This is a genomic window from Chloroflexota bacterium (assembly GCA_015478725.1).
Classification (GTDB): Bacteria; Chloroflexota; Limnocylindria; order Limnocylindrales; family CSP1-4; genus C-114.
The window spans coordinates 1-57671 of sequence record JADMIG010000016.1 but is presented as its reverse complement, the minus strand read 5'-3'; the positions used below and the strand labels follow the sequence as shown (position 1 = coordinate 57671).

Sequence of the window (57671 nt, the reverse complement as noted above, 5' to 3'; positions counted from 1 at the left end):
CCAACGGCAAGCAAGGCGGTGCTGCGTACGAACAGCGAGCCGGAGAAGATGTAGCAACCGCGAGCGAACACTCGATCCCATGAGTACGGGCTCGATCGGTATGTCCGCACCAGCGTGCCAGCGCCATCGATGATGTCGAAGTCGCCGTATGCGAATGTGAGATTGCGGTCCGCGGCGAAAGCAGCTGATGCCGCGGAGAAGGCGCCCGGCAGGACCACGTCGTCGGCGTTAAGCCAGAGGACGATGTCCCCAGTGACCCGTGCGAGCGCCATGTTCAGGGCATCCGCCTGTCCGCGATCGGGAGCTGAGACCCACGCAATCCGGTCACCAAACGACCGGAGAATGTCACGTGTGTTGTCGGTGGAGACCCCATCCTGCACCACGACTTCATGGGGGCGGGGCTCCTGTCCCAGCGCCGACGTGAGAGCCTGCCGCAGATAGGCACCAGAGTTGTAGCTCGGAACGATCACCGAGATCCGAGACGGTGGGCCCGGGAGCGGCGTGGCCGCAGACGTGTCGGGAGTCATGTGGAGTCAGCGCCGCGACCGGGCGCCGAGCGGCGGTCCCTCGCTGCAGTCCAGCCATCTGCGGAGCCTCCGGATCGGGACGCTATGAGCGGCGAGCCGTCGCGGGTGGGACGAGGGGGCGCGGGCGCGGGATGGGTCTCCTCCCCGCGCACCTGGCTGAGTCCGAGAAGACAGAGTGCTATGCCGTACGCGGCGAGAGGCCGGGAGCTGCTTCCATAAGGCGAGAACACGATGTTCCAGATGAGCAGTGCGGCGGAGAAGACGAGGAGCGGCTCGAGCCTCAGGCGGACCGCATAGAGGTTCACCAGCAGCCCGCCTGCGAGCAAGAGAATGGCGAGCCAGAACACGCCACCGAGGAGTCCGGCCCACACCCATGAACCCAGCAGGTAGGAGTGCGCCGGGATCAGGCCCACGTCGCTCGGTCCGGCCCCGATCTCGTAGCCCAGAGAGCTGAGGCGCGCCGTGAGGAGGTCCACGTATTTGAAGTCCTTCGCCCACGATCCGTGGCCGAGGATCGGCGAGTCGATGATCGCCTGGGTGGACGCGAGTATCTCGGGCCGGCCGCCAACCAGGACCCCGAGCGAGCCGGACTGCGCGAGGTATTTCGCCTGGGCGCCAGGTCCGAGCAGACCCCCGGAGGCAGCAGCATCGTAGCCCTGCGAGACGCTGAAGGCCGCGACCATACTGAAGACCAGGCCCACAATCACCGTTCGGATCGAAGGGCGCGCACGTGCTTGCCGCCGGCCGACGAGGGTATTGAGGAGAAGGTATCCAGCGGCGATAACAGCCACCCCGCCGAGGCTCCGGAATCCAAGGAGCAGGGTCAGAGCACCGAATGCCGCGAACGCACCGATCGGCACGAGCGGCATTCGAGTACTGATCGATCCCGACAGAGCGGCAGCCAGGGTAAAGCCGACCGGCATTGCGAAAGCCCACTTCCACGGATCGCCCGCAGCATAGATGTTGGGAGCGATGAAGTAGCTCAGGACACCGCTGGCGGCCAGCCCGAGGGCGAACAGGCGGGCTCGGCGTGGCGTCGACACGAGGACCAGGATCGCGGCGAAGTCGGTCAGCGTGAACAGGATGGCCGCCCATCCTCGAGCGTAGTCCACGATTGGGCTGCGCATCACGAGGTCGGTGGCGATCTGCGACACCAGCCAAGCGCCCCACAGCAGCAGGAACCAGCGGGGCACGTGGAGGCGGTCCTTGGCTCCCCACAGCCAAGGGAGCAATGCGACCGCGAGAACCTCGCTGACGATCAGTTGCCCGACGACGGTAATCTGCACGAACGAGACTGCCGGCAGCACGAACGCCCAGACGTCCAGAGCAGTTGTGTCCGATTGCGAGGACCTGGTTGCTGGCCTGGAGGTCTGAAGGCGATCGTCGCTCACGGTGCCCGCGGAAGTCCGGTTCACCGCGGCTCTCCATCACGAAGCGTTCGCGCGATTTCGGGGACCCGTCGGCGCAGGACGTTGACCGGGTAGTCAGCCTCGAAGCGGGGATATTCCGGCAGAAGCCCGCGAACCTTGGTCGTGGAGAACTGCTGACTATCGCCCCGTTCGGCCGACACGACCGACGGAGAAGTGCCGAGAGTCTCTGCGATCACGTCGACCAATCGAGGTACGGGGGTCGAAACTCCCGAAGCGACGTTCAGGACGCTGTTGCAGACGCCACGGCGAAGAAGCGCGGCGACGATGGTCACGAGATCGTCGACGTCGAGCAGATCGCGGGTGGCGTCGGTCCTGATGACGACGGATCCGCTGAGGGTCTGGGCAACCAGCGACGGAATGAGCTGGTTTGGGTGCCCGCTCGGGCCCACGACATTCGGAAGACGAAGCACAAGAAACCGAGCGCCACTGTCGGCCACCAGGCTCTCGCACTCCAGCTTGTGGCGGCCGTACGGCGTCTCCGGGGTCGCCTGGGAGGTCTCGACACGGAGACCGGTGGCGTCTCCATAGACTGGCGCGCCCGAGAAGTACACGAGGACGGAGTCTCCTGCGCGTGCGCGATGGGCCAGGTCCCTCAGTATTGACTGTTCTCGCCGGAACGCGACCACATCGGAGGACTGCGAATCCGCCACTCCGGCCGCGCAGATGGTGGCATCGGGACTCGTCACTGACGCGGAGGCGAATGCCCGAGCGAGCAGGCCATTTCCGATCACGTCAAACGGCACGCTTCAGCCTCTCATGGCCGGGTTCCGTGGATCGGGCCGAGGATCTCATGGTAGAAGGAGATGACGCGGTCCACGTAGTGTTCTACCAGGTATTCGCGTCTGATCAGGTTGGCGTTCGCGCGCCCTACCAGAGGAAGCATCCGCCGCTGGGCGGCGACCTCCATCAGCGTCGCCGCCAGGGCCTCATAGTCGCCCGGAGGCACCACCCGCCCGTGGATGCCGTCCTGTACGACCGATCCGCTGTTGGGCGTCGTCACCACGTAGCAACCGGCCGCCATCGCCATGGCAACCACGCGCGCCGATCCTTCCGCCAGGGACGGGAACACGAACACTTCGGCCCGGCTCATCAGCGCCGCGAGCTCTCGGATGCGCACCGTGTCGTGCCAGGTCACGCGGGAGTCACTCAGGAACTTCGACCAGCCAGCGGCAATGGCTGGCGTTATCGCCCCGATGAGATCCAACTTCCAGTCGACGCCATGCAGCGTCGACAGTGCGCGGAAGAGAACGTCGGCTCCCTTCCGCTGGCCGATCTCGCCCGCAAACATCAAGCGCAGAGGTCCCCCGTCCGTCTCGGCGTCCCGCTGCGGGATCGAAGCCGCGAACTCGGCTTCGACTCCTGCGTAAATGACCTTCACTCGGGTCGTGTCGAAGCCGGACCACTCGAAAGTCTCCCGGACGAAGTCGGAGTTGACCACGATCCAGTCCGCCTTTTCGATGTCGCGCACCGCCAGGCGCCAGATCCCATGCGGCTCTGCCGGGCTCCAACCCGCCGGGAGTTGCCCGCCGTTCTGCACAAGCGACTCCAGCACCGCCGGATGCACGATCGAGTGGTCGCAGATCGTTGGAACGCCGCGACGGCGCGCCGCATCCAGGGACTCGAGACCAAAGCCAGATCTGAAGTGGTAGGCGGTAAGGTGGCGCGCCTTCCGGACCGTTCGCGCCGCTCGGAGGCCTGCGAGACGAAACCCCACGACATCGAGTGCGGTCCCCAGTCTCACGGCCCCTCTCGACCCTAGGATCTGACCGGTCCTCTGAACGAGCTCCGAGGCGAAGTCGGCGTGGACCCTGTCCGGCTCGATCCCAACTCGCCGGTCCTCCAGGCGGCCCAGCCGATACGACCGTCGGAGTGGAAGGTTTCGCAGGATGGTGGCTGCAGCGCCAACGGGGTAGGCACCCGTGAGGAGCTCGACGTCCCATTCGCGCTTCCGGAGTCCCGCGGCAAGTTGTGCCAAGGGGAATCGGCTGAAGCCGTTCGAGACGAAGATCCGGGGTGGGAGAACCGGCGCCGGTGGCGTCGCGCAGGATCGCTCCGGCGTTGACTTCGGCTGTTCGAGTGCGGCAGCGCTGCCCTCATCGGCCTTCGTCATCAGCGGATCGCACCCGGAGATACGCGCGGCGATGGCTAGGCCGCTCAACTTGGGCCCACTCGGATCAACCGATCGCGGATCGTGCGCACCTGCGCGTCGATGACCGATACACCGCTGGCAAGCTTACGGAAGCGGACCGGGGTTGCGACCAGCTGCCCGGCTGTGAAGTCATCGAGCAATCGCTCCTGGCCAAGGGCGGTGGCCAGCGGCCGAAGTTCAGTTACCACGCGAGCCCGCACATCGGCGTCGGTCGCGATGTCAGCCTCGAGGAGCATTGCTTTGAGCCGGGACTGCGCGGCCCTACTCATCGCGGGCTCTGCAGACAGCCCTAGGACCTTGGCTACTGCTGGAGCAATCTCCAACGCCATCACCCGTTCATCATGGGCTTTGTCGACGAGGCGGCTGACTAGTTTGCTGTGGGCGTAGCCAGTCCGAAACTTGGCGACCATTCGATGCGTCGTGATAAACGACCCCATCGCGCTGAGGCGGAGGTACAAACCCCAGTCGAACGCATGTCGGAGAGAAGCAGGAAACCCGCCGACTTCCACCCAAGCGGAGCGGCGGCACAAGGTCGCCGAGAGCGATGGCTTCGGGCCCGAGAGCTGCTCAATAAAGGTGCGTGGAGGTCTCGTCACGGATGCCGTCGACCACAGCCGGTGAGATCCCAACGGGCGACCGGAAAGGGAGATCGCTTGCCACCCGCCACGAACCAAGACCGCTTCGCGGCTACCGCTGGCCGCTCGCCCGAGGATGTCGACGAACCGCGGCTCGGCGACATCGTCCGAGCCGAGTAGCGCAAACCAATCGCCGCTCAGGTTCTCCACCAGAAAATTGAAGTGATCGACCATTGCGAGGCGCTTCGGCGGGCGCAAGATCCTCACTCGCCCTTCGTATCGTCCCAGGACCTCCGGCGTGTTGTCTGTGCTGTTGTCGTCCGAGACCACGATTTCGTCCGGCGGGACAGTCTGAGCCAGGAGGGAATCGAGAGTCGCGGCCAGATACTGCCCATGGTTGTGCGTCGGCACACCAATTGAGATGGTCATCAAGAGGGCCTCAGCGTTCCCGTGGCACCATTGTGGGCGGCGGACGCTCTCGGCCATAATAGCTATGGAGCACACGGTCGCTCGGATCACGCCACTTGCGCGCGTCCCACGAGAACTCCCGAGCATCGGAATGGGCTGTCTCAGATCCGCCATGTAACCCGGCCGCCCAAGCTCGGCGCCCGCGCTTAAGGCCGCGCTGCCTGGGCGCGAAGCCAGTCTGCACGGCCTGGTCAATGGTGGGCGTCGACCCGTCGGCGCGGAGGGATATCGGGTGAGTCTGGTAGGTGCGACAGTCATGATTACCGGCGGCACCGGGTCCTTCGGAAACCGTGTCGCGCGCTTCCTCCTCGGGCAGGGAGTCGCCGAGATCAGGATCTACTCCCGCGACGAGAAGAAACAGTGGGAAATGCAGCGGGCGCTGCCGGAGCTTCGCTACATCATTGGGGATGTGCGTGACCTCCGTCGGCTCAATGTGTCCATGCAAGGTGTCGACTTCGTGTTCCACGCGGCGGCTCTAAAGCAAGTCCCGGCCTGCGAGCAGTACCCGGGAGAGGCCATGATGACAAACTCGGTGGGATCACTGAATGTCTGCGAAGCGGCAAGTGCCGCCCGTGTACGCCGCGTTGTTGCACTGAGCACGGACAAGGCTGTCAAGCCCATCAACGCCATGGGGATCAGCAAGGCGATGATGGAGAAGATCGTCGCAGCGCAGAACTTCCTTCCGACCGACACCGTCTTCTGCTGCGTGCGGTATGGCAATGTGATGAACAGCCGCGGCAGCGTGATCCCGCTGTTCCGCCAGTTGATCCGACGCGGAGAGCCCCTCGGAGTGACTGTGCCAGAGATGACGCGATTCCTACTAACGCTCGACCAGTCCGTCGAGCTCGTGGTTCATGCGCTTGCTTCCGCCCTGGGCGGTGAGGTCTTCGTTCGGAAGGCGCCCGCTTGCACTGTGCTGGACCTGGCCAGGGCGATGGTCAGGAAGTACAGCCCGATGCGCGACGAACACCCCATCCAGATCGTGGGTATCCGGCCAGGAGAAAAAATCCACGAGATCCTCGTCAACGAGTACGAAATCGAAAACGCGACTGAGGACGACGCGTACTTCACGATCCATCCCCAGTACCGCCGACCCGCGAACGTGGTCTCTCGGCAGCAGGGTTACGAGTACACGTCTGAGAACACCGAGAGGGTCACGGACTATGGTGCCTTGGCCGCATTGCTGGATGCCGCCGGGGATGACGATGTCTACATCTGATCACCCGCGCGCCGATGCCGAGGATCGGCTATCCCACGTCGGTCAATACGGACTCGTCTCCCGGTGCCGGGGATGCGGTCGGCCTCAAGACGAGTGGTTCACGTTGCTTCGGATGGATCCGATGCCCCTTGCGGGCCAATTCTGTGACATGGAGATCGAAGCAGCCACCGCACCACGGTTTCCATTGACCTGGGTGCAATGCCAGTGGTGCGAGCTAGTTCAGGTCCTGGAAGACGTTCCCGATGATGTCCTCTACGCTCAGTATCGGTACGGCAGCTCGACCGTCCCGGGGCTGGTCCGCCACTTCGAGGAATACGCGACGTTTCTCATCAAGCGCTTCGGACCCCTCGGCGTACACATCATCGAAATCGGCGCGAACGATGGGATCCTTCTCTCCCGTCTGCCCAAGGCGTGGCATCGGGTCGGTATCGACCCAAGTGACGTGGCCCGTGAACATAGGTCCGGAGACTATGAGCTCCTCAACGTGCCCTTCACACTGGAGCTGGCGACGAGGCACCCCGACCGCGGGAAGGTCGATCTAGTCACGTCTTCGAATGCGATGGCCCACTTCACCGATCTATGTGGGGCCATTGAGGCCGCCCATGTGCTCCTTCGACCGGGCGGGGAGTTGATCTTGGAAGTCCACGATCTGTCCGCGACACTGGAGGGCGGACAGTGGGACACGATCTACCATGAGCACAAGGTGGAATGGTCCGAGCGATCACTCCGAGCGTGCGTGACTGAGGTGGGCTTCGAGGCCACGTTCAGCCAGCGGTTGCCCCTGCATGGAGGCCTGCTTCGCTGCGGGTTCAGGAGTGTCAACCGATCGAGTCCCATCACCCGATCGAGCGCTCTGGATCCGCAGCCCTTCCGACCGCTGGTCAACAGCTACCTGCGTCGCCGGGAGTCGCAGCTGTACTCAGCCGTGGCTGCCGCCGGATGCGACGGTCGACGCGTGGTGGCGTACGGAGCGTCGGGACGGGCAAACGTCTGGATGAACCAGATGCCGGAACTCCACTTCGACTATGTGCTTGACGACTCACCGCTTCGCGTCGGACGCTGGTTGCCGTGCGTAGCCGTGCCGATCTACCCGTCGGGGACGCTGGAGAGCGACTCGCCGGACGTGTGTCTCGTCACCGCATGGAACTACAGCCGTGACATAAAGGCCAAGCACCCCGGCTTTCGTGGAACCTGGCTCCAGACGTTCGATCTGGAGCCATGAACCCAATGGGCGTCGCGGTCTTCGTTGTCGGCCACCGAGGGATGCTCGGCACAGCGGTCCGCCGGTACCTCGACGAACTAGGTCATAGGGTCCTGACGACCGACCTTCGGTTCACCGGGGGTGCTACAGACCCGCTCATCGAGCAGGTCGAGCGAAGTGATGCCGAAGTCATCGTGAACTGTGCAGGGGTACTCTCGTCGAATGCGGCGACCGAGGCCGAGATGCTCGTGTCCAATGCCTTGCTGCCGCTGCAGTTGGGAGCTCGTCTCGGCGAAGGACGGCTGTTCATCCATGCAAGCACGGACGGGGTCTTCAGCGGGGAGCGTGGCCGGTACAGTGTCGATGACAGGCCGGACGCGACGGACACATACGGACTGTCCAAGCACCTCGGTGAGCTTGTGATTCACCTTGCGCACACCGTGGTCATCAGGACTTCGATTGTTGGTGCTGGGGGAGGCCTGCTCCGCTGGCTCCTAGAGCAGCGCAGCGACGTACCCGGATACACAGACCACTTCTGGAACGGCGTTACGACTGTCGAGTGGGCACGAGTCTGCGCGGAAATGATCGAGCGACGTAGGTCACAGGCGCCGGGGATCGTCCATCTCACATCGCGGCAACCGATCAGCAAGTTCGAGCTTCTCGATGCGGCAGCGCGTATCTTCGGATCTCCAGTTCGCGTCCTGCCCGTGACTAGTGGGCGACCCGTCAATCGTGTGCTGGTGCCTACAATCGAACGTGGCCGGATTACGCAGCAGCTCGCGGCACTCCGTCGATGGGAACGAGGCGGTCCATGATTGTGGCGGAGATCGCCAGAATGTAGCTTCGTTGTCGAGCCTGGCTGGGCCGTCGCGACCAAGTCTTGGCCCGCAGGGCCCTTTTCGGCGGTAGCGAGCGTTGCTCGCGGGACCTTACCGCAGGAAATGTTGGGCACTGAGCGCTGTACGCAAGGGGGCGGACCGCGCAGCTCCCGTCATGTGTCGCGGTTCGAACGAGGCCGAGTCGTGACGGGTTCATTGGACGAAGAGCGGCGCTGCGATCGCGCTGATGTCGGGCCCTCTATCCGCTCCTCGGTGCGCCATGGCCGCCGCGGGGTGTCTCTCACCGAACCGCTCGATCGGACCACCAACGCTTACACGCGCGCACGGTCTCGGGAACGTCCAAGACGAAGCGCAGGAAGCTGACGGGAGGCTCTCCAATGAGACGCAGCGACGCGGGCACGGTATAGGCCAGCATGGCGATCTCAATCATCAGCAACGCCAGAGCTGCACCAGCCAACCCAAAGGCCGAGGTCAGTGGAATCGACGCGGCCAGAGCGGCAAGGGCACCGCAGACGTAGACGATCGCAAGCCGGATGTGTTGGTTCGAGGATGCCAGTACCACCGAAAGCGTGGACCAGAGGGAGTTCACAACCATCACGAGCAGGAGGAGGTACAAGAGCACGACCGGCGGATCGACCATCCCGTGGGTCCATGATCGAATCAGTGTTGGCCCCAGCATTCCTAGGACGGCAACGAGCAGCATGGAGACCGCGAGTGAGGCCTGTGCGGCGCGCCGCACAATCGTCCGCGCCTCGCCGATATCTCCGCCGCCCACGGATCGGGACAGTTCTGGCCAGATCGAGAAGCCAAATGAGCCCATCACCTGTAAGGCGGCGCGTGTGGCTGTCCGGGTGGTTGAGAACACCACGAGGGCCGCTGCGCCAAGGACGCCTCCGATGACGATCGTGAACCCCTGCAGCGACAACGCGTTGCCGATCGGGAATGCCATGTACGCGAGTCCGGGCACGAACAGTTCGCGGAACGTCTGACGGTGTGGGCGCTCCGGCCGGAAGGTGGACCACGGTACGGCCCGGTGAAGGACGATCCAGGACACTCCAAAACCAACGAGGCTACCGATCAGGAACGCGATGGCTGCAGTCCCTGGTCCGCCTCCTGCGAACACCGCCCCTATCAGCGCGCCGAACTCGAGGAGGCGCCCGAGTTGGCGCATGGTCGCTCCCAGGGGATAACGCCCACCGGCCCGGTACCACGCGTCCAGCACGCCGTATTGGTTGCCGACAGCGACCTGCAGGAACAGCGCCGCAAGGACGACGCGTGCCTCTGGTGCTGGGATCGCGGCTCCCGTGCCAAAGACCCCGCCAAACACGTAGGCGATCGCGATCGCGGCCAGCACCGCGGTTCCAGTCATCAACGTCACGATCGACCAGAGGCGACGACCGAGGGCAGTCGCCTCGTCGCGTCTGCTCTGTGCCTCGAGCATGACCATCGAGTTTCCTGCGACGGACGAAAAGCTCAGATCGCTCAGCGCCACATACGTCGGGACTGCACCTAGGACAAGCCATTCGCCGTAGGTCGTTACACCCCACGCGGCAAGGAATATCGGCACGCTGACGAGCTGGATGAGCAGCGTGACCGCATTGCCGGCGAGGTTCGCTGCGAGGCCGCGCGCGATGCGTCCGGCCGCACCGCTGGTGCGCGGGCCATGAGCCGCCGGATCTACGTGTGGAACCGGAGCCACATCTGTCACGAGTCAGCTCCGCGTCTTGACTCGTTCCAGGCGATCGTCGCTCGGTGTCTGTCCTGCCACGGCATCCGGGCCATGAACCCGCACCGGTCGTGGGCGCGGGTGGTATCCAGTGCTCGTCGCGGCTGGCCGTCGGGTTCGCTCGCGTCCCAGTGGACTTCGCCCGCGAATCCAGTGACCTCCACAATCAGCTCGACGAGTTGGCGGATCGTGATCTCCCATCCCACGTCGAGGTTGACCGGATCGTCGTCGTGGCGTTCGGCGGCGAGGACGATGCCCTCCGCCGCGTCATCCACGTACAGGAACTCCCGCGAGGCGCTGCCCGTGCCCCAGACCTCGATGTGGTCCGCGCCGGCTTGGCGCGCGTCGACACACTTCCTGATGAGCGCCGGGATCACGTGGGAACTCCTCGGGTCGAAGTTGTCCCCCGGGGCCGTAGAGGTTGACCGGCACGAGGTAGATGGCATAGAGCCCGTATTGCTCCCGACACGCCTGCGATTGGGACGAGGAGCGTCTTCTTCGCGAGCCCAAATGGTGCGTTCGTCTCCTCCGGCAGAGCCTCTTCTCTGTCTCATGGGGATCACGTTAGAGGTGGTCGATCTGGCCGGGTCATTGAACGAGCTGGAGGGGCGAATGAGCCAGCGGACCTCGGCGCCCCTCTCTAGCAGGAGCTCGGGGAGGTACGAGGCTGTCCTGGCCGGTGGTGTCGGTCATGAGGGCGCGCTTCGGCGGTTCCGTCACGCCGCGATCTCGTCGACGAGGGCGACGGCTCGGGCCAGACCGGCCGCCGCAGAGAGGTGGACGGCCGCATAGGCGGGGCCCGCAGCCGCGAGTTCGGCCGCGAGGACGGGTTCCGAGCGGAGGCGAGCGAGGGCCGCGAGCAGCGACTCTGGCTCGCCGGCCGGGATGAGGAGTCCGGCCAGGGAGCGCTCCATCTCGCAGGCAGAGGCACCACCCGGCGGGACGGCAGCCACAATCGGCCGGCCCGCCGCGAGGTAGCTCGTGAGCTTCGAAGGGAATGACATGTCCAGTTGGGTCGGCCGTTCGGAGAGCAGGAGCACATCGGCAGCCGCCAGCAGGCTGGCGTGGAGCCCCTCCGGCTGGACCCCGAGGAACTCCAGCGTCGACAGGTGCGCGCCCATCGCGCGGAGCGCCTCCTCCTGGTTGCCACCGCCGGCGAGGACGAACCGCACAGGCTCACCACGTTCGGCTGCCAACCGGGCAGCGGCGACCACCTGCTCCAGGCCCTGTTTGTTGCCCATGTTTCCGGCGTGAAGCACCACCTGCCGACCGTCAGTCCAACCGAAGCGCCGACGGGTCTCATCCGTCGAGAGGGTCGGCTCGGCGAGGCGCGCCCAGTTCGGCACGCTGCGGACGCGGCTCGGGTCCACGCCCATGTCCGCGAGGGTCGGCCGGAATGCCTCGGAAACCACGCCGATCGCGGTGGCGCGGCCGGCGGCCCACGTCTCGAGCGTGCTGGTGATCCGGGTGACGGACCCGCCGCCGGGGATCCCCGACTGCGCGGCGGCCCGGCCCATAAGATCCTGGAAGAGGAGGCCGTACCGAACATGCAGGACCTCGCCGACCGCTCGGGCAAGGACTCCGCCGGAGAGGCTCGGGACGACGCCGAGGATCGCATCCGGGCGCGGCAGGCGGAGGCTCGCGAGGAGCCCGGTGAGCCCGAACGTCCCCTCGTAGAGCGCCCGCCTGATCGCCGACTGGGTCGCCGGGACGTAGTGCGCCGCGCGGATGACCGTGACACCACGGATCGTCTCGCGCCGAAGGAGTGCGCGCGGCGTGCCTGCTGCGATCCGCCAGGCCGGATAGTTCGGCAGTCCGGTCAGCACGGTGACCTCGTCGCCCCGCGCGGCAAGCTGCTCGGCGAGCCCCGCGGTGTACGGGCCAACCGACGTGAGCTCCGGTCGGTAGTTGATCCCGATGATGAGCACCCGTGTCGGCCTCCGCTGACCCCCCTCGCCGCTCACTCCCGTTTGACGCCCGCCGGGACCGAGGGCGGCACCGGCGGAACGTTCCCGCGTCCCTTGCCACGGTCCCGGCCCTTGCCCTTGCCGTTCCGACCGTCCTTCGCGGCTCTGTCGGCGCCGTAGCCACCGTAGTAGTCGTAGTAGTAATAGTCGCCGGACGCCTTCTCGGAGAGGCGATTGAGGGTGACCCCGAGGACCCGGGCGCCCACCTTGGCCAGTGCCTCCCGACCGCTCGCCGCGGCGCCACGGCGGGTTCGCCCGGCGTCGATGACGAAGATGGTCCCGTCCGTGATGGAGGCGAGGATCGCCGCGTCCGTGACGGCCCGGAGCGGCGGACTGTCGATGATGACGAGCTCCGCCACCGCGCTGAGACGATCGAGGATCACCCGCATCCGCTGGGATCCGAGGAGCTCTGCCGGGTTCGGCGGCAGGGGTCCGGTGGTGATGACGGTGAGGTTCTCCTGCTCGGTCGTCTGGGCGACTGCGGCCACGTCCACCTCATCGGAGCGGAGGAGGCTCGTGAGCCCCTGGGCGTTCGGCAGATCGAAGATCTGGTGGGCTCCGGGCTTGCGAAGGTCCGCATCGAGGAGGAGGGTCCGCCGCCCCGCCTGGGCGAAGACGACGGCAAGATTGGCGGCGGTCGTGGTCTTGCCCTCGCCCGGGATGGACGAGGTGACGAGGAGGGTCCGGACCGGCGCGTCCACGGAGGCGAACTCCACGTTCGTCCGGAGCGTCCGATACGCCTCCGCGGCCGGTGAGCGCGGGTAGAGGAGGGCGGCGAGATGGTAGATCTCGCTCCGATCCCCGTCGCCCTTCATCCGGATGATCGCGCCGAGGGTGGGCACGCCGAGCAGGCCCTCCACGTCATCGCCGGACTTCACCGTGTCGTCGAGGTAGTCGAGGAGGAAGGCGATCCCGATCGCGAGGATGAGCCCGACGAGCGCCGTGAGGATCGCGTTGAGGAGGACCCGCGGGCTGGAGGGCTGGGTCGCCGGAATCGCCGGATCCACGACGGTGAGGAGATTCGCCCCGCTGTTGGAGCTCGATCCAAGGAGGGTGGCGTACGTCTGGCGGAGGCTGACGAGGCGCCCCTGGAGGGTCTGGATCTGGTTCTGCTGGTCCGTCGTCGGGCTGGGCAGACCAAGGAGGCGCTGGAGTGTGGTCTGGGTATCCGTAATCTGCTGCGCGGTAGCCTTGAGGTCCGAGTCGATGAAGCTCTGGACGCTCGCGTCGCGTCCGGCGATCGCCGGCGATGCGGCGATGAGCTCGCCGGCCAGGGCGTTCGCGATCGTCGCGGCCCGCTGCGGGTCACCGTCCGTCACCGTGATCGTGATGAGGGTGCTGTCCGTGGCGGCGGTCACGCTGACGTTCTTGCGGAGGACGACCGTAGGCTCGTTGAGGCCCGCCTTGTCCACCACCCGGGCGAGGAGCGAAGTCGTGGTGGCGAGGCTGGCATACGTCTGGGACAGACGCTGGCTCGCGAGGAGCTGGTTGATGTCCGGGTTCGTGGACTGGAGCGACTGGCCCACGATGAGAGTGGCCGTGCTCTGGTATGCCTTCGGCAGCGCGCTGCTCACGAGGTAGGCGGCGCCGCCGCTGAGGAGGACGCTCGCGATGAGGACCCACGCCCAGTTGCGGAGGACTCGGAGGTAGCCTCGGGCGTCCACGATGCCTGCATTCCCCTCTCTGATCCGGATCGCGTCCGGTGGAGTATATGGCCACTGTACCGTCCTGCCGCGCCGTCCTACGGAGTCACGGCGGGCATCCGGTAGCGGATGGCGAGGACGAGATCGCGGTCGAAGGTCACATCGAGGGTGACGGTGCCACCGCGGACGGTGAGCCCGGCGCTGGCGTCCACGAGTACGGCACCCGGCGGCACGGCGATCGACAGATGAAGTGGGCCCGCCCGGAGACCCGGCTGCTTCTGGATCGTGAGGCGGTACGTGACGGTCCCATCCGCCGCGCTGTCCGCGGCGTACGGGCTCACCCACGCGTAGCGGAGGTGGGTGGTGCCCGGCGGAACGCGAAGGTAATTGCCGATGACCTCCCGGCCCGCCTCCGCCCCGATATCCGCCGGTGCCGTGAGGCGCTCGTAGCTGCCGCCGGAGACCGAGTCGATTCGGCTCCGATCGGGAACGAGGAGCCGAAAATACAGCCCGAGGACGTCGAGGTTCTGGAGGGTGGGCAGGGCCCGGTACGGTGCTCCGAGATCCGTCTGGATTAGGTTCGTCCAGGCGATGTCCAGGTTGTCGTGGGCGTTGCCGTAGTGGTCCAGCTGGACGCTCAGATCGAGCGCCCGGTCCGTCACTGCGTTGAGCTTGGAGGCCGGGGCCACGTTGGAGTCGACCGGGTAGAGGTAGTCCCCGGCGGACTGGAGGACGGCACCGTCGAATCCGGCATCCACCGAGAGCGCCTCGGCGGCTGGATCGGCGAACCAGGTGCTGAAGAGCCGCTGTGTCCGGAAGAGATCCGCCTGGCCGGCGAGGTCCGCCCACTTGTGGGGCGAGAGGGCGAGGAGGGTCCCGAACAGGCGGTCCGCGAAGGTGGAGAGGAAGGCCTTGCGGTTCTGATCCGGCGCCCGGGGCGCGCGGGTGAGCTGGAGGGTCTTGAGGGTCGTCTCACCGGACGCGATCGTTACCCGGTACTCCGGGACCGTGATGGGTCCGGTGAGGGTGAGCAGCTGATCGATCGTGTAGGTGGTGAGGCCGAACACGCCATCCACCTGGCCGCTCCCCCCTTCGTTCCGATAGAGGCGGATGGCGTCCGCCGCACTGGTGGGGAAGTCCGGCGACCAGTTCGAGTCGGCGAGCTGCCAGGGCTGCTTCGGGCCCAGGAGGTAGCGCGAGAGGGGACCCGGGGCCGTGATGAACGGATACTTCCAGGGCAGGTCCAGGAGGAAGACATCCTGGAAGTGGCGCTCTGTGATCTTGCCCTTGTCAAAGGCGATGATCCCGAAGCTCCCGATGAACCCGCCGGTGGGCCGGAGCTCGGCAGGATCCTGGGTCAGGACGAGGTAGCGACGCGGGCCGCTCCAGCCGAGCATGTCCGGGAGGATCCCGGCCGCGTGCGCGTAGGCTTTCAGGGGCGGACCGTATTCGGCGATCTTCGCGCGCATCGCGTCGCGCGCGTCGGCGATCGGGCCGGGCAGGCTCGCCGGGGCCGCCGCCAGGGTCTGGTCGGCCTGGTTCAGGGCGGCGATCGCGGCGTTGACGGTGGACTGCGAGGTGGCCATGAGCTCGACGAGGCCGGCGAGCGTGGAGCCGCCGGTGGTGGGGGTGGCCGCCTGGGCCTCGCGGATCGTGACGTACTGGTCGGCGATCGTGAGCCCGTCCGCGGCGGCGGCGGTGAGATCGCCCCCGGCCGCCACCACGGCGTCGGCACCGCGGACCGCATCCCGGGTGGGCGGGAACGATCGGGCGAGCCCCACGAGAGGGTCGCTCGCGAGCAGGTCCCGCAGATCCGCCAGGTGCCCATCCGCCGTCTTCAGTTCCGCCTGGAGCTGGAGGAGGGTCGGGCGGTCCAGCTCCACGCCCGCGGCGCGAGCGCGGTCCGCCATCGCGACGAGGTCCGTCCGGAGTGCCCGAGCTTCATCGAGGGCCGGCAGATAGCGCGTAGCGGCGAGCCACAGCCCGACGATGACGAGGACCGCGCCGCCTCCCAGGGCCGCCACGACGATCCTCCGGCGCCGATGGCCGGATCGGTGTCGACGTCTCCGGTGCGAGGTCTCGGGGGCGTCGATCACGACTGGGGAACGGCGATGACGACGAACCGCGGCGCCGTCGCGTAGTACGACGTTGAGGTCTGGAGCGTCAGCTGCTCCGTGGGGGTGGGGTTGAGGTAGGAGACGTCATCCCATGGCACATCCGGGAGGACTTTGCGGACGACATACGTCCGCTTCGTGCCGTCCGCGAGGGTGAGAACCACCTTGTCGCCCACCTGGGCCTGCCAGAGCGAGAGGAACATGCCCACCCGGGCATGGCCGTAGATGTAGATGTTCGATCCGCCGCCCGGCCAGGCCGAACCCGGATAGTGGGCCGCCTTCCCGAGCGGAGCGTCGAGCCCATCGCCTTCGACGATCGGCAGGTCGATCCCGAGGCGGGCGATGAGGATATGGGTGGCGACGATGCCGGCCGGCGTCGGGCTCGGGAGCGGGGTCGGAGGGCTGGTGGCGATCGGCGGGAGGGTGTCCGTGGCGCCGGGCGCCCCCGATGCTCCCCCACCGCCCGACAGGCCGAGTGACGGCCCGCCGGATCCGCTCCCTCCGGCCGACACGCCGCCGAACCCCCCGGAGAGGACGATCGCGGTGCCGATTGCCGAGACGGCGATGAGGCCGACCACACCGAGCGCGACGATCCGGCGACCAGCCGGGCTGCCGGCCCTGAGCGCCGACCCGAGCGAAACGCGGCCATTCCGGCCGGAGCGACGACGCCGATGCGACTCGGGACGGCCGTCGCTCACCATCGCTGCAGGCTACCCGGATTCCCGGCTGGGCGCCGCGACGGCGCCTTCCGGGAACGGCCATCACGGGCGAAGGTCAGCTCCGCGCGGCAGAGATGCGGCTTCAGCTCCGCGCGGCAGAGATGCGGCTTCAGCTCCGCGCGGCAGAGATGCGGCTTCAGCTCCGCGCGGCGGAGATGCGACGAAGGATGATCCAGCTGCCGAAGAGCACGGCGAACGCGGCCGCGAGGAGCGCCACCGTGGAGGTGCCGCCGGCTGGAGCGGTCGAGGTGCTCGGCAGGCCACCGGCCGCGACCGTCACGCTGATCGTGCCCGAGGCCGAACCGGCGGTGGCCTGGATGGTCACGATCCGATCGCTCGCGGCGAGGAGCGGACCAAGGACGATGGCCGCCGTCAGTGCCGGCAGGCCGGCCTTGCCCGGGCAGGCGAAGGTGACCAGGGTCGTGGTGTTGCCCTGCGAGTCCGTGGTGGTGGAGGTCGGGGAGATCTTGTCCCCGACGATGTTGCCGCTCACGAAGGACCAGATGACGTTCTGATCCGTGTCCGGATTGCCCGCCGTGTCCTGGACGAACGCCTGGACGTTGGACGTGGTGCCGCACGAGACATTGCCCGCGGGACCGGTCACCGTGATGGTGGTGGGCACTTGGCCTGCGTAGCCCAGGACCGAGATCGCGGCGGCCAGCGAGAGGACCACCCCAGCCACCATGCCGACGCGCAAACGGTTCCACTGTCGCATGAGGCGCTCCCACCCTTTGATACAGAATCAGGCGCCACCGATGCCGGGCGCACGGCTGCCGTAGCGATGGTACAGCCGCCGTCAAGTCATGATTGACCCACTGTCATCCGTGATCCGCGCGCCGGCTCCTGATCCGCGCGCCGCGCCGGCCCGGGATCTGCGCGCCCGCCCCTGATCCACGCGCCCGCCCCGATCCACGCGCCGGCTCTGATCGTGGACAGGACCGCGCGGATTTTTTTCGTTCATCGGTGAACAGTTCACGAGTGAACGATTTTTTCGCGCGGGCGGCCGCAGATCGGTGGAGACGGACCGCGGACGCCGGGCGGCGCGGGCGGAGACGGGGCGGTCCTCAAACCGGGGCCCAACATGGCCCTATTCTGGCGCCTTAACTCGCCACAACTTGGCGGCTGAACTCGATCGCGCGACGGCAAACCTGCTGCGGTTGGCATCGTCCCGATCGGCGCCCTCGCGCCCTGACCGAATCTTCAGGGCGCCGGGATGATGAGGCGTTGGCCGACGGTGATGAGATTCGGGTCCTTGATCCCGTTCGCCTTTTCGATGGCGGCCGCGGTGACCCCGTACAGCCGGGCGATCGAGATGAGGGTCTCGCCGCGGGCGACGACGTGGGTCGTCGGCAGCGGAGGATGAGTCCTGGTCGGGATCGTCGTCGGTCCGACCGTGGGCGTGAGCGAGGCACTCGGGGTCGGTGGCGGGCTCGCGGTGGGACTGGCCTGGCCGACGGCCGGACTGGCCTGGCCGACGGCCGGACTCGCACCGGAAACGCCGGATGGACCGGCGGACAACGGTCCCTGATGACGGAGGAGCCCTGCCGCGAGGATCGCGACGGCGATGAGACCCACGAGGAGGAAGGCCGCACCGAACGCGAGCCTGCGTAGCCTGGCCCCTCCAGCCCGCCATCGGACACGGCCGCGGACGACCTCGACCGGCACTTCCGCGGCACGACCGGGGAGGACCGACGATCCCGGAGCGGGGCCGGCAGGAACGACGTAGCGTCCGCAGGCGGGGTAGTCCGGGCTTAGGCAGAACGAGCCCTGATGGGTGACCTCGATCCGTTCAGGCCGCGATGCGCTGTGGCAGCGATGGGCGGCCGTCGCGAACGCGAAGTGCGATCGGGGATCGTCCGCGAGGCCGAGATATGGGCAGACGATCGGGTCGGCTACCGCAACGATGCCTCCTGGCGACGGTCCCTCGTTCACTGTTCGCGATCCGTGCGGTTCGCGGTGGATCCGATCGCGGTGGGATCCGGTGATGGCGCTCTGTGTTCGCCTCGAGCCCGCCCCATGAGCCGACCGATCGGAGAGGTGCTGCGGGCCACGTCCGGCGCGCGGCCAAAGCCGTGGGATACGGACGGCAGGGCGTCGCGAAGGCCGGCCGATGTCGAGGGATCACCGATGAGCGTCGAATGCGCCACGCCCACCTCGAGGATCGAATGGGCGTCGGAGACCGCGATGCCGGGCAGGCCGTGCTCGCGGGCGAACGTCGCCGCCCGCTCGTTGCCTCCGCGATCAACGAGTCGAGCGTTCCACGTTTCGATCCAGTCGACCAACCCGGCGAGCTCTTCCAGATCCGGGTTCATGAGCAACGACGCGCGATGTCGGTCGAACGGGTGCGGGATGCCGACGAGCCCGCCCTGATCCCGCGCGGCGGCGATCGCCTCGAGGACGGGCGATCCGGATGGGATCGGGCGCTCGAGGAAGACGCAGATGAGATCGCCCTCCAGGGTTCGAACCTCCTCACCCACGATCACCGTAAGGCCTTCCGGTGCGGCGTCCCGGGCCCGGAGCGCGCCATCGATCCGATCGTGGTCCGTGATCGCGAGATGGGTGAGACCGCGGGATGAGGCCGCACGGACCACGGACTCGGGCGAGGCGAGCGAATCGAAGCTTGCGGCGGTGTGGCAATGGAGGTCGATGACTGCGCGCGCGCCCGTCATGTGATCCGCGTTCCCTCCGGCGGCGACTCGATTCTGGCGCCGATATCGCGACACTTGCGCCGGATGTTCTCACACCTGGGTGCGCGATCCGCCCCGCGCCCCCCAGATCGGCCTCGCCGTCAGCGCCAACCCCACCTCGCTGACCGGGAGCGGCAGCGTCACGTGGGTGCCGCGGGTGGGATCCAGCGAACGTCGCACGGTTCCAGGGACGGTTGGTGGCCGATCAGCGGCTCGGGCGATCAGCGGCTCGGGCGACCGAGCGTCAGGCCGCGATAGCCGGGCACGAACCCGGCGTCGATGAGCCGGCCGCGCCAGGCCGAGCCGCTCACCGGCTCCCCGGCGACCTTCGTCACGACGAGGTCGCGGACCCGACCGTCGGCGACGAGCGCGCCGAGTGCCCGCAGGGCGATGGACGCGGTCGCCGGCGCGTCCGCCGCCGGCAGCGGCTGGAGCGATGTGCCGCCACGCTCGAGATAGAGGACGGCTGCGCCGTCGACGAGGACGACGTACGCTCCGGCGGCCCGTGGATATGGGCGGCGGTCGGCGTCGTCGCGTCGCGGCCACGGAAGCGTGACGCCGTACGGATTCGCGGGATCCGTCGCGGCGAGGAGATCGACGCGCGGCCGGTCCGAGGACGGCTCGCGGACGGCGCGGAGACGATCGAGGGCGCCGGCGAGGGCGAATTGCGCCCCACCAAGTCCCTCGATGAAGTAGCCGCGCCGGATCCGGCCGGCCTCCTCCATCGCCCGGAACACCGGATAGATCCCGGCGAAGCCGCCATCGATCGCCTCACTGGCGACGGTCTCGCGGGTGACGATCCCGTGACGCTCGAGGAGGGCGACCGCCGTCGCGTGGAGGGCGGCCGTCCGAATGCCGGCACCGGCGGCCGATCGATCGACGAGGGACCAGCGGCCAGCCGCCTCCGGTGGCCCGAGGGCGGTGAGCCGGCCGGGCCGCGGCCGGACGCCGGAGCGGCTCGGGCGACGCCACCGGAGCGCCCGCAGCGGCGCGAACGTGTCGTTCGTCACCTCCCCGGCCCAGACGAGATCCCACAGCGCGTCGAGGAGCTCCCGGTCAGGGGCGCCGCGGGCTGCTGCCGAGAGCTCGCGGTAGAACGACGCGCCGCGCGCCTCGAGGTGACGTCGGATCGCGTGATGGAGCGGTCCGCTCGGACGATCCGCCGACGGGCCGGCGTCCGAGCCCATGGCGGCGGTGCGGTCCCCCGCTTCCGGCCTCCCGCCCGCGGCGGGGCGACGGAGGGCGATCCTCCCATCGTCGCGGTTGAGGCTCCCCCGCCCCTCCCAGGCGACCTCGCCGAGGGCGCCGAGCTCGTCGAGGAGCCGCGGTTCGTAGGCCGGGATCCGGGCCGGGAGGACGTCGCGTTCGAGCACGGACGCCGGGATCGGGACGTCCGCGAGCTGGGCGACGACCTCCGCGAGGCGCTCGAGCGCGGCCGATGATCGAGCCGGTCGGACTGGACCTGGCGCGCGGGACGCCCCGCCGCCCGGATCGAGCGGCACGATGCCGTGCCAGGCGGGCAGGAACCGTCCGAGCGCCGTCTGCTCGACCGGCTCCACCTCATGCCGGAGCCGGGCGAGCGAGCGTCGGCGGAGCGATCGGAGGACCTCCGGGTCGCACCACTCACGGTCGGCGCCGCCGGGACGGAACTCGCCGCGGAGGATCGTCCCCGCCGCGAGGAGCCGCTCGAGCGCGTCCTCGATCGCTCGTGCCGGCAGACCCCATCGCCGGGCTGGCTCGTCCGTGAGGAACGGGCCGTGGCTGCGCGCCCAGCGGGCGAGGATCCCGTCGAGGGCGTTCGCGACAGGCACGAGGAACGCCTCCGGGACCCCGGCCGGGGGCTGGACCCCGAGCGCATCCCGGTACCGGGCGACGTCCTCCATCGCGATCCAGCGATCCTCACCCGCGACGCGGACGACGACCGCGCGGCGGCTCGTCCGGAGCGCCTCCAGCCAGCCGGCAGCCGTCGCTGCTCCGCCCTCGGCTCGGGCGGCGACTTCGTCCGGGCGGAGATCGCCGATCCGGCGGAGGAGATCGTGGAGCCGCTCCTCGTTCGAGACGCGGTGGTCCTCGGCGAGCCCCTGCAGCGCGAGCTCCAGGTCGGCGAGGGCCGCCGGGTCGAGCAGCTCGCGCAGCTCCTCCTGGCCGAGCAGCTCGCGAAGGAGGTCCCGATCGAGGGTCAGCGCGCCCGCCCGGCGCTCCGCGAGCGGCGCATCTCCCTCGTACATGTACGTCGCGACGTAGTCGAAGAGGAGCGACGACGCGAACGGGGAGGCCCGGACCGTCTCGACCCGGTGGACGGCGATCTCCCGGCGGGCGACAGCAGCGAGGATCTCGCGCAGGGCGGTGAGGTCGAAGACGTCCGAGAGGCACTCGCGATACGTCTCGACGAGGATCGGAAAGCTCCCGTAGCGACTCGCGACGGCGAGGAGGTCCGCGGCTCGCTGCCGTTGCTGCCACAGCGGCGTGCGGCGGCCGGGCCGGCGTCGAGGCAGGAGGAGCGCCCGCGCCGCGTTCTCCCGGAAGCGCGAGGCGAAGAGGCTCGACGCGGCGATCCCGCCGACGACGAGATCCTCCACCTCATCGGCGTCGGGGAAGACGATCGCCTCGACCGCCGCCGCGTCCGTCTCCGCGGCACCCTCCGGCAGCCGGATGGCGATCCCGTCGTCCGACCAGATCGTCCGGACCTCCGATCCGAGGCGCTCGGCGAGGCGGGCCTCGATGGCGATCGACCAGGGGGCATGGACGCGACCGCCGAACGGGCTGAGCACGACGAGCCGCCAGTCGCCGAGCTCGTCGCGGAACCGCTCGATGACGATGCGGCGATCGGTCGGCAGGGCGCCGGCGATCTCCGTCTCCTCCTCGAGATAGGCGATGAGGTTCTCGGCCGCCCGCTCGTCGAGGTCGTGGCGCTCCCGGAGCCGGGCGATCGCGGCGCCCCGACCGCGGGCCGTCCCGTCGAGCGTCGTCTCCATGGTCCGCACGAAGGCACCGAGCGCCCGGCCGAGCTCGACCGGCCGCCCGAGGGCGTCGCCGTGCCAGAACGGCAGCCGGCCCGGGATGCCGGGCGCCGGGCTGACCGTCACGCGGTCGTGGCCGATCTCCTCGATCCGCCAGCTCGTCGCGCCGAGGGTGATGACCTCACCGGCACGCGCCTCGTACACCATCTCCTCATCGAGCTCGCCGACACGACGACCCGGCGTCCCGGGCTCGCCGACGAGGAAGACCCCGAACAGGCCGCGATCCGGGATCGTCCCCCCGGAGGTGACCGCGACAACCCGCGCGTCACGGCGCGCGACGATCTCGCCGGTCGTGCGGTCCCACACGAGGCGCGGTCGGAGCTCCGCGAACTCGTCGGAGGGATAGGCTCCGGCGAGCATGGCGAGGACCCCCTCGAGGGCCTCCTCGCTCAGCGTCTCGTACGGGGCCGCGCGACGCACCACCGCGCCGATCGTCTCGGCCGTCCAGGAGTCCATGACCGCCATCGCGACGATCTGTTGGGCGAGGACGTCGAGTGGGTTGCGCGGCATCGTCGTCGTCTCGATGGCCCCGGCCCGCATCCGCTCGGTCACCACGGCCGTCTCGAGCAGGTCGCCGCGGAACTTGGGGAAGAAGATGCCGCGGCTCGGGGCGCCGACGTGATGGCCCGCCCGCCCCACGCGCTGGAGGCCGCTCGCGACGGATGACGGCGATTCGACCTGGATGACGAGGTCCACGGCGCCCATGTCGATGCCGAGCTCGAGGCTCGACGTGGCGACGATCGCCGGCGAGCGACCGGCCTTGAGGTCCTCCTCGATCGCGAGCCGCTGCTCCCGCGCGACGCTCCCGTGATGGGCCCGCACGAGCTGCTCGCCGGCGAGGTCGTTGAGGCGCTGCGCGAGCCGCTCGGCGAGCCGGCGGCTGTTCGTGAAGACGATCGTGCTCCGATGGGCCCGGATGAGCTCGAGGATCCGCGGGTGGATGGCGGGCCAGATGCTCGATCGCGCCTCGGGGGCCGAGGCCGCACCCGCGGGCCCGTCGCCGGGCGGGACCCCATCGCCGAGGCGGGTCATGTCGTCCACCGGGACGATCACGGTGAGCTCGAGCGAGGCGGCCGCGCCCGCATCGACGATCGCGACGTCGCGACCCGGCCCCACCCCGCCGAGGAAGCGGGCGACCGTCTCGAGCGGACGCTGCGTGGCGGACAGGCCGATCCGCTGGGCGGGACGTCGCCCGGCCGGGCGGAGGACCTCGAGCCGCTCGAGACTCAGCGCGAGGTGCGCTCCCCGTTTCGTGCCAGCCATCGTGTGGATCTCGTCCACGATGACGTGCTCGACGTCGCGGAGGATCTCGCCGGCGCCGCTCGTGAGCATGAGATACAGCGATTCGGGCGTCGTGATGAGGATGTCCGGGGCGTGTCGGACGAGATCGCGTCGTTCGGCCGCCGGGGTGTCGCCGGTCCGGCTGGCGATGGAGATCCGCGGCGCGGTCCCGCCGAGACGCTCGGCGGCGAGGGCGATCCCGGCGAGCGGGGCGCGGAGGTTCCGCTCGATGTCATACGTGAGCGCCTTGAGCGGCGAGACGTAGAGCGTCCGGACGGTGGCCGGCCGCGTCCGGGTCGGCGGGGGCGACGGATCGACGACGAGTCGGTCAAGGCACCAGAGGAACGCGGCGAGCGTCTTGCCGCTCCCGGTCGGAGCATGGATGAGGGTGTGACGGCCGGCGGCGATCGCCGTCCAGCCGTCCACCTGGGCACGGGTCGGCGTCGCGAACGTCCCGCTGAACCAGGCCCGCACGGGCGGGCTGAACGGGGCGAGCGGGTCGCCGACCCGTCCGGCAGGACGCGGGCCCGGGCGGTCGTCGGGCGGTGGGGTGACGGTCGTGGCCACGGGCGCCGAGTATATGGTCGGCCGCTGCCGGGGTCGGCAGCGGCCTGGGCGGCGGCCGGGATGGTCAGGTCGCGGAGGCGACACCTCGAGCCGGCTGCGTGGTCGCGACCTTCGCCCGCCATGGAACGCCGAGCCGCGGCAGGAGCCAGCGGTCCACGCCGTAGTGGCCGGCGACCCGCCAGGCGAGGATGAGCCCGATGGCGAGGGCGAACATGACGGGGTTCGTCGACGTCGTGCCGGCGAGCATGTACGACATGTTCATGACGATGCCGAAGAACGCCGCCACGCCGACGAGCGCCCCGACGAGGAGGCCGACGCCCACGGCGAGCTCGCCGACCGCGATGAGCCATGCGAACCACCCCTGCGCGTGGTTGTCGATGAGGACCTGCAGGAACGTGCGGTACCAGTCGAACGTGATCGGCGGTCGACCGGTCGCCGGGATCGCGACCGCACGATTCCAGTACCCGAGGAGCGGCGCGCCGCCGTCCACCCAGCCGCTGCCGGTGAGCTTCTCCCAGCCAGCGACGGCCCACTCGAAGCCGACGAAGATCCGGATCGGCAGCCACAGCAGGCCCGCGCGAGTGTTGCTGAAGAGATAGCGGGTGAAGGCCGGGCCCTCGACCTCCACCTCCTCCGCCTGAGGCTGCTTGCGGTCCTCGAACAGGAGGAGTGTGACGACGATGAAGAGTGCCCAGAAGATCACCGTCAGCGCCGGATCGATCTCCTTCGGCGGGCTGACCCACGGATTCTCCATGAACACGAGCACGACCGCCGCGAGCAGCGCCAGCGGCACGGCGTACGAGCGAAACTTTGCCATTTCCCTCTCCCTTCCCGTTCCTGCAGCAGGGCAGGTCCCGTGTGATCAGGATGCCCCACCGGGGCGCCGCGGCCAAGGGGGCCAACGGCCCGAGTTCATGGGCCACCCGGCCGGGCCGGATGGCCCGCTTCTCAGGTGAGCCGCTCGAGGCGCGCGACGACCTCGGCGATGACCCGGCGCGAGGCGTCGTCGGCCAGCTTCGACCGGCGATCGACCGAGGCGCCGACCGCGGGATCGTCCTCGAGCGTCGCCGGCAGCTCCGGGGTCCCGAACCGCTCCGCTTCGGCGGCCCAGCGGGCACGCCATGTCTCGGGTGTGGCGGTCCCGGGCGCGACCACCCGATGCGCGCCGGCGAGCCAGACGAGCGCCCATGCCCGCGGCACGACCCGATGGATGTCGTATCCCCCGCCGCCCGTCGCAAGCCAGCGGCCGGCGGCGTACCGGTGGGCGATCGCATCGACGATACGGGCGGCCGCACCCATCGCGGTCGTCGTCACTCGAAGGTGCGCAAGCGGGTCCCAGGCGTGGCTGTCCGCGCCGTGCTGGCTCACGACGACGTCCGGTCGGAAGCGCTCCGCGGCGAGGGGGACGATCCGCTCGACGGCCTCGAGCCAGACGTCGGCGCCGGTGAACGCCTCGAGCGGGACGTTGACGACGGATCCGGGTGCCGCGCCGGGTGGCGGCTCGACCAACCCGGTCATCGGGAACAGCGTCCGGCCCGACTCATGGATCGAGAGGGTCAGGACGCCAGGATCGGCGGCATGGATCGCCTCGACGCCGTCGCCGTGATGGACGTCCAGGTCGACGTAGAGGACCCGCTGTCCCGCCCGTCGGGCGAGGTCGATGGCGAGGGCCGGATCGTCGTAGATGCAGAACCCGGACGCGCGGTCGCGCATCGCGTGGTGGAGGCCGCCGCCCGGATGGAACGCGTGCGCCGTGCGGCCGTCGAGGATCGCTGCCATCGCCGCCAGCGAGCCGCCGGCGACCGCGGCCGCCGCGTCGTGCATCCCGAGGAACGGCGGATCGTCACCGCCCGGGCCGATCCCCGCCGCCAGCGGGCGATCCGGATCGTCGGCGAAGGCGCGGACCGTCGCGATGTACCGCCGGTCGTGACAGCGGGCGAGCTCGTCGTCGGTGGCCGGTTCGGGCGCGAGCCCGGGCTCTGCGCCCACAGCCCGCAGCAGGTCGATCCCCGGCCCGAACCGCTCCGGGGTCAGCGGGTGGCCGGGCCCGAAGTCGTACGTCGTCGAGCGCCGCCCGAAGACCAGGAGCGGATCGTCGCCTGCCACGCGTGGCACGATAGCGGCCATGGAACGTCGCTACACGACGCCGCTCATCGACAAGCTCGGCGTGCGCCCGGCCGCCCGGGTGGCGATCGCCGGCGTCGACGACGACGAGTTCCGGCGGCTCCTCGCCGAGCGGACCGCGGACGTCGTCGAGCTCGGCTCGGACGAGGCGCCACCGCCGGACACGGACGTCATCTTCCTCGCCGCCGACGACGCTCGAGCGCTCGCCCGCCTCCCAGCCCTCCGCGCCTCTCTCGTGCCGAACGGCGCGATCTGGGTCGTCTCGCGGAAGGGCAGGGCGGCGACGCTCCGCGACGTCGACGTGATCGACGCGGCGCGGGCCGCCGGCCTCATCGACAACAAGGTCGCGAGCTTCTCGACGACCCACACGGCGCTCCGTCTCGTGATCCCGCGCCACCTTCGGCCGCGTCCGGCCACGTCCGGCCGCCGAGCGACTCCGGACGGATCGGGGCCGGCCGTCAGCCCTCGACGCGGAGTGTCCGCTCCACTCCGTCGGCGGTGAGGTCGATGAGGTAGCCGCGGAGGATGCCGTGGGCCGCCTCGGAGCCGGCGTTGACGCAGACCGTGTCCCCGATGCGCCGTTCGCCGCCCGATTCGTGGATGTGGCCATGGACCCCGAGGACCGGCCGGAACGACTCGATCGCTCGCCGCACGCCGGTCGAGCCCACGGGGCCGCGGAGGACGTCGCCCGCGCTGATCGTCGGCTGGAGGTCCGGCGAGAGGAGCGGCGCCGTGTCGAGCCCGGAATCGTACGGCGGGACGTGGGTCATCATCACCGTCTTCCGCGGATCGCGGACGCCGCGGAACAGCCCCGACAATCGATCGAGGAACTCCTCCTCCGGCAGCTCGCGCGGCGTCGACCACGGCGTCGGCGACGACCAGCCCATGCTGACGAGCTGGTGCCAAGGGGTGAGATCGACGACCTGCTCGTTCACGTTCTTCGCGTACGCGGAGTCGGCGAGGACGGCGTCGATCTCGAAGTCGTCGTCGTTGCCGGGCATGAGGTAGACCGGGATCTTCGAGCCGTCGAGGCGCTCGGCCGCGAGCGTCATCCACTCGCGGACCCGACGCGAGATCTGCTCCTCGAAATGGCGCCGCACGACCGCCGGGTCGGAATCCATCGCGGCCTGCTCGGTGGGTGAGACGCGCGTGCCGTAGTAGCCGAGGTCGGCGATGGAGCGTTCGAGGTCGGCCAGCGCCGGCTCCGTGCGGGCGACGCGCCGCGATCCGAGGACGGTCGCCGTCCACGTCCCGGCCGGGTCCTCGACGATCGGCACGAGGGCCTTGCCCGTGAGGTCGCCGGCGATGAGGACGGCGTCCACCTTGTAGACGTTCGCCCGCGTCGCGTTGAGGAGCTTCCGCCACGCCCGTTCGGAGGCGTGGATATCGCTGCAGATGTAGAGCCGGAACGGTTTCGCCATCGGTGCCTTGCTCGATCGGGACGCGGGGTCAGTCCGGCGGGAGCTCCCGGTACATGAGGCGCGTGTCGATGCCGTGCGCCCGGTTGCGGAGCGACTGGACGACATAGATCGCGACGCCGACGACGACGACGATGACGACGAACGTCACGCCCTGCTTGTTCAGGTAGGCGAGGGCGTCGGAACCCTGGCCGGTGATGTTGTTCCAGATCGGCAGGATCCCGGCGTACCAGTAGAGGACGACGGCGAACACGAGCCAGACGATGCCGAGGAACGGCAGGGCGAACGCGTACGGCGCGTCCCGGACGAGGTCCGGCCGGGTGAACCGCACGAGCACGGCGTTGACGCCCGGCATGATCCACGTCAGGCCGCCGGCGAGGATGCCGAACCACGCGGTCGCGACGAGGTTGAGCTTGCCGGTCGGCGAGAGGCCGCTCGCTCCGGGGATGTAGTTGAGGAGCGGGAAGTTCTGGAACGCCGCGAAGAGGACCGCCACGACCAGGGCGGCGAGGATCGCGTTGGCCGGCGCGCGGAGCCGCTCCGACACCGTCCCGAACCACTCCGGCACCTGGCGATCGAGGCTCCAGGCGAGCTGCACCCGCGAGAGGAACACGATGTAGACCGGGCAGAGGAGGAACGGGAAGACCGTCACGGCGAGGCTGATGAGGGCCCAGATCGGCCACAGGCCGGGGTTCGCGATGACGCCCATGAGCGGCATCGAGTTCGGCTGGCCGAGCGGGAGGGCGGGCTGCGTCACGAATCCCCACCAGGCGGCGCCCCAGCCGACCTGGCCGTTGATGCCGAGGCGGGCGGCGATGAAGTCCGTGTACACCGAGTTCATGAAGACCGCGATCGCCAGCGCGCCGAGCATCGCGATGAGGATGCTCCGCCGGACATTGCCGCGGACCTCGCCGGCGATGTAGGCGCTGTACTGGAAGCCGATGTACTGGAAGAGGAGGATGCCGGCCATGAAGCTGAAGACCGCCGGGTCGAGATTGAGGCCCGCGCCGTGGTCGATGAGATTCGCCTTGTCGGCGGCCGCCGCCAGCTGGTCGACCGTCACGCCACCGGCCACGCCGGGCAGGTTCGCGGCGAATGTCGCCGGGTCGATCGCCGTCAGACCGAGGACGAACATGAGGACGCCGGCCGCGAGGCTGAGCAGGGCGAGCGTCGTGACGATGCGGTGGAAGCGCCGCGTCGGCTGGAAGACGATGACCGCCACGAGGGCGAGGACGATGAGGGCCGCGATGAACCCCGGCACGCCGGTGATCAGGCCGGTGTCGTCCGTGAACCAGCTGTTCGCCCCGCCGAAGAAGCTGCTCCCCGTCCCGAGGCCGATGATCCGGCCGGTGATCTGGAGGTTCTGGACGACGATGGGAACTTCGAAGGCGATGATCGCGAGCGAGCTGAAGGCGAGCGTCCAGCTCTCCATCCAGCCGAGGAACGGCCCGACCCTGGGGACGATCCGGCTCGTGAACACGTAGTCGCCGCCGGACCGCGGCATGACGCTCGTGAGGGACGCGAAGATGAGCGCGAGGAGGACGGAGAAAGCACCCACGATGAGCGCTGCCCAGCCGTAGGTGGTGAAGCCCGCGTACGTCCCGACGCTGATCCCGGCGAGCGAGTAGAAGACCGGATACCAGCCGAGACCCACCCCGATGAATGCCGCCGTGTTGAAGAACAGCGCGTTGACGACGCTGACCTCACGGACGAGCCCCGACGACTGTCTCGTGAAGAGCGCACGACCACTTTGTGGCGCGGCCATCAGACGTTCGCCTCCAGTCAGTCAACCGACCGCTCTGGCGCCCACCTCGCGCCGGCGGTCGCCGGGCGTCGTTCCGCGTCCTCCTCCGGCGCGGATCGAGCCTTCGAACATCGAAGGCGGCGCAAGTATACTGACCGGCACTCGCGGCGGACGGCCGATTCGTGCACGAACCGCGCACTCGAGAGGACCCCCGATGACGTCGGCCACCCGGACCCTGGACGACCCCCTCGCGGAGGCGGTCCGGATCATCGGCATCGCCGAGTCGCGCAGTCTCCTCCTGCGCCTCATGGGCGGCCTCGCCTTCCACGCCCAGGCCCCGACCTGGACGGCCCGCGTCGATCGCGACGGCCGCGACATCGACTTCGCGACCCGGAGCAGGGACCGCAAGGCGGTCGTCGAGCTCCTCGTCGGCGAGGGCTACACGCCGGACAAGCAGTACAACGCGCTGTACGGCCACAAGCAGCTGTACTTCGTCGACGAGCCGCATTCCCGGCCGGTGGACGTCCTCGTGGATCGCCTCGAGATGTGCCACATGTTCGAGTTCGGCGATCGACTCGCGACGACGAGTCCCACCCTGCCGCTCGCCGAGCTCCTCCTCTCCAAGCTCCAGGTGGTCCGCATCAACCGCAAGGACGTCCTCGACGCGCTCATCCTCCTCGGCGAGCACCCGCTCGGGACGACGGACGGCGCGACGGACGCGACGACGGGGTCGTCCGCGATCAACACGACGCGGATCGTCGCCCTCGCCGCGAACGACTGGGGCTGGTGGCGGACGCTCACCGAGAACCTCGACAAGCTGCGACTCTTCCACGAGGTGGATCTCCAGCCCGGCGAGCTCGAGACCGGCCGACCGCTCCGCTACGACCCGGTCGCCCAGATCCGCGACCTGCGGGCGGCGATCGACGCGGCGCCGAAGTCAACCCGCTGGAAGCTCCGGTCCCGGGTCGGCGACCGGATGTCGTGGTACGAGCTGCCGGAGGAGGTCGGTCACGGGCGCGAGTGAGCCCGGGGGCGACGCGGACGGAGCGCCGGCCGGCGGCGACATCGACGGGATCCGGATCGCCGTCGCCCAGGTGGGCGCGACCGTCGGCGAGCCGTCCCGCAACCTCGCGACAGTCCGCCGCTATGCGGACCGGGCGGCCCGGGCAGGGGCCGAGCTCGTCGTCTTCCCGGAGTGCTTCGCCCAGGGCTACTCGCTGCGACCGGCGGTCCTCGCTCTCGCGGAGGAGCTCGACGGGCCCATCGCGACCGCGCTCGGGGAGATCGCCCGGCACGCCGACATCGCGCTCGTCGTCGGGTTCATCGAGCGGAACCCGAGCCCCCCGGACCGGCCGTTCAACACCGCGCTCGTCGTGGGCCGCGACGGCCGCCGGCTCGGGGCCTACCGGAAGACCCACCTCTTCGACGGCGAGCACGGCGCGTTCGCCCCCGGCGACCGATATCCGGTGATCCCGGTGCCACTCCGTGCGGACCGGCCGCCCCTCCGCGTCGGCGTCGCGATCTGCGCCGACATCGAATATCCCGAGGTCGCCCGGCTGCTCACCCTCGGCGGCGCGGACCTCATCGCCGTGCCCTCCGCGGACATGGAGCCGTATCGTGTCCAGCAGGCGGCGAACCTCATGAGTCGGGCGATCGAGAACAACGTCCATGTCGCCCTGGCCAACACCGTCGAACGCCGCGCGACGGTGACGTTCTTCGGAGGCAGCGGCATCGCCGCGCCGGACGGGACGCTCGTCTCCGCCGGCTACGATCGGCCGCGGCTGGTCGTCGCGACCCTGAGCGCGGCGGCGGTCGAGCGGTCCGGCGGACCGGGCTCGTACCTCCGGTCCCGGCGGATCGAGACATACGCCGACCTCCTCGCGTCCCCGCCAGCCGGAGCATGACACCGCCAGGATCGGGTGAGACGCCGCCGGACATCGTCGACCTGGCCACGCTCCTCGAGCGGCCCCCGCCGGGCCCGCACCGCACGACCGTCCGGATCGGGGACGACGACGTGGAGACGCTCGCCGATCTGCCACCGAAGCGCGGCGGCCTCCTGTTCGTCGGGCTCAATCCGTCACCGGTGAGCTTCGTCGCCGGCCACTACCACCAGGGTCGCCTCGGCCGGACGTTCTGGCGGCGCCTCATCGTCGCCGGGATCCTCCCGCCCGGGACGCCGATCGAGACGGCGGACGACGCGCTCCTCGCGGCCGGTCACGGGATCACGGACCTCATCAAGCGGCCCACGCCACGGGATGTCGCTTCGGACCGCGAACTCACCGCCGGCGTCGGACCGCTCTGGCAGAAGGTCGCGATCTGGCGAGCCGGCGCCGTGGTCTTCGTCTACAAGCGAGTGGCGAGCGCCGTCGCCGGACGCCGGCTCGCCGAGCGCTGGGGAACGCTCGACGGTGTCGCCGTCGCCGGACGCCCATGCTTCCTCATGCCCGGCCCGTACGCGCCGGCGTCCGAGGTCGAAGCGGGCCTCAATCTCCTCCGCAATCTCGGCGCGGCCGTCGCCCGCGACTCGGCGTGATGCGGCGACGGCCGAAAGCGCGTCGTCCGATCGTCAGGCGGGGAAGGGGTGGCGCCAGCGGAGGCCCGGGAATCGACTGAAGTCGCGGTCGGTCGTGATGAATTCGCTCCCGGATTCGATCGCGAGGGCGGCGAGGTAAGCGTCCGGGACGATGTTGCCCCTGGCGCCCACCTCGATGCAGAGGCGCTCGAAGATGTCCCAGTGACGGGCACCCGGTGACACGATGACCGCGTTCGGCTCACCTCGGAGGACGGCGGCGAATCCGAGTGCCCGATCGATCGGCGACGGTGGCGAGAAGATGCGCGTGTGCGTCGCGACGCGAAGGAACCCGCTGAGGACGAGCTCGGACAGGCCGTAGGGCTCGTCTCCTTCGACGACGGACGTCAACCACGCCCGGAACCGATGGTGATCCGGGGCCCCCTCGTGATAGGCGTACACGAGGATGTTGACGTCGATGAGGATCAGGAGTCCGCTCCATCCATCAGATCGACCAGGCCCGCCGTGTCGTCGAGGTCGACACCGGGACGGAGCGTTGCGCCCGGGAATGTCGGCAGGGCGACCGGCTGCGAGCGACGATCACCGGCACGCCGCCCCATCGATTCCCGGAGCGCGTCTTCGACGACCGCGTTGAGCGTCCGGCCGGAGGCAACGGCCTGTGCCTTTGCCTCCACCAGCAACCGATCCTCGATCTTGACCGTGGTCCTCATGCATCAAAGCATAGGTACAGCACATCTTGATGTCAATGCCCTGGTTCGGGCCGTGTCCTGGTTCGTGCCGTGTTGATGGGCCGTGTGGTTCGGGCCGTCGCAACGCACCTGATCGTGAATGCGGACGCCTACTCAAGCAGAAGGGCGGCGAGCGCCGCGGGTTCGTGGACCGGCTGGCGGCAGGCGAAGTCTCGGCACACGAACGCGGTCGCTCGATCGTGGAGTGCGAAGCGGCCCTGGAGCAGCGGCACGGCGCTCGACGGGGGATCGAGGCCCACGGCGAGCACGAGGTGCGGGCGCAGACCGCGTCGAGCGACGTCCACGAGGGCCACCGTTTCCGGCGCCACCGGCGATCCGACGATCGCCACCTCGGCCACCGCCGCGAGGGAGAGGTCGATCGCGACGAGCCACTGGCCGAAGAACGACGGATGCCGCGGCGCGACCGGGACCACGCCGCGGAGGGCGGCGTCCGCCGCGTCGCGATAGCGCCCCTCGCCCGTCAGGGCAGCGAGCCGCAGGAGCACGGTCGTCGACATCGCCCCGCCGGACGGGACGGCGTTGTCCTGGAGCTCCTTCGGCCGGGCGATGAGCGCCTCGGCGTCCGCCGCGGTGTCGAAAAAGCCACCCTCCGGGTCGGCGAAGCGGTCGAGGATCGCGTCGGCCAGGTCGCGTGCGGCGACGAACCAGCGCTCGTCGAACGTGGCTTCGTAGAGCGCGAGCAGCCCCGCCGCGAGGTCGGCGTGATCCTCGAGGACGCCGTCCGCCGTCGCCCGACCGTCCTTCCACGACCGCCGGATCCGACCGTCCGAGTCGCGGACGCCGGCGAGGAGCGCCGTCGCGGCCGTGGTCGCGAGGTCGCGATAGCGCGTTGCCCGTTCAGGTGCGTCGACCGCGGCGGCCGCGCGGGCGAACGCTCCGATGGCGAGGCCGTTCCAGGCGGTGAGCGCCTTGTCGTCACGGGCCGGCTGGGGGCGCCGTGAGCGCTGCACGAACAGTTCGGCGCGGGCGGCAGCGAGCCGCTCGGCGACCTCCGCCTCAGGACGTCCGAACCGCTCCGCGAGCTCTGCGTCGTCCCGCACTCGCGAAAGGATCGTGCGGCCCTCCCAGTTGCCGCCCTCCGTCACGCCGTACGCCGCAGCGAACAGGGCGGCCTCGTCGCCGAGCGCGGCCCCGATCTCCGCCGCGGCCCAGGTGAAGGTCGCGCCCTCGACGCCGAGCGTGTCGGCATCGAGGCTCGCCGCGAACGTGCCGTCCGATCTCCGCAGGTCGCGGGCGATGAAGTCGAGCACGCCGAACGCGACACCGCGATAGGCCGGCTCCCCCGTGAGGCGCCACGCGTCGAGGTATGCGTCCGCGAGGAGCGCGTTGTCGTAGAGCATCTGCTCGAAGTGCGGGACGAGCCAGCCGGCGTCCGTGGCATAGCGATGGAATCCACCGCCGAGCTGATCGTGGATGCCGCCGGCCGCCATCGCATCGAGCGTCCGCCGGGCCATCGCCATGGCATCGGGGTCCGAGCCCGGCCGACCGTCGGGACCGGCCGATCGCCGGAGGAGGAACGCGATCGTCATGGAGGGCGGGAACCTGGGGGCGCCGCCCCAGCCACCGCGGCGGGCATCGAACGACCCCTGCAGCGTCGCGACGGCGGCCTCGAGCACCTGGCGATCCGGCCCCAATCCCGGGTCCGCGGCGACGGGCATCCGCGACTCGACGATCGCCTGGACGAGCCGCTGGCCGGACGCCTCGAGCTCCGCTCGACGATCGCGCCATGCGGCAGCCACGCCCGCGAGGACCTGGCGGAAACCCGGCAGGCCGTGGCGCGGCTCCGGCGGGAAGTACGTCCCGCCGTAGAACGGGTGACCGTCGGGAGTGAGGAAGACGCTCATCGGCCAGCCACCGCCGCCGGTCATCGCCTGGACGGCGGCCATGTACACGGCGTCGAGGTCCGGGCGCTCCTCGCGGTCCACCTTGATCGCGACGAAGTCGCGGCGAAGGTCGGCCGCCGTCGCCTCGTCCTCGAACGACTCGCGCTCCATCACGTGGCACCAGTGGCAGGCGGCGTAGCCGATCGAGAGGAAGATCGGCTGGTCCAGCGCGCGTGCCGACTCGAGCGCCTCCGGGCCCCACGGATACCAGTCGACGGGATTGTGGGAATGCTGGAGGAGGTACGGGCTCGTCTCGCCGGCGAGTCGGTTCGTCGGGCGATCGGAACCGTCGTGGGCGTCGGTCATCGATCGGATGGTACGCGCCACCGGCGAGGCTTCACGAAACTCGCCTCGGGCGGCGGTACGCTTGCGGCGATGGGATGGCGCGACCAGCTGAACAACGAGACTCGGCGAACGACCCGGGAATGGCGCGCTTTCGGCCATCCCCGGTACGCGACGTTCCTCCGCATCGGCCTGAGCTCCGCTGTCGTCGCGGCCCTCGTGAGCGACGGCCTGACGATCCCGCTTCTCCTCGCCCTCGGCGCGCACCCGGCGGTGGCGACGATCATCGGCGTCCTCCCGGTCGCCTGCTCGGCCGCCCAGCTTCGCGTGCCGTGGCTCCTCGAGCGGACGGACGGCGACCTCCGGCGGGTCACGCTCGTCATCCTCGGAGTCGGCGAGACGCGGGGCTTCCTTCTCGCGGCATTCACCCTCCTCGGCTGGGCCGGCGTGATCCCGCACATCGTCGCGATCGCCGCGATCGGCATCGTCATGAGTCTCGGCGGGGCGGCGACGACGATCGGCGGGGCGAACCTCCTCGCCTGGTACGGGGCGGTCCTTCCGGACCCGGAACGCCGATTCGTCGCGCCCCGCGTCATGGGCCTCACGCTCGGTCTCGGGGCGATCCTCCTCCTTCCGGTCGCGCTCCTCGTCCAGGTCGGAAGTGGCGCGCTTGGCGTTCGGATCTACGCGTTCGTCTTCGCTCTCGCCGGGATCGCCGCCATCGTCGAGCTGGCAATCATCCGGGGCCTGCCGCACCCGGGACGCGTTCGCGTCACCGCGGCCCGAACGATGGTGGCGACTCCAGGAGTGGCGACTCCTGGGAGCGCCCCCGCGCCATCGGCCATGCCGCGGGCTGAGGCGACGGCGGGTGCCGCAGCGGCGGCGACCGCGCCGCGATTCGCGGCATCGAGGAACGACCTCGAGCCGTTCATCCGCTCGATCGCGTTCGCCGCGTTCGGGGCGGGCTTCGGTCCGTACCTCTCGATCTATTCGATCTCCGTCCTGCACCTGTCGGCCGGGTTCGCGATCCTCCTCTCGGCGCTCTCGTCCGGGGCGGCGCTCGCCACGTCCACGATCGTCGGCGGCATGCTCGCCCGGGGCTCCGCGTCGCGGACGCTCCGCGTGTCGTTCCTCATGCGCGGCGGATCGATGCTGTTCGGGCTCCTCGCCTTCCCCGGCCAGCCGCTCGCCTGGCTCGTCATCTGCATCGTCGCGGTCGTCGCTTCAGCGGGCGCGTCGGCCGCGACCCTGGCCTCCAACGAACGGCTCATGCGCCTCGCCCCGGGCTCGCGGCTGCTCGGCGCCCAGGGCCGCTTCGTCGCGGCGAATGCCATCGGGATGACAGCCGGCCAGGTGGCGAACGGCGTCGTGCTCGCCTTCGCGCCGCTCACCTATCTGACGTTCGCCGGCCTGTTCCTCGTCTCCGGGCTCACCCGGTTCGTCGTCGCGGCCAGAGCAGAGGTGTCCGCGACGTGGGCCACGAGCACGGCGGTCTTCCGCGTGGACGACCTCATCGATCCACGCCGCCAGCGGTAGTCCAGGGGCCCGCGAGGGGGGATCGGCGGGCTCGGGCGACGTGCGGCGGCAGCCGGCGGCGGCGTGCGGCGTGCGGCGGCGGCCGCCGGCGGCGGTGTGCGGCCTGCGGCGGCGTGCGGCGGCGGCCGGCGGCGGCGTGCGGCGGCGTGCGGCGGCGGCGCTGTGCGGCGGCCGGCGGCGGCAGCCTGCGGCGGCCTGCGGCGGCGGAAAAAAGCCGAAAGCGGCCAGATGCACGCGGCATGAGCGTTGGGTCGATCGGTCGCGGGAATCGGCAGCCCTCTGGCTTGCGGCAACTCGATCATCGCCACGATCGCGCTGGACTCACGCTCGTCCGGATCGTGAACGTGGCGCTCGCGCTGTCCTGCACACGGCGGCGAGGGCTGTCGTTCGACCGAACGTTCGCCGGGCGTGCATCTGGCCGGATCGGCGACGTTCGAGACGGCCGACCGCCGCATCAGCCATAGCCGGGTGGATCGCCGCTGCCGTGTCGAGGCCTGTGGCCGGGCAACCGCTCACCGGTTCCCGGGATTCGGACTCGACGAAGGCGCGGAGAGGCGCCTTCCACGCTGCCCAGCGGACCCGGTGTCCGCGGCAGCGCTACCGCGGCAGCGCGACCGGGGCCACGGTCGGCGCCATGGCCACATGCGGCACACCCGCCATGTCCACGCCCGGCAGCGCGACCGGCACGGCGGCGCCGGGCACGACCGGCACGACCGCCGCGACCGCCACGCCCGGCGGCGCGACCGGCACACCCGCCGAGGCCACGCCCGCGATCGGGTTCGCGCTCGGGTCGGGACGGCCGAGCCGTCGGTACCAGACGACGCCGCCGCCGACGGCCACGAGCGAGACCGCCCCGCCGAGCGCGATCGCGGCCGGCGCACCGGCGTTCGCGGCGACCGCGCCGAGAAGCAGCCCGCCGATCGGGTTCGTGCCGGCGAAGACGGTCGTGTAGACACTCATGACCCTGCCGCGGAGCTCGTCCGGAACGGCGAGCTGGAGGATCGTGTTCGCGGTCGCCATCATCGTGATCGCGCCGGCGCCGGCGATGAACATGAGGAGCAGGTCGGCCGGGTAGCTCCCGATCCCGATGAACAGCTCGGCCACGCCGAGCACGAGCCCGCCGGCGAGCATCCGCGTCGGACTCGTGCCGCCGAAGGCGATCGCGAGGGCGGCGAGGAGCGAGCCCACGCCGGAAGCGGCCATGAGGAACCCGTATCCGGACGCGCCGACGCGCAGGTTCAGCGCGGCCAGCGGCGGGACGAGGATCGTGAAGTTGATGCCGAACGTGGCGACCACGCCGACGACCGTGATGGCGAGGAACACGATCCCCGTCCGGCGGACATACCGCAGCCCATCGGCGAGGTTCGAGCCCACCTGGTGGACCGTCGTGAGGCGGGCGAACCGAGGAGCCGGATGAAGATCCTCCACCCGCATGAGGAAGAGACCGAGGAGGACGGCGAGGAAGCTGATCGCATCGATGAGGAAGGCGATCGAGACGCCGAACGCGCCGATCGTCAGGCCGGCGATCGCGGGCCCGAGGATCCTCGCGCCGTTGAACATCGCCGAGTTGAGGGCGACCGCGTTGCCGACGTCCTCGCGTCCCACCATCTCGACCGCGAACGCCTGCCGAGTCGGCATGTCCACGGCGTTGCGGACGCCCATGACAGCCGCGAGGGCCCAGACTTCCCAGACGGTAACGGTGTGCGTCGCAGCGAGGACGAACAGCGCGAGACTCACTCCCATCGCGACTGTCTGGGTGGCATAGAGCGTCCGACGCTTCGGGAGTCCGTCGGCGATGAGGCCGCCGAACAGGCCGAGGACGAGGACCGGGCCGAACTGGGCCACGGTCATGAGACCAAGATCGAACGGATTTCCGGTCAGCTGGAGGATCAGCCAGCTCTGGGCCACCGCGGTCATCCAGGTCCCGATGAGCGAGATGAGCTGACCGCTGAAGAAGAGCCGGTAGTTCCGATGGTGCAGGGCGCGGAGACCCTGGAGCGAGGCGAGTGCCCCTCGCGTCGGTCGCATGGGGCGCAGGATCGTCATCCGGTGGGTTCCGCGGACGGCCCGACCGCCGATGCACCCAGGGGCTGGGGGGTGGCCTCGGGATCGGCCTCCCAGCTCGTGTGACCACCTCGCATGAGCGACACGACCGCTCCAAGGGCGCTCGCCGCGACACCCGCCCAGAACGCGACGTGGAGGGCGCCGATGAACGGCCCGAGGTCGATCCCGGACGATCCCACCTGCGAACCGCTGAAGATCGCGAGCAGCACCTTCGGGTCCATCGCGCTCGTGACCAGCCCGATGGCGAGGGCGATCGAGATGACGAAACCGCTGTTCGTCAGCATCATCCGGGCTCCGGCGCCGACCCCGCGCTGGGCCGGCGGGACGACCCCCATGACCGCGCTCGTGTTCGGTGAGTTGAAGAGGCCGGATCCGGCGCCGATGACGAGCTGCCAGAGGGCGAGCTGCCAGTACGGCGTGTCCACCTGGAGCGTCGTGAGGCCGAGCAGGCCGATCGCCGTGACGACCATCCCGAGCGTGGCGAGGAGTCGCGAACCGTAGCGGTCGGCCAGCGCTCCGCTGATCGGCGAGAGGACGAGCAGGCCCACGGCGAGCGGGGCGAGGAGGATGCCGGCGGTCACCGGGTCGTCGCCCTTCGCGCCCTGGAGGTAGAACACGAGGAGGAACAGGACTCCGTTCCGCGCCACGCCGTTGAGGAGGCTCGTGAGGTTGCCCATCGCGAAGAGGCGGATCCGGAAGAGCGACAGGTCGAGGAGCGGGTCCGCTCGATGCGACTCGACCCACAGGAACGTGGGCGCGGCGACGAGGAAGGCGATGACACCGCCGACGATCCACCAGGTGGTCCAGCCGTACAGGCCGCCGAAGGCCAGGGCGACCATGAGCCCCATGAGGCCGACGAGGTAGAGCCCCGAACCGGCCCAGTCCATCTTCAGGAGCGGCCGCTTCCCGGCCGGTTCGACGAGCAGGACCCAGGCGGCGATCGAGCCGACGAGGGCGATCGGAACGTTGAACCAGAAGACGGTCCGCCAGCCGAAGCCGGTCAGCCAGCCGCCGAGGATCGGCCCGAGGATGAGTCCGGCACCAACGACCATCGCGTTGATGCCGAGCGCCCGCCCGAGCTCGCGGCGGGGGAACGCGTCCGTGACGAGGGCGGCGGACGTGGCCATGAGGAAGGCGCCGCCGACGCCCTGGATGACGCGCGCCGCGATGAGGGCGTTCGCGCTCGGGGCGAGCGCGCAGAGGATCGAGGCGACGAGGAAGATGACGAAACCCGTTGTGTAGGCGCGGCTCCGTCCGATCGTGTCGGCGAGGCGGCCGGCATTGAGGACGAGGACCGTCGTGACGAGGGTGTAGCCGACGATGATCCACATGAGCGAGAACAGATCCGTGTGGAGCTCGCGGAGGATGTCCGGGAGAGCGATGACGAGGGTGCCGGAGGTGAGCGAGGCGAGAAGCGCGCCGATGCTCGTGACAAGGAGAACCCACCAGCGGTAGCTGTCGGCGGTCTCGCCGGCATCGTGCGCGCGGTGCCAGGAAGGGTTGAGGTTCATCGTCGGTCCCCCGTGCCGCCGGCGTCGAGGTCCTCGAGCCTGGCACGGACCCTGGCCCGCCGTTCCGTCGCCGTCGTCACCATCGCCGCCAGCCGGTCGATCTTCGCCTGCAGGAGCGCCACCTGGCGTTCGGCCCGCTCGAGCGAGTCGCCGAGCAGGGCACGGCGTTCGTCACGATCGACGGTGTGGGCGAACGCCTCGCGGCTGCGGACCCGGGCGGCCTCGTCCTCCATGAGCTGGCCGATCTCCGCGAGCGAGAAGCCGGCATCGTCGCGGAGTGCCTTGATGAACCGCAGGCGCTCCACGTCCGACGCGTCGTACAGCCGGTACGACCCGTCGCTGCGGGCGGCCGGGCTGAGGAGGCGCAGCTCTTCGTAGTAGCGGATCGAACGAGGGGTCAGGCCGAGCTCGGAGGCGACTTCCTGGATGCGGACGAGCCGCGGAGGGACGGCCGGGGCGGAGGCGGCGGGGGACGCGTCAACGGGCATGGGCGATAGCCTAGCACAACATTGCCGTTGACGTAAAGGTTATGGTCGGCGGCTGGTCGCCTGCTCCGCATCCGCGATGGCGCGTCGGCGCAAGGTTGCGAGATACGATCCCGCACCGGGCCATGTCGGCCACGTGACGTCGCCTTGATGCATCCCATGCGGCGCCGGCTCTTCCCTGAGGAGGTGGCCGCCCGGGTCGAGCTCGCCCCCGGCCCAGAGGTCGACGACGTCCCCGCCTCCGGCCGCGATCAGCTCGCGATCGAACGTCGCCAATCGCGCATTCGTGGAGCGGGCGAGCGCCAGATAGATCGCATCGTGGATCGTCAAACCGGAACGTTCGACGAGATCGAGCCCCGCGAGGAGCAGCGGTCGATCGATCTCGACGGTCGCGATCATGAGCTGATCGAGCTCGTACAGGGCCTCGATCACCGCCGACCCCGGGCGCCCGTGTCGCCTGGTCAGGGCGTTGACGACCTCTGCCCAGAACGGCCCTGGGACGAGTAGGGAGCGTCCATGGGCGACCCATCGATCCACGCTCCGGCGGACGACCGCCGACACGTCTTCCTGCCACACGAGCGGGATCGCGACGGAGGCATCGAGCACGATCGAGAGAGTCATCCCTCGCCTCGCGCGCGCTCGTTGGCCAGCCGGATCACGTCCTCGACGTGCGCCGCTCGAGCCTCACGCTCCTGACGGATGACCGTGGCTCCGTCCGGCACGTCGAGTTCTCCCGGTTGCTCTCGCGCCATGCGCTCGCGGAACCGATCCAGCCGATCGAGAGCCGCGAGCGAGCGACGGCGCCGTTCGTCCCGATCGTCGTCGAGGCGATTGGCGTCCTCCACGGAGACGAGCACGGCCATCGGTCGGCGGTCGCGCTCGATCACGATCCGCTCGCCGGCGGACGCGGCGTCGAGCAGCTCGCCGAGCTTTCCGCGGAGCTCGAGCGCGGTCACGGTTCTCATGACTCACTATCATAGTCAACCATGTCAATCTGACCGGCAGCCTGCGGGCACGCCGAGCCGCCCCGCCGAGCCCGCCATGTCGCGACGACCCGTCCCCGATCCGGCGCACAATCTCGACGTGGCCACGACCGTCCGGATCCCGGGATTCCTGCCGAGCACCGCCGGTCTCCGATTCGCGAATACGTGGCCGCATGAGCCCGACATCGCCGTGCGCTTCGCCGGACGGACGATCGTCGGCATCGGTGACGCCGCGGACGGTCTGTGCGGCGGGATGACCTTCGTGGCCGCCGACCGATGGGCCGCGCGGGCCCCCGCCTGGCCGGACGAAACGCCACCGCCCATGGATTCGCCGCACTTCCGGGCGATCGTCCGCCGTCAGATCGACAGCCTCGCCTGGGGCCGACTCCCGATTCGGTTCTATTCGCTCATGGCGTTCCGGCCGGACCACCCGACGGTGCTCAGCCGCGCCCTTCGGCGAGATCCACGGTCCACCGTGACCGTCCGCGACGAATGGCCGAAGATGCGCGCCGAGCTCGATGCCGGGCGGCCGGTGGCGATCGGGCTCGTCCGAGTGGCGTCGCCCAACCCGCTCCGCCTCAACCGGAACCACCAGGTGCTCGCCTATGGCTACGACCTCGAGCCTTCACGGCTGGCCCTCGCCGTTTACGACCCGAACCACCCGCTCGACGACAGCGTCGCGCTCCGCGTCGACCTCACCCCGGATGGGCGATCGGCATCGATCTCCCAGTCGACCGGCGAGCCGCTCCTCGCCTTCTTCCGCGCCCCCTACCGGCCGAAACCAGCGACGGAGTGATCGAGCCTTCGCAGACTCCGACGTCCACATCGGGAAATCGCTCCGCCGGCTCGTGAATGGTCATCGACCGGAGCTCGAGCGTCGACCAGCCGCTCTCGGGTGACTTGACGGCCACCAGCCGGGCCAATCGTGCGGTCTCGTTCTCGAGCGTGACCGTGGGTCCGGTCGATTGCCCCATGATCGCACGTGATCCAGGGGAGATCGAGCGGTCGCAGTGCGTCCACGACTTTCGGTACCATCCGCCCATGGACTACGGACTTGCGCTGCCGAACCTGCGACCGGGCGCTTCCACGGAGAGCATCGAGGCAGCGGTCGAGGTGGCCGAGCGGCTCGGATACACGACGGTCTGGACGACGGATCACGTGCTCGTCGATCGGGCGGCGGCCGGCGAATATGGGCGGATCTTCGACGCGATCCTCACGCTCGCCTATGTCGCCGGACGGACGTCGCGGGTGCGCCTCGGGACGAGCGTCCTCGTCGTGCCGCAGCGGCAGGCGGTCGTGCTCGCCAAGGAGCTCGCCTCGCTCGACGTGCTGTCGCGCGGTCGGCTGACGGTCGGCGTCGGTGCCGGCTGGAGCGAGAGCGAGTTCGCCAACCTCGGGGCGTCAGACCGTTACCACGTCAGGGGCGCCTATCTCGACGAGGCGATCCGACTGTGGCGCCACCTCTGGTCGGGTTCGACCGATCCGATCGCCGGCCGATTCCACGACATCCCGGACTTCGTCTTCGAGCCGTTGCCGGTCCAGCCGGGCGGCATCCCGATCCTCGTCGGCGGTGGTTCGGCGGCAGCGTATCGACGAGCCGGCACAGTCGGTGACGGGTATCACTTCTCCTCGATGCCGCCGACCGCGCTCGAGGGTCCGCTCACCGCGGTCCGTGCGGCCGCCGAGGCGGCAGGGCGGCCGATGCCACCGGTCTCGGGCCGGGTAACGGTCCTCTTCGACGCGACGGAACTGCCGGCCGGGGTGACGGCGGCGGCCATCGGCTCGTCGGAGGCGATCGCGGCGGACATGCGGGCATACGCGGCGGCCGGGGTCTCGCACGTCGCGCTCGTCCTCCGCGAGACGAACCCGGAACGCTACGTCGCGAAGGCGGAGCGGTTCGCGAGCGAGGTCATCCCGCTCGTCGGCTGATCGTGCGCAGCCGCGGTCGCCACGGTGCTCGGGCCGTCGGCGCCGGCCGGGTGCGTCGTGGGCCGCGACGGTGAGCGAGGCCCAGCAATCGGTGCAGATATCGCTCATGGCGATGTTCGGCCGCAGCGCGCGGGAGCATGCGACCGAACCGCGGCAGCGACACCGCCGATCACGTGCAGATAACGGTCACGCGGATGCGCGGCGCGCCATCGGGCCGCTGCGGGCACCGGAAACCGCCGAGAGCGAGCGACACACGCTTAGCATCGGAGAGGTCGATATGTGGCGCGTCGGCGGTGGCGCGTCTCGGTGGCGCGAGCAGGTGGCGCGTCTCGGTGGCGCGAGCAGGAGCCCGACGGACAGTCCATCGGGGACGTCACCCGAGCGACGGCAGCTCCTGGGCGGAGGTGAGCGCACCGGCGAAGAGGTCGCCAGCGGCAGCCACGCGTGCCAGGATCGTCCGGATCGTCCAGCGGTCAGGCCGCAGATCCGGGTCGTCGAGCTCGTCCCAGGCGATCGGAGCGGAGACCGGAGCCCCGGCCATCGGACGCACGGCGTACGGGGCGACGAGCGTCTTGATCGACGCGTTCTGAGTGTAGTCGAGCCGGGCACGACCTCGACGGTCGGCGACGGCCCATTCCCAGGACACGAGTTCCGGCACCATCGCGCCGACGGCGCGAGAGACGCCCTCCACCCACGCGCTCGTCTCGGCGAACGAGTAGCGGGTGACGATCGGGATCCAGACCTGGATGCCGCGCTTGCCGGTCAGCTTCGGAAAGCCGATCACGCTGAGATGCCCGAGCGCCGTCCGGAAAAGCCGCGCGAGGACGAGCGTCTCATCCCAGGTCGTGCGCTCCCCCGGGTCGATGTCGACGAGCGCGTAGGTCGGGCGCATCGGCGCGTCGAGGCAGCTCGTCCAGGCATGGATCTCGAAGGCGGCCTGGTTGCCGAGCCAGCAGAGCGTCGCCACCTCGTCGGCGACGAGGTGGGTGTTCGGCGCACGGTGCTCGGGGCCCACAGCGTGGCCGGTCTCGCCGGTCTCGCCGGTCTCGCCGGTCCCGAGGTCGCGGTCGCCGTGCCAGCGGTCCCCCCAGTCCTCGTGCCAGCGTCGGAGCCACGCCGGCGCGGTGTCGGGCAGGTCCTTCTGCCAGAAGCTCGGGCCGCCGACCCCGTTCGGGAACCGATTGAGGTTGAGCGGCCGCTCGGCGAGGTGCGGCAGCATGACCGGCGCGATGCGGGCGAAGTAGGCGATGAGCTCCCGCTTCGTGATGGGCGACACGGCGTCGGAGGCGGGCTCGGTGGATCCATCGCTCGGCACCCCCGCCGGCGGGAACAGCAGCTTGTCGAGGTTCGTCAGCTTGAGCTCGCGGCCACCGATGCGCCAGATGCCCTCCCGCCCGAGCCGAGCCAGGGCGTCGAGTTCCGCGTCCACCGGCTCGCTCGCGGCAGCAAGGTCGCGACCCGCCGAATGCTGCATCGGTGAACGGTTCACCGATGCACGACTTTTCGGCGTGCTCGGCCTGCACGGCGTGTTCGGCTCCGCACGGCTTTTCGGCGCGCTCCGCCCGCGCGGCTCGCCCGGGGCGCTCGGCTCGCTCCGCGTGCTCGGCGCAGCGCGGCGCCGAGGTGGCGGCCCATCGCCATCCGGCACCTCGACCACAGCATCCGGCGCCCCGCCCACAGCATCCGGCGCGTCGTCCACAGCATCCGGCACCTCGACCGGGCGGTCGCGCACGACGGATCGCGGATCACGCCCCTCGAGCAGGCCCTTGAATGCGCTCTGGCGGATGGTCCCATCGCGGGTCCAGGCGACGAACTCCGCCCGGATGACGATCTCGGGGGCGGCGAATCGGGCCTCCCGCAACGCACCGGTCCGCGGCGGGGCCAGATCGAACGGTGAGTCAGCCTGTGCGAGCGCCTCGAGGCGCGCCTTGAGCATCGATCGAGTCCGGGCGTCCAGCCCGCTGCCGACCCGCCCGGCGTAGCGGAACCGCTCCCCTTCGAACACGCCGACGAGGAGAGCGCCGAGGTCGGCGTGGCTCCCCTCCCCGGGCACGTAGCCACCCACCACGAGCTCCTGTTCCGGCCGGATCTTGAGCTTGAGCCAGTCGGGCGACCGACGGCCCGGAACGTATGGGCTCTGCCGCCGCTTTGCGACGATCCCCTCGAGGTGGCGGGCTTCCGCGGCGGCGAAGAACGCCCGTCCGTCACGCTCGACATGGCTCGCGTACCGGACCCGCGGGTGATCACGCAGGACGTCCCGGAGGAGGCGCTTTCGATCCTCGAGCGGGACCTTGAGGAGCGACCGTCCGTCCAGGTGGAGGAGGTCGAACGCCATGTACACGAGCGGCGCGTCCCCTGCGGCCGGATCGCCGGCGATCCGGCGCTGGAGCAGCTCGAACGACGGAGCGCCGTCCGCATCGAGCGCGACGACCTCTCCATCCACGATCGCCGTCTCCGCCGCGATCCAGCTCGGGGGCTCGAGCAGGCCGGGAAAGTACGTCGCGGCGTCCTTGCCGCCACGCGTCACGGACCGGACGGTTCCATCCCGGACGATGGCCTGGACCCGATAGCCGTCCCACTTGATCTCGAAGAGCCAGTCCGGCGAGTCGAACGCCCGCTCGGCGAGCGTCGCGAGCATCGGCTCGACGAAGGCCGGGAGCGGCGCCGGGACGGCTCTCGACAGATCGATCTCGGCGCGGGCGGAAGGGGCCGCCGAGATCCAGAGGGCGTCGCGATCCGCCTTCACCTCGTCGTTCGTCCGGCCGGCCTTCACGCTCCGTGGGTGGTCCTCCGCATCCCATCCCGGGACCGCCGCCTCGTCACGCTTGTGGATGAGGAGCCAAGGCTCGCCGGTCTCACCGTCGCGCGGCTTCGTCCTGACGATCGTGAATCGACCCCGGAGCTTCTCCCCGCGGAGGCGGAACTTCAGCTCGCCTTGCTCGAGGGAGGCTGCGGGTTCCAGCCTGGGGGCCTCGGGCTCCCAGGTCCCCCAGTCCCAGACGATGACGTCGCCGGCGCCGTACTGTCGGGCGGGGATCACGCCCTCGAAGTCGAGGTACTCGATCGGATGGTCCTCGACGCGCATCGCCATCCGCTTCTGGTCGGGATCGAGCGTCGGCCCGCGCGGCACCGCCCAGCTCACGAGCACTCCCACCACCTCGAGGCGGAGGTCGTAGTGGAGGCGGGTCGCCCGATGGCGCTGCACGACGAACCGCCCGCCGGTCCCGGCAGACGCCAGGGACGGCAGAGACGGCAGCGACGGCGCGGATGTGGCAGGAGCCGAGGGCAGGGACGGTGCCGCAGACGTCGCCGAAGGCGACCCGGCCGGCTCGGGAGTCTTCCCGAAGTCTCGTTTCCGGCGATACGCGTCGAGCGGCATGCGATCAAGTCTGCGGAGGCTGGCCGCCGCTCGCAACCGACTGGCTCACCCGGGAGCCCTCGTCAGGCCGCCGGTGCCTCGTCGCGCATGAGATAGCGCTCAAGGTCCTCCGCCGAGAGCGGCCGGCTGAACAGGTATCCCTGGGCAAGGTCGGCCCCGAGCTCGCGCACCGTCCTCCGCTCAGCCTCCGTTTCCACGCCCTCGGCGATGGTCGTGAGCCCGAGGAGCCGGCCGAGCCGGAGGATCGTCTCGACGATCGCGGCCCGGTCCGGCGCCCTGTCCACGCCGGCCACGAACGAACGATCGACCTTGATGATGTCGACCGGCAGATCCTTGATGTAGGCGAGGGCTGAGTATCCGGTCCCGAAGTCGTCGAGGGCGACGCGCATGCCCAGGGAACGGATCTCGGCGAGGGTCTCGACCGCGCGGGGGACGTTGCCCATGAGGATGCTCTCGGTCACCTCCACGGAAAGCCATCGCGCGTCGATCCCGGCCTCCGCGATGGCCCGCCGGAGGTCGGCGACGAGGTCGGGATCGGCGACCTGGCGGACCGACAGGTTGACGCTCACCGGCAGGGGTGCCCAGCCGCGCTCAGACCAGGATCGCGCCTGACGGCAGGCGTCCTGGATGACCCGTCGTCCGAGCGGCACGATGAGCCCCGTTTCCTCCGCTGCGGCCATGAAGGCGTCCGGACGGAGGAGGCCTCGAGTCGGATGCGCCCACCGGACGAGAGCTTCCACTGCGACCGTCCGGCCCGTCCCCAGATCCACGACGGGCTGGTAGAGGAGGCGGAAGTCGCCGTGCGGGATCGAGAGGCGGAGCTCCCGTTCGAGGTCGAGGCGGGCGATGGCCGCCTCGCGCATCGCCGGCTCGAAGGCGGCCGATCGATCCTTGCCATCGCGCTTCGCGCAGTACATCGCGAGGTCCGCGTCGCGGAGCAGGTCTGCCGCCGAGGTGGACCCGAGGGCAACGCCGGCGCTGGCGAGGACGCTGACCAGATGCCCGGCGACGCTGAACGGCGCGCGCAGGCTGGCGGTGATGCGGTCCGCCGCATCGAGGGCGTCACGGACCGAGCCGACATCCTCGAGGAGGATCGCGAACTCGTCGCCGCCGAGCCGGGCGATCGTGTCACTCGGCCGGAGTGCATCGGCCATGCGCCGGGCGACCTGGACGAGCAGCTCGTCGCCGGCGGCGTGACCCATCCCGTCATTGACCGTCTTGAAATCGTCGAGATCGAGGAAGATGACCGCCACCGGCTGGCCCCCGGCACGGCTTCTGACGGCGATCGCGTGATCCGTCCTGTCGATGAAGAGGGCCCGGTTGGCGAGGCCCGTGAGACTGTCGTGGAACGCCTGGACCTCGAGGAGGATCCGTTTGCGACCGAGGGCGACGGCGCTCGCCACCCGGTCGGCGACGGACTGGAGCAGGCGCAGGTCGCGCTCGTCGAGCTGGCCGTCCTCGCCGGGCCGTTCGACGTTGACGATGCCGAGGAGCTCGTCGCCGGCGATGAGGGGAACGCAGATCTCGCTCCGGGTCGTCGGGTCGAGGGCGATGTAGTCGGGGTCGACGGTCACATCCTGCACGAGCTGTGCGCCACGCTCGCGAAGCGCCCGCCCGATGACGCCGCGACCCTCGTCGTACCAGACGATCGGATCGCCATAGCCCTTCTGGCTGGCGAGGTGAAGCCGGCCCGCCTCGGCGAGGTAGATCGAGACGAGCTTGTAGCCGAAGCGGTCCGCGAGATGGTCGACCACCTGGCGAAGGGCAGACGGCGACGGACCCTCCGTCGCGAGGACGTCGCCGACGGCCTCGATCGCTCGCATCGCCTCGTCCGTGCGGCGGCGTTCCGTGATGTCGATCCCGGTACCGATGATGTAGGCCACCGCGCCATCCCGGACGATCGTCGTGTTCGTCCATGAGATGAGGCGCCGGCCGCCGGTGCGGGTGAGCCAGTGGTTCTCGTGCGTACCGAGCTCAGTCCCGCGGATCAGCTCCTCGAACGCCGCGCGGACCGCACTGATCTGGTCGGCGGGGAGGAGAAGCTCCCAGAACGGGACGCCGCGGACCTCGTCGGCGGACCAGCCGGTCGCCCGCTCGCAGGCGCGATTGAAGCGCACGATGCGGCCATCCGGATCCAGGACGATGAGAAGTGCCGCGACAGTGTCGAAGACCGCGGCGAGGAACGCCGTGTCGGCGGCTTCGACGGCGGAGGGCTCGGCGGCCGGTCGCGGCTCGGCGGCACGCGGCTCGGCGGCCGGTCGCGGCTCCGCGCGGCGTGTGGCGCCCGCGCGGCGAGTCGGGACGATACCTGGAGCCATCGCCTCCGGACGCTACGGCACCGCTGCCGCCCGCGACACAGTACAGAGGTCGTGGCCCGGGGCGGACCCGGGTGCGGCGTTCGTCAGGCGGTCTTCCGGCGACGGGCCGGGGCCGGCACCGCGGTTTCGGGCGTGTCGGCGGTTTCGGGCGTGTCGGCGGTCGGGCTCGCGGCGATCTCGACCGTGCCCGTCGCCTTCTTCGCCCTGGTGGCTCGCCGCTCCGACCCGGCCTTGGCCGCGCGAGCGACATCCACCGAGACCGGAGCTTCGGTCGCCCGGGCCGCCTTCGCGGCATTGACGCTTGCCTCGAGTGCGGCCATGAGATCGACGAGGTTGCTCGTCGGCGCGGCCGTCGGCGCCGACACCTCGCGACCGGCGACCTTCTCCTCGATGACCGCCATGAGCGCCTCGCGGTACTCGTCGCGATAGTCGTCCGCTCGGAATTCGCCGGTCATCGCCCCGACGAGCTGCTCGGCCATCGCCTTCTCCGCCGGCTTGAACTGGACGTCGGCGGCGGGGAGGTCGAGCTCGCCGGTCGCCCGGATCTCGTCCGGCCAGTGCAGGGTCGAGAGCAGCATCGTTTCGTTGAAGGGATCGAGCGCGGCGAGGGCCTCCCGATCCTTGATGACGACCTTGCAGATCGCGGTGAGGCCCAGCTCGGCGAGGACCGTCCGGAGGAGTGCGAATGCCTTCTGGCCGATCTTGTCCGGCTCGAGGTAGTAGGCGCTCTTGACGAAGCGGATCGCCGCCTGGTCCCGGCTCGCGTGAGTGAAGAGCTCGATCTCGATGCTGCGGACCGTCTTGAGCGGGACGCGCTCGAGGTCCTCATCGGTCACGACGACGTACTCGCCTGGCGCGTACTCGAACCCGCGGATCGTGTCGCCACGGGAGATGACTTCGTCGTCGACCGGACAGTAGGTCTTCATCTGGATCCGCGACTTGTCCGTCGCGTGGAGCAGGTTGAAGCTGATGCCCTTCGATTCGGTGGCCAGGTAGAGCTTGACCGGGATGGTCACGAGCCCGAACTGGATGGCCCCCTTCCACATCGCGCGCGGCATTCGACGTCCTCTGCTGCTCGGCTCCTCATGCCAGGAGGGGCCGGGGCGGTGACGATAGCGGCGGAATGTGATCGTGGCAAGGGGCCTCGGCTCGGTTCTGGGCGACGGCTCGGTTCTGGGCCTCGGCTCGGTTGTGGCTTCGGCTCGGTTGTGGCCTCGGCTCGGGCGGACACGGGTGCGGGCCGTCGTCGGGCCGATCGCTATCCGGATATCGGTCAGGCGGATGCTCGGCGCGGCGATGGGCCGTCGTCGGGCCGATCGCCATCCGGATATCGGTCAGGCGGATGCTCGGCGCGGCGGACGGGTCCCCGCGGGTACTCGGACTCGGTGGGGCGTGAGCGAGACATGCGTAGCATCGGAGGGGCGGATATTCGGCATGTCCGGCTTGACGGGCTCCCCCTGGGGCCTGGCGGGCTGGCCCGGCTGGTCCGGCTTGTCTTCCTCGTCCCGCTCGTCCGGCGTCTCTGGCACGAAGATGACCCCGGCGAACGGCCCGGTCGGCCGCCGAAGCCACGCTCGAACGGCGGTTCCACGGTCCGGCAGGGCGCGATCCATCAGCGCCGCGTGTCGGGCGAGATGTCGCCGGCTCGTCGTGGTGGACGGCAGGGCGAGCAGGCGGCCGACGGTCCTGACTCGCCGTTCGTCACGCTCGCGGACGATCGACGGTCCCAGCCGGAACTTCTCGTCGAGCTTGCGGAGCGTCGCCTCGACCGAAACGAGCTCGGACTTGACCTCGATCACGAGGAGCGCGGCAGTCTGCTCATGCCAGGCGAGCAGATCGATCGATCCGCGCTCGCCGAACCGCGAATACGACACCTCCGGCTCGACGCGCCAGCCACTGCGGGCGAGCATCGTCGCGAGCCGGCCGTTCAGCTGCGCATGACGCTCGTCGAGGAGGCGATCGAGCGCGGCGCCCCGCCAGCGGAGCTCGATCATGATCGTCGCGTCGAGCGCGGCCGCGACCGCTCGGACCGTCGCCACCGTCGTCTCGTCGAGACGGCCCGCCTCGATCGTGGAGATCACCGGCTGGCTCGACCCGGCGGCCGCAGCGAGGTCGACCTGCCGCCAGCGGCGGCGACGCCGAAGGGCGCGAAGGGCGGCGCCGAACCGTGGATCGTTCATGCGGCAAGGATGCCGACGCGCCCTTCACCGTAGATCACCAGCTGTTCGGCCGGACGTCCGACGGCGATCGCTCGAAGCGTCAGCGGTGGCGGAGCTCCGCTTCGGCTTCCGAAACGCGGGTGAGGACGCCGGAGCGAAGCGTGTCGAGACCGGTCCACACCGCTTTCGTCGCGTTGCCGATCGAGGTGAGTTGGCTCTTCAGCGCCTTGATCGTCTCGAGCTGTTCCCGGATCCCCGCGAGTGCCGCCGATACAGCCGCGGCGTCGACCTCGACTTCGCGCTCGACGAGCGTGGCGACCGCGAGAAGCCGCGCGAGCCGCACCGCGGCTTCGAGCGTCGTGATCTCGGGCGCCGCCGGGTCGATGACGCAGTAGACGTCGCCCGCCCGGATGTCGAACGGTGCGATGCCCGTCGGTGCGTGCGCGGGCGTGAAGACGACGAGGCCGACCGCCGCCGAGCGGTTCGTCTTTGCCTCGCGGAGCTCGTCTCGGATCGCCCGCCCCGAGATGGCTCGATCCTTGGCCTCGATGACGACGCGGAGGTCCGCGCCCCTCGCGAGCGCTTCATTGACCGTGAGCACGAAGTCGCCCTTCTTGCTCTTGATGACGTCTCCCGCCTCGTTCGCGGTCCGATCGAGGAGGTCGCCGTTCGCCCGGGCGAGATCGCCCAGCATCGCCTCGATGACATCCTCGAAGTCGACGCCCTTGGCGGCCGATCTCGCCCGTTCGGTCGCCCGCGCGGCCGCCGCCGCCTCGATCGCGGTGAGGCGCTCGTTGAGCTGGGCGAACCCGTCCGAGATCTCCTCCCGGAACTGGTACATCGGCGAGCCGAGCCGGGTCGGGTCGATGAGCCGGGCCAGCTTCGAGGCATCGCCGTCGAAGTAGGTCCCGAGGAGCGTCCCGATCCGGCCGATCGCGCTGTCGCGCTTGGTCTCGTCGAAGAGGTCGTTCACGAACACCCGGAGCTGGCCGCGATCGCCGAGGAACCGCTCGAGCGTCCGCGGGAGGCGGCCGTCGCCGTCGGCGAAGTTCGTCCGCAAGGCCTGCTCCAGCGCGAGGGCGGCCCGTTCATTCGCCGCCTCCGACTGCTTGAGGAGGCCCTCGAACTCACGCCGGACGACGTCGACGTTCACGGTGACGCCGGCGTCCTGCAGCGCCACGAGCCCGATCTTCAGGGCTCGTTCGACGAGTGCCGGTCGATCGTCCATCGGCCGCTCGGCGACGAACGCGGCGAGGGCGGGGTCGACGAGGGTCAGGCGGTCGACGACGATCCGGTCACCCTCGAGCCGGACAATCGTCGCCGGCGCTGCGGCCGGCGTCGGGAGGGAGACGAGGCGGGCTTCCATGGCGCGATCCTCGGCCGCGCCCGTGTCACCTAGCGTGGCACAGCCGCACGGGCGATCCAGGATCGCCGCTCAGCCCCGCCTGACGGTCGCCTCGATGAGCCCGTACGGCTCGCGCGTCGCGACGAACACCTCGCCCCGGTTCTCGAGCCCGAACGGCCGCAGGTCGACCGCCCAGTGGTGGAGGTTCGGCATCGACATCGTGATCTCCTCAAGCTCCGGGTGGCGCTCGAGGATCGCCCGGCCGACGATCCAGATCGACGCCTGGACCGACGGACTGTCGTGCTCCGCGAAGACCTCGAGGAATGTCTCCCTGACCGCCTCGAACACGGCATCGAAGTCGAGGCCGCGCCCCACCGTCGCCGACGAATACCGCCAGCGGGCGCTCACGCGGGTCGCCATGATGCGGTCGGCGGTCTCGGCGAGGGTGGTGTATCGGTCGCGCGGGAAGCCGGCGAACGACGACTTCGCGGTCTTCATGACCGACAGATCCTCGATGCCGGCCTCGACGGTGGTCGAGCCGGTCGAGCCGCCGCCCGCCGCGATCGTCGCGACTCGCGTCCACGATCCTTCGCGGGCGAACGCATCCGGCGACGGTCCGTCGCCCGTCTCGATCGGTCTCTGTCCCGCCCCGATCGGCAGCCACCGATGCTCGCGCAGCCGGACGCTCGCTCGCCTGACCTGGGCGTACGCAGCGAAGTGTTCGGCCAGCCGTCGCCCGAACGCCTCGATCGAGCCGTCGGACCCGTCTCGTCCGTCAAGCCCATCCGCGGCGAACGCGTACACGGTGTTCTTCATCGTGTCGGTGGCGATGACGAGGCCGTTGTCGCCATCGGTGTAGGACGTCGCGAAGTCGCCCTCGAGCGCGATCGACACGGACACGTCGCGGACGACATGGCGATCGGGTCCGCGGACCACGCGGACCAATCGGATCGCCTCCTTGCCGTACTGGTTGTCGCCGAGCTCGATCACGAGCGCCTCCCGCCGCCGTGCCGTTTCTCCCACCGATCCGCCGCGATGTCGATGACCGCGTCGAGCGCACGGGTGATCTCCGCCGCCCGATCCGCCGCGAGCGCCGCCTCCATCGAGGGCAGGAGCGCCGCCCGCGGTCGTCCGGCGACGAACACGCAGTATCGGAACCCGAACCGCGCCTCGTAGGCGTCATTGAGGCGATCGAGCTCGGCCGCGACCCGGGCCTGCTCGGCCGCGACCCGGGCCTGCTCGGCCGCGACCCGCGCCTGCTCGGCGTGCGGCCGAACCGTCGCTTCGCCGTACCTCTGCTCGGCGAACGAGGACGCGGACACCGAGTCCGGCGACGCGCCGAGCCTCGGATGGGCGTCGATGAGCTCGAGCTGCTCGACCTCCGGCATCGATCGGGCGATCGCTCGAGCCCGCTCGAACATCGCCGCACTGCTCCCGAACGGCCGCTCGAGCGCCAGCCGGACGAGGAACCGCGGGGCGCCCTCGAAGAGCGGCGCGACGGCATCCCGGAACCCGGCCTCGCTCGCCGTGTCGAGGGCGCAGCCGCCCGCCTCGCGCACGGTCGCCGCCATCAACTGCCGCGATACGTGCCGAGCGAGAACGGCGCGACGAGGAGCGGCACGTGATAGCTCCGGGACGTGTCCGTGACGCGGAAATCCACCGCCATGGTCCGGAAGAATGTCTCGCCCGTGTCGGGAATCTCGAACCGGAGCCGGTAGTCACCCGCCTGGAGCGGCCGACCGAGAAGGTCGGATACCCGGCCATCCGCATCGGTGAGGGCCTGGCTCAGGCGGACCGGCCGGCCGTCGAGCTCGAGCCGGTAGAGCGTGACCGCGATCCCCTCGGCCGGTCGGCCACGGCCGGTGTCGAGGACGTGGGTGGAGATCGTCGGCTCGGCCATCCGGTCACTCTAGCGGGTATGCTGCGGCGATGGGCGACCAGTCGAACCCGCCGAACCCGCCGAACCCGCCGAACCTCTCCATCCGCGTCGGCGACCTCCGGTTCACGGCCCGCTGGGAGCCGGCGGCTCCCCGAACGATCGAGGCGGTCCGGCGGATGCTCCCGATCTCGACATCGCTCATCCACTGCCGCTGGAGTGGCGAGTCGACATGGATCCCGTACGGCGAGTTCCGGCCCGGGATCGACTACGAGAACCACACGTCGCACCCTGCACCGGGCCAGCTCGCGATGTACCCCGGCGGGATCAGCGAGTGCGAGATCTTCTTCCCATATGGGGCGTGCACCACGAGCTCGAAGGTTGGCCAGCTCGCGGCGAATCACTTCGCGACGATCGTTCCGGACGATGGCTGGGCGGAGCGGCTCCGTGAGGTCGGCCGGCGCTGCCTGTGGGAAGGGGCCCAACCGATCGTCATCGACGAGGCGTGAGCGACCTCCTCATCCGGGGCGGCACCGTCGTCACGGCGAGCGGGTCGCGGCGGGCGGATCTCCTCGTCGCCGATGGTCTGATCGAAGCCATCCTCACCGCGGAGGAGGGCGCGCGGGTGGCTGAAGGCGCGTCCGGAGCCGAGCCTGTCGATGCGGAAGGTCTTCTCGTGCTGCCGGGCACCGTCGACGTCCACACCCACACGCGGGTCGCCTCGGACGACGAGCCCGATCGATTCTTCCGCGACACGGTGGCGGCCGCGTTCGGCGGGACCACGACGATGTTTGCCTTCAACAACCCGAAGACCGGCTCCTCCGAGGCGGCCGAGCGATCGCTCGTCGCCGGGATGAACGAGTGGCGAGCCGCGACCGCAGGCGATGCGGCGATCGACGTTGCTCCGAGCCTCGCGCTGAGCGGCCGGATGGAGGACCCGATCGGCGAGCTGTCCGCGATCGTCGCGGGCGGGGTGCCGACGGCGAAGGCTTTCATGGTCTACGACTTCCGACTCGACGACCGGCGCCTGCTCGAGGCCCTCGGCGCTCTCGGCCGGGCCGGCGGCATGCTCGAGGTCCACTGCGAGGATCCCGTACTCATCGAAGCCGCGGTGGCAGCCGCGGTTCAGCGTGGTGATGTGCTATCGCGCTATCACGCTACTACGCGATCACCAGAGGCCGAAGCGGTCGCCACCCATCGGGCCCTCGAGTTCGCCCGCGCGGCCGATGCGCCCATCCACATCGTTCATCTTTCGTCCGCGGCCGCCCTCGAGGAGGTCCGGCGCGCGAAGGCGTCCGGCGTCCGCGCATCGGCCGAGACCTGCCCGCACTACCTGACGTTCACCGCCGATCGATACGAGCTTCCGGACGCCGAGGCGATCCGCTACGTCATCTCGCCGCCGCTCCGCTCGCCGGCCGATCGCGACGCTCTGTGGGACGGCCTCGCCGACGGAAGTCTCGACATCGTGGCGACGGACCACGTCCCGGACCGGCTCGCCGTCGAGAAACGCACTCCCGCTCCGCCGTTCCCGGAGATCAGCAATGGCGCCCCCGGGATCGAGACACTGCTCACGGTCATCTACAGCGAAGGCGTCGCCCGCGGGAGGATCACCCGCGAGCGGATGGTCGACCTGCTGGCGACGACGCCGGCCCGGCGGTTCGGACTCGCGCGGAAGGGCGCGATCGAACCCGGACGGGACGCCGACCTCGTCCTCTTCGATCCGACCGCGCGGCGCACGATCCGCGCCGCGGATCTTCATCACACGAGCGACTACACGCCGTACGAGGGTCTCGCAGTCGCCGGCGCGGTCCGCTCGGTGTTCGTCCGCGGCCGAGCCGTGATCAGGGATGGGACCTTCGTCGGTGAGCGCGGGTTCGGTCATTTCGTCGAACGGGCCATCGTGAGCTGAGGAGGATCGTGTCGTCATGAACGCTGGGCAGCCCATCACCGTCGCCTACTTCTACCGGATCCGCTGGGGGCGCGTCGACGAGTTCATCGATCTCTTCGAGCGCAACCATTGGCCGATCCTCCGCGAGCAGCTCGCCCGAGGCCGGTTCACGGACGTTCGGGCGTACGGGCCGCGGTTCCACGGTGACGGGCGGGCCGATTGGAACTTCCTTGTCACGATCACGTACCGCGACTGGGCCGCCATCGAGGAGCACTCGGATGGCGAGATCGCGGCTCGGCTCTACCCGGACCAGGCGCGCTTCGAGGCCGACGAGACCCGGCGCTTCGAGCTGGTCGAGGCCCACTGGGACGTTCCGCTCGAGGAACGACCGCTCCCGCGAGGGTAACGCGGGCATCCGGCCGGGCGACTCCGGTGACTGGCTGGTGATCGACGGGCTCCAGACTCGAGGGCGTGGACGATCTCCGAGTCGGGACAAGTATTCGAGTGATCCGCATCCGGCGGCGGATGCGCCAGGAGGACGTGGCGCTGGCCGCCGGCGTATCGCGCGCGACGGTCTCGCGGGCCGAACGAGGGCACGTGGGGTCGATCTCGCTTGACACGCTCCGCTCGGTCTGCGCGTCGCTCGACATCCGGGTCGATCTCGTACCGCGCTGGCGGGGCGGCGACCTCGAACGCGTCGTCAATGCGCGCCATGCGGCGATGCACGAGGCGATCGCCCGCGCGTTCCGCGACCGCGCGGGCTGGACGGTGCAACCCGAGGTGTCCTTCTCGCAGTTCGGCGAACGCGGGGTGATCGACCTGCTCGCGTGGCATGCGGATCGGCGATCGCTCCTCATCGTGGAGCTGAAGACCGAGCTCGTCGACATCAATGACCTGATGGCCACGATGGACCGGCGGCGACGGCTGGCCCCAGCGATCGGGCAGGCCCGCCAGTGGGTGCCGGCTTCGGTGGGAGTCTGGGTCGTCATGGCCGGCACGATGACGAACCGGCGGCGCCTCGCCGAGCACTCGACCGTGCTGCGGGCCGCGTTTCCGGCGGCTCGGCCCGCGATGAGTCGGTGGCTCCTCGACCCGGTCGGGCCGATCGCCGGGCTCACGTTTCTCTCAGGCGCTCACCAGCGGAACGTTGGTGAGCCGATCGGCGCCATCCGACGGGTTACGCGGGCCAGATCCGCCTCGGGCGTTCCTGAGGTAAGCGGATGAGACCTCCGCGGGCGGCGGGCGTACCCAACGTTCCGGTCATGAGCGGATGAGAAAAATGGCGGGAGGGCCGAGGCGGGAGGGCCGAGGCGGGAGGGCCGAGGCGGGAGGGCCG

47 protein-coding genes and 2 pseudogenes (1 of these 49 running past the window's edge) are annotated in these 57671 nt (G+C 69.9%); 14 read left to right on the top strand and 35 right to left on the bottom strand.

The genetic code is table 11. The features are described 5' to 3' along the window. The 5 genes from IVW53_10715 to IVW53_10695 all read right to left on the bottom strand — a co-directional run. A protein-coding gene (locus IVW53_10715) for a glycosyltransferase (protein ID MBF6606040.1) crosses the window boundary here: on the bottom strand, positions 1–470 show its 5' portion. The gene continues 310 nt to the left of window position 1, outside the view; only the first 470 of its 780 coding nucleotides appear in the window; its start codon is at positions 468–470; its stop codon lies beyond the left edge, outside the window. Positions 471–523: 53 nt separating this feature from the next. Further along, the gene (locus tag IVW53_10710; GenBank protein ID MBF6606039.1) at positions 524–1834 is read right to left on the bottom strand and encodes a hypothetical protein; all 1311 of its coding nucleotides are present in this window, start codon (positions 1832–1834) and stop codon (positions 524–526) included. Between the two features lie 104 nt (positions 1835–1938). Further along, on the bottom strand, positions 1939–2700 hold the full coding sequence (locus IVW53_10705; protein MBF6606038.1) for an NAD-dependent epimerase/dehydratase family protein: 762 nt from the start codon (positions 2698–2700) through the stop codon (positions 1939–1941). A gap of 11 nt (positions 2701–2711) precedes the next feature. After that, positions 2712–4067, bottom strand: coding sequence for a glycosyltransferase (locus IVW53_10700; GenBank protein ID MBF6606037.1), 1356 nt, complete (start codon positions 4065–4067; stop codon positions 2712–2714). Positions 4068–4111: 44 nt separating this feature from the next. After that, positions 4112–5110 (bottom strand): glycosyltransferase, encoded by a 999-nt coding sequence (locus IVW53_10695; protein MBF6606036.1) that lies wholly within the window; start codon positions 5108–5110, stop codon positions 4112–4114. A 271-nt stretch (positions 5111–5381) separates the two neighbouring features. Between IVW53_10695 and IVW53_10690 the strand changes: the two genes are divergently transcribed. The 3 genes from IVW53_10690 to IVW53_10680 all read left to right on the top strand — a co-directional run bounded on the left by IVW53_10690 (position 5382) and on the right by IVW53_10680 (position 8384). Further along, positions 5382–6368 (top strand): polysaccharide biosynthesis protein, encoded by a 987-nt coding sequence (locus tag IVW53_10690; protein ID MBF6606035.1) that lies wholly within the window; start codon positions 5382–5384, stop codon positions 6366–6368. A gap of 103 nt (positions 6369–6471) precedes the next feature. Beyond that, positions 6472–7590 carry a methyltransferase domain-containing protein gene (locus IVW53_10685; GenBank protein ID MBF6606034.1) on the top strand — a complete coding sequence of 373 codons (1119 nt, stop codon included), beginning with the start codon at positions 6472–6474 and terminating at the stop codon, positions 7588–7590. A 5-nt stretch (positions 7591–7595) separates the two neighbouring features. Next, positions 7596–8384, top strand: coding sequence for a sugar nucleotide-binding protein (locus tag IVW53_10680; GenBank protein MBF6606033.1), 789 nt, complete (start codon positions 7596–7598; stop codon positions 8382–8384). Positions 8385–8688: 304 nt separating this feature from the next. Here IVW53_10680 and IVW53_10675 read toward each other — a convergent pair whose 3' ends face one another. From IVW53_10675 to IVW53_10620, 12 genes and pseudogenes are all read right to left on the bottom strand, one after another. Next, entirely contained in the window at positions 8689–10116 is a 1428-nt protein-coding gene (locus IVW53_10675; GenBank protein ID MBF6606032.1) for a lipopolysaccharide biosynthesis protein, read from the bottom strand. Beyond that, a pseudogene (locus IVW53_10670) lies at positions 10113–10669 on the bottom strand (NAD-dependent epimerase/dehydratase family protein). Before IVW53_10670 ends, IVW53_10675 begins: the two are co-directional and overlap by 4 nt. 181 nt (positions 10670–10850) lie before the next feature. Continuing rightward, on the bottom strand, positions 10851–12098 hold the full coding sequence (locus tag IVW53_10665; protein ID MBF6606031.1) for a glycosyltransferase: 1248 nt from the start codon (positions 12096–12098) through the stop codon (positions 10851–10853). Beyond that, positions 12095–13765 carry a polysaccharide biosynthesis tyrosine autokinase gene (locus IVW53_10660; protein MBF6606030.1) on the bottom strand — a complete coding sequence of 557 codons (1671 nt, stop codon included), beginning with the start codon at positions 13763–13765 and terminating at the stop codon, positions 12095–12097. Before IVW53_10660 ends, IVW53_10665 begins: the two co-directional genes overlap by 4 nt. Positions 13766–13842: 77 nt before the next feature. Then, entirely contained in the window at positions 13843–15768 is a 1926-nt protein-coding gene (locus IVW53_10655; protein ID MBF6606029.1) for a DUF4012 domain-containing protein, read from the bottom strand. 68 nt (positions 15769–15836) lie between these two features. Next, entirely contained in the window at positions 15837–16559 is a 723-nt protein-coding gene (locus IVW53_10650; protein ID MBF6606028.1) for a sortase, read from the bottom strand. Positions 16560–16713: 154 nt separating this feature from the next. After that, on the bottom strand, positions 16714–17292 hold the full coding sequence (locus tag IVW53_10645) for a hypothetical protein (GenBank protein MBF6606027.1): 579 nt from the start codon (positions 17290–17292) through the stop codon (positions 16714–16716). 485 nt (positions 17293–17777) lie between these two features. Further along, complete coding sequence (locus IVW53_10640) at positions 17778–18509, bottom strand: LysM peptidoglycan-binding domain-containing protein (protein ID MBF6606026.1); 732 nt, start codon at positions 18507–18509, stop codon at positions 17778–17780. Next, on the bottom strand, positions 18506–19246 hold the full coding sequence (locus IVW53_10635) for a PHP domain-containing protein (protein ID MBF6606025.1): 741 nt from the start codon (positions 19244–19246) through the stop codon (positions 18506–18508). Before IVW53_10635 ends, IVW53_10640 begins: the two co-directional genes overlap by 4 nt. Before the next feature lie 239 nt (positions 19247–19485). Further along, complete coding sequence (locus IVW53_10630) at positions 19486–24132, bottom strand: DEAD/DEAH box helicase (protein ID MBF6606024.1); 4647 nt, start codon at positions 24130–24132, stop codon at positions 19486–19488. 64 nt (positions 24133–24196) lie between these two features. Beyond that, complete coding sequence (locus tag IVW53_10625; GenBank protein MBF6606023.1) at positions 24197–24886, bottom strand: DoxX family membrane protein; 690 nt, start codon at positions 24884–24886, stop codon at positions 24197–24199. A 194-nt stretch (positions 24887–25080) separates the two neighbouring features. Further along, positions 25081–26238, bottom strand: a complete 1158-nt coding sequence (locus tag IVW53_10620; protein MBF6606022.1) for an acetoin utilization protein AcuC — start codon at positions 26236–26238, stop codon at positions 25081–25083. Between the two features lie 19 nt (positions 26239–26257). Between IVW53_10620 and IVW53_10615 the strand changes: the two genes are divergently transcribed. Continuing rightward, positions 26258–26758 (top strand): DUF3052 family protein, encoded by a 501-nt coding sequence (locus IVW53_10615; protein ID MBF6606021.1) that lies wholly within the window; start codon positions 26258–26260, stop codon positions 26756–26758. On the opposite strand, the gene IVW53_10610 is transcribed toward IVW53_10615, so the two are convergent. Both IVW53_10610 and IVW53_10605 read right to left on the bottom strand, forming a co-directional pair. Continuing rightward, positions 26715–27677, bottom strand: a complete 963-nt coding sequence (locus IVW53_10610) for a metallophosphoesterase (GenBank protein MBF6606020.1) — start codon at positions 27675–27677, stop codon at positions 26715–26717. The genes IVW53_10615 and IVW53_10610 overlap by 44 nt on opposite strands. A gap of 28 nt (positions 27678–27705) precedes the next feature. Further along, positions 27706–29439: an APC family permease gene (locus IVW53_10605; protein MBF6606019.1), complete on the bottom strand. Its 1734-nt coding sequence runs from the start codon at positions 29437–29439 to the stop codon at positions 27706–27708. 193 nt (positions 29440–29632) lie between these two features. Between IVW53_10605 and IVW53_10600 the strand changes: the two genes are divergently transcribed. The 3 genes from IVW53_10600 (at position 29633) to IVW53_10590 (ending at position 31951) form a co-directional block, all read left to right on the top strand. Next, positions 29633–30442, top strand: coding sequence for a hypothetical protein (locus tag IVW53_10600; protein ID MBF6606018.1), 810 nt, complete (start codon positions 29633–29635; stop codon positions 30440–30442). Between the two features lie 70 nt (positions 30443–30512). Further along, complete coding sequence (locus IVW53_10595; protein ID MBF6606017.1) at positions 30513–31322, top strand: carbon-nitrogen hydrolase family protein; 810 nt, start codon at positions 30513–30515, stop codon at positions 31320–31322. Further along, positions 31319–31951, top strand: coding sequence for a hypothetical protein (locus IVW53_10590; protein ID MBF6606016.1), 633 nt, complete (start codon positions 31319–31321; stop codon positions 31949–31951). Before IVW53_10595 ends, IVW53_10590 begins: the two co-directional genes overlap by 4 nt. 33 nt (positions 31952–31984) lie before the next feature. Here IVW53_10590 and IVW53_10585 read toward each other — a convergent pair whose 3' ends face one another. From IVW53_10585 to IVW53_10575, 3 genes are all read right to left on the bottom strand, one after another. Then, a complete protein-coding gene (locus tag IVW53_10585; protein MBF6606015.1) occupies positions 31985–32416 on the bottom strand; it encodes a type II toxin-antitoxin system VapC family toxin in 432 nt (143 codons plus the stop codon). Continuing rightward, entirely contained in the window at positions 32413–32658 is a 246-nt protein-coding gene (locus IVW53_10580) for a DUF2191 domain-containing protein (protein ID MBF6606014.1), read from the bottom strand. The genes IVW53_10585 and IVW53_10580 overlap by 4 nt, the downstream gene beginning before the upstream one ends. Positions 32659–32786: 128 nt before the next feature. Further along, positions 32787–34886: a thioredoxin domain-containing protein gene (locus IVW53_10575; GenBank protein ID MBF6606013.1), complete on the bottom strand. Its 2100-nt coding sequence runs from the start codon at positions 34884–34886 to the stop codon at positions 32787–32789. Positions 34887–34955: 69 nt separating this feature from the next. Between IVW53_10575 and IVW53_10570 the strand changes: the two genes are divergently transcribed. Beyond that, a complete protein-coding gene (locus IVW53_10570) occupies positions 34956–36398 on the top strand; it encodes a hypothetical protein (GenBank protein MBF6606012.1) in 1443 nt (480 codons plus the stop codon). Between the two features lie 831 nt (positions 36399–37229). Here IVW53_10570 and IVW53_10565 read toward each other — a convergent pair. The 5 genes and pseudogenes from IVW53_10565 to IVW53_10545 form a co-directional block, all read right to left on the bottom strand. Next, positions 37230–38426 (bottom strand): annotated as a pseudogene (locus tag IVW53_10565) (MFS transporter). Positions 38427–38440: 14 nt separating this feature from the next. Then, on the bottom strand, positions 38441–39973 hold the full coding sequence (locus tag IVW53_10560) for an MFS transporter (GenBank protein MBF6606011.1): 1533 nt from the start codon (positions 39971–39973) through the stop codon (positions 38441–38443). Further along, positions 39970–40461, bottom strand: a complete 492-nt coding sequence (locus IVW53_10555) for a MerR family transcriptional regulator (GenBank protein ID MBF6606010.1) — start codon at positions 40459–40461, stop codon at positions 39970–39972. The genes IVW53_10560 and IVW53_10555 overlap by 4 nt, the downstream gene beginning before the upstream one ends. Before the next feature lie 39 nt (positions 40462–40500). Further along, positions 40501–41079, bottom strand: a complete 579-nt coding sequence (locus tag IVW53_10550) for a type II toxin-antitoxin system VapC family toxin (GenBank protein ID MBF6606009.1) — start codon at positions 41077–41079, stop codon at positions 40501–40503. After that, the gene (locus tag IVW53_10545) at positions 41076–41423 is read right to left on the bottom strand and encodes a type II toxin-antitoxin system Phd/YefM family antitoxin (GenBank protein MBF6606008.1); all 348 of its coding nucleotides are present in this window, start codon (positions 41421–41423) and stop codon (positions 41076–41078) included. Before IVW53_10545 ends, IVW53_10550 begins: the two co-directional genes overlap by 4 nt. A gap of 76 nt (positions 41424–41499) precedes the next feature. Between IVW53_10545 and IVW53_10540 the strand changes: the two genes are divergently transcribed. Together IVW53_10540 and IVW53_10535 are read left to right on the top strand one after the other, a co-directional pair. Beyond that, the gene (locus tag IVW53_10540) at positions 41500–42237 is read left to right on the top strand and encodes a hypothetical protein (GenBank protein ID MBF6606007.1); all 738 of its coding nucleotides are present in this window, start codon (positions 41500–41502) and stop codon (positions 42235–42237) included. Positions 42238–42482: 245 nt separating this feature from the next. After that, positions 42483–43370, top strand: a complete 888-nt coding sequence (locus IVW53_10535; GenBank protein MBF6606006.1) for a TIGR03619 family F420-dependent LLM class oxidoreductase — start codon at positions 42483–42485, stop codon at positions 43368–43370. Between the two features lie 373 nt (positions 43371–43743). Here IVW53_10535 and ligD read toward each other — a convergent pair whose 3' ends face one another. From ligD to uraH, 8 genes are all read right to left on the bottom strand, one after another. Further along, positions 43744–46749 (bottom strand): non-homologous end-joining DNA ligase, encoded by a 3006-nt coding sequence (gene ligD, locus IVW53_10530; GenBank protein MBF6606005.1) that lies wholly within the window; start codon positions 46747–46749, stop codon positions 43744–43746. Between the two features lie 62 nt (positions 46750–46811). After that, positions 46812–49067, bottom strand: coding sequence for an EAL domain-containing protein (locus tag IVW53_10525; GenBank protein MBF6606004.1), 2256 nt, complete (start codon positions 49065–49067; stop codon positions 46812–46814). Positions 49068–49150: 83 nt separating this feature from the next. Then, positions 49151–50125, bottom strand: a complete 975-nt coding sequence (locus IVW53_10520; protein ID MBF6606003.1) for a Ku protein — start codon at positions 50123–50125, stop codon at positions 49151–49153. Between the two features lie 276 nt (positions 50126–50401). Beyond that, entirely contained in the window at positions 50402–51247 is an 846-nt protein-coding gene (locus IVW53_10515; protein MBF6606002.1) for a helix-turn-helix domain-containing protein, read from the bottom strand. Between the two features lie 79 nt (positions 51248–51326). Next, a complete protein-coding gene (locus IVW53_10510) occupies positions 51327–52592 on the bottom strand; it encodes a hypothetical protein (GenBank protein ID MBF6606001.1) in 1266 nt (421 codons plus the stop codon). A gap of 69 nt (positions 52593–52661) precedes the next feature. After that, positions 52662–53594: a urate oxidase gene (pucL, locus tag IVW53_10505; protein ID MBF6606000.1), complete on the bottom strand. Its 933-nt coding sequence runs from the start codon at positions 53592–53594 to the stop codon at positions 52662–52664. Continuing rightward, positions 53558–54142 (bottom strand): 2-oxo-4-hydroxy-4-carboxy-5-ureidoimidazoline decarboxylase, encoded by a 585-nt coding sequence (locus tag IVW53_10500; GenBank protein MBF6605999.1) that lies wholly within the window; start codon positions 54140–54142, stop codon positions 53558–53560. The genes pucL and IVW53_10500 overlap by 37 nt, the downstream gene beginning before the upstream one ends. Continuing rightward, complete coding sequence (gene uraH / locus IVW53_10495; protein MBF6605998.1) at positions 54142–54471, bottom strand: hydroxyisourate hydrolase; 330 nt, start codon at positions 54469–54471, stop codon at positions 54142–54144. The genes IVW53_10500 and uraH overlap by 1 nt, the downstream gene beginning before the upstream one ends. A 29-nt stretch (positions 54472–54500) precedes the next feature. Here uraH and IVW53_10490 point away from each other — a divergent pair, with 29 nt between their 5' ends. The 4 genes from IVW53_10490 to IVW53_10475 all read left to right on the top strand — a co-directional run bounded on the left by IVW53_10490 (position 54501) and on the right by IVW53_10475 (position 57559). Further along, on the top strand, positions 54501–54956 hold the full coding sequence (locus IVW53_10490) for a DUF3830 family protein (protein MBF6605997.1): 456 nt from the start codon (positions 54501–54503) through the stop codon (positions 54954–54956). Next, positions 54953–56356, top strand: coding sequence for a dihydropyrimidinase (hydA, locus tag IVW53_10485; GenBank protein ID MBF6605996.1), 1404 nt, complete (start codon positions 54953–54955; stop codon positions 56354–56356). Before IVW53_10490 ends, hydA begins: the two co-directional genes overlap by 4 nt. Before the next feature lie 16 nt (positions 56357–56372). Beyond that, positions 56373–56741 (top strand): hypothetical protein, encoded by a 369-nt coding sequence (locus IVW53_10480; GenBank protein ID MBF6605995.1) that lies wholly within the window; start codon positions 56373–56375, stop codon positions 56739–56741. A gap of 65 nt (positions 56742–56806) precedes the next feature. Next, positions 56807–57559: a helix-turn-helix transcriptional regulator gene (locus IVW53_10475; protein ID MBF6605994.1), complete on the top strand. Its 753-nt coding sequence runs from the start codon at positions 56807–56809 to the stop codon at positions 57557–57559. Positions 57560–57671 lie beyond the last annotated feature (112 nt).

What these genes read in the sequence shown, in the direction of transcription:
- IVW53_10700 (MBF6606037.1), bottom strand. Translation starts at nt 4,067, where the DNA reads ATGACGAAGGCCGATGAGGGCAGCGCTGCCGCACTCGAACAGCCGAAG.
- IVW53_10695 (MBF6606036.1), bottom strand. Translation starts at nt 5,110, where the DNA reads ATGACCATCTCAATTGGTGTGCCGACGCACAACCATGGGCAGTATCTG.
- IVW53_10680 (MBF6606033.1), top strand. Translation starts at nt 7,596, where the DNA reads ATGGGCGTCGCGGTCTTCGTTGTCGGCCACCGAGGGATGCTCGGCACA.
- IVW53_10650 (MBF6606028.1), bottom strand. Translation starts at nt 16,559, where the DNA reads ATGGTGAGCGACGGCCGTCCCGAGTCGCATCGGCGTCGTCGCTCCGGC.
- IVW53_10645 (MBF6606027.1), bottom strand. Translation starts at nt 17,292, where the DNA reads ATGCGACAGTGGAACCGTTTGCGCGTCGGCATGGTGGCTGGGGTGGTC.
- IVW53_10635 (MBF6606025.1), bottom strand. Translation starts at nt 19,246, where the DNA reads ATGACGGGCGCGCGCGCAGTCATCGACCTCCATTGCCACACCGCCGCA.
- IVW53_10625 (MBF6606023.1), bottom strand. Translation starts at nt 24,886, where the DNA reads ATGGAGAATCCGTGGGTCAGCCCGCCGAAGGAGATCGATCCGGCGCTG.
- IVW53_10615 (MBF6606021.1), top strand. Translation starts at nt 26,258, where the DNA reads ATGGAACGTCGCTACACGACGCCGCTCATCGACAAGCTCGGCGTGCGC.
- IVW53_10610 (MBF6606020.1), bottom strand. Translation starts at nt 27,677, where the DNA reads ATGGCGAAACCGTTCCGGCTCTACATCTGCAGCGATATCCACGCCTCC.
- IVW53_10605 (MBF6606019.1), bottom strand. Translation starts at nt 29,439, where the DNA reads ATGGCCGCGCCACAAAGTGGTCGTGCGCTCTTCACGAGACAGTCGTCG.
- IVW53_10600 (MBF6606018.1), top strand. Translation starts at nt 29,633, where the DNA reads ATGACGTCGGCCACCCGGACCCTGGACGACCCCCTCGCGGAGGCGGTC.
- IVW53_10590 (MBF6606016.1), top strand. Translation starts at nt 31,319, where the DNA reads ATGACACCGCCAGGATCGGGTGAGACGCCGCCGGACATCGTCGACCTG.
- IVW53_10580 (MBF6606014.1), bottom strand. Translation starts at nt 32,658, where the DNA reads ATGAGGACCACGGTCAAGATCGAGGATCGGTTGCTGGTGGAGGCAAAG.
- IVW53_10575 (MBF6606013.1), bottom strand. Translation starts at nt 34,886, where the DNA reads ATGACCGACGCCCACGACGGTTCCGATCGCCCGACGAACCGACTCGCC.
- IVW53_10570 (MBF6606012.1), top strand. Translation starts at nt 34,956, where the DNA reads ATGGGATGGCGCGACCAGCTGAACAACGAGACTCGGCGAACGACCCGG.
- IVW53_10560 (MBF6606011.1), bottom strand. Translation starts at nt 39,973, where the DNA reads ATGAACCTCAACCCTTCCTGGCACCGCGCGCACGATGCCGGCGAGACC.
- IVW53_10555 (MBF6606010.1), bottom strand. Translation starts at nt 40,461, where the DNA reads ATGCCCGTTGACGCGTCCCCCGCCGCCTCCGCCCCGGCCGTCCCTCCG.
- IVW53_10550 (MBF6606009.1), bottom strand. Translation starts at nt 41,079, where the DNA reads ATGACTCTCTCGATCGTGCTCGATGCCTCCGTCGCGATCCCGCTCGTG.
- IVW53_10545 (MBF6606008.1), bottom strand. Translation starts at nt 41,423, where the DNA reads ATGAGAACCGTGACCGCGCTCGAGCTCCGCGGAAAGCTCGGCGAGCTG.
- IVW53_10540 (MBF6606007.1), top strand. Translation starts at nt 41,500, where the DNA reads ATGTCGCGACGACCCGTCCCCGATCCGGCGCACAATCTCGACGTGGCC.
- IVW53_10535 (MBF6606006.1), top strand. Translation starts at nt 42,483, where the DNA reads ATGGACTACGGACTTGCGCTGCCGAACCTGCGACCGGGCGCTTCCACG.
- ligD (MBF6606005.1), bottom strand. Translation starts at nt 46,749, where the DNA reads ATGCCGCTCGACGCGTATCGCCGGAAACGAGACTTCGGGAAGACTCCC.
- IVW53_10525 (MBF6606004.1), bottom strand. Translation starts at nt 49,067, where the DNA reads ATGGCTCCAGGTATCGTCCCGACTCGCCGCGCGGGCGCCACACGCCGC.
- IVW53_10520 (MBF6606003.1), bottom strand. Translation starts at nt 50,125, where the DNA reads ATGCCGCGCGCGATGTGGAAGGGGGCCATCCAGTTCGGGCTCGTGACC.
- IVW53_10515 (MBF6606002.1), bottom strand. Translation starts at nt 51,247, where the DNA reads ATGAACGATCCACGGTTCGGCGCCGCCCTTCGCGCCCTTCGGCGTCGC.
- IVW53_10510 (MBF6606001.1), bottom strand. Translation starts at nt 52,592, where the DNA reads ATGGAAGCCCGCCTCGTCTCCCTCCCGACGCCGGCCGCAGCGCCGGCG.
- IVW53_10500 (MBF6605999.1), bottom strand. Translation starts at nt 54,142, where the DNA reads ATGGCGGCGACCGTGCGCGAGGCGGGCGGCTGCGCCCTCGACACGGCG.
- uraH (MBF6605998.1), bottom strand. Translation starts at nt 54,471, where the DNA reads ATGGCCGAGCCGACGATCTCCACCCACGTCCTCGACACCGGCCGTGGC.
- IVW53_10490 (MBF6605997.1), top strand. Translation starts at nt 54,501, where the DNA reads ATGGGCGACCAGTCGAACCCGCCGAACCCGCCGAACCCGCCGAACCTC.
- IVW53_10480 (MBF6605995.1), top strand. Translation starts at nt 56,373, where the DNA reads ATGAACGCTGGGCAGCCCATCACCGTCGCCTACTTCTACCGGATCCGC.